The sequence below is a fragment of the Pseudomonas sp. Au-Pse12 genome (assembly GCF_021341665.1).
Classification (GTDB): Bacteria; Pseudomonadota; Gammaproteobacteria; order Pseudomonadales; family Pseudomonadaceae; genus Aquipseudomonas.
Genome location: NZ_JAJTTH010000019.1, coordinates 1 through 53,496, shown reverse-complemented (window position 1 = coordinate 53,496; position 53,496 = coordinate 1). Strand labels below are relative to the sequence as shown.

Annotated in this window: 45 protein-coding genes, 3 tRNA genes, 1 other RNA gene and 1 pseudogene; 15 read left to right on the top strand and 35 right to left on the bottom strand. The window is 59.9% G+C overall.

Features of this window, described 5'->3' with window-relative positions; genetic code table 11:
• Window positions 1-305 precede the first annotated feature (305 nt).
• The 18 genes from LXM55_RS31095 to rlmE form a co-directional block, all read right to left on the bottom strand.
• Window positions 306-1,067: a hypothetical protein gene (locus LXM55_RS31095; protein WP_233323920.1), complete on the bottom strand. Its 762-nt coding sequence runs from the start codon at window positions 1,065-1,067 to the stop codon at window positions 306-308.
• Between the two features lie 97 nt (window positions 1,068-1,164).
• A complete protein-coding gene (locus LXM55_RS31090) occupies window positions 1,165-2,487 on the bottom strand; it encodes a tyrosine-type recombinase/integrase (RefSeq protein ID WP_233323919.1) in 1,323 nt (440 codons plus the stop codon).
• A gap of 160 nt (window positions 2,488-2,647) precedes the next feature.
• Window positions 2,648-2,723 (bottom strand) — tRNA-Thr (locus LXM55_RS31085).
• Window positions 2,724-2,842: 119 nt separating this feature from the next.
• The gene (gene pnp / locus LXM55_RS31080) at window positions 2,843-4,948 is read right to left on the bottom strand and encodes a polyribonucleotide nucleotidyltransferase (protein ID WP_041115943.1); all 2,106 of its coding nucleotides are present in this window, start codon (window positions 4,946-4,948) and stop codon (window positions 2,843-2,845) included.
• Window positions 4,949-5,145: 197 nt separating this feature from the next.
• Window positions 5,146-5,415 (bottom strand): 30S ribosomal protein S15, encoded by a 270-nt coding sequence (gene rpsO / locus LXM55_RS31075; RefSeq protein WP_011059205.1) that lies wholly within the window; start codon window positions 5,413-5,415, stop codon window positions 5,146-5,148.
• A 115-nt stretch (window positions 5,416-5,530) separates the two neighbouring features.
• Window positions 5,531-6,448: a tRNA pseudouridine(55) synthase TruB gene (truB, locus tag LXM55_RS31070; protein WP_058438936.1), complete on the bottom strand. Its 918-nt coding sequence runs from the start codon at window positions 6,446-6,448 to the stop codon at window positions 5,531-5,533.
• Window positions 6,449-6,451: 3 nt separating this feature from the next.
• The gene (rbfA, locus tag LXM55_RS31065) at window positions 6,452-6,853 is read right to left on the bottom strand and encodes a 30S ribosome-binding factor RbfA (RefSeq protein WP_016967778.1); all 402 of its coding nucleotides are present in this window, start codon (window positions 6,851-6,853) and stop codon (window positions 6,452-6,454) included.
• A gap of 159 nt (window positions 6,854-7,012) precedes the next feature.
• A complete protein-coding gene (infB, locus tag LXM55_RS31060; protein ID WP_233323918.1) occupies window positions 7,013-9,535 on the bottom strand; it encodes a translation initiation factor IF-2 in 2,523 nt (840 codons plus the stop codon).
• Window positions 9,536-9,562: 27 nt separating this feature from the next.
• Window positions 9,563-11,044: a transcription termination factor NusA gene (nusA, locus tag LXM55_RS31055; protein WP_011059201.1), complete on the bottom strand. Its 1,482-nt coding sequence runs from the start codon at window positions 11,042-11,044 to the stop codon at window positions 9,563-9,565.
• A 47-nt stretch (window positions 11,045-11,091) separates the two neighbouring features.
• Window positions 11,092-11,550, bottom strand: coding sequence for a ribosome maturation factor RimP (gene rimP, locus LXM55_RS31050; protein WP_041120545.1), 459 nt, complete (start codon window positions 11,548-11,550; stop codon window positions 11,092-11,094).
• Window positions 11,551-11,680: 130 nt separating this feature from the next.
• Window positions 11,681-11,757: transfer RNA gene (locus tag LXM55_RS31045), tRNA-Met, on the bottom strand.
• 96 nt (window positions 11,758-11,853) lie between these two features.
• Window positions 11,854-11,939 (bottom strand) — tRNA-Leu (locus LXM55_RS31040).
• Between the two features lie 29 nt (window positions 11,940-11,968).
• The gene (secG, locus tag LXM55_RS31035; RefSeq protein ID WP_015634120.1) at window positions 11,969-12,352 is read right to left on the bottom strand and encodes a preprotein translocase subunit SecG; all 384 of its coding nucleotides are present in this window, start codon (window positions 12,350-12,352) and stop codon (window positions 11,969-11,971) included.
• Window positions 12,353-12,356: 4 nt separating this feature from the next.
• Window positions 12,357-13,112, bottom strand: a complete 756-nt coding sequence (tpiA, locus tag LXM55_RS31030) for a triose-phosphate isomerase (RefSeq protein ID WP_015634119.1) — start codon at window positions 13,110-13,112, stop codon at window positions 12,357-12,359.
• A gap of 66 nt (window positions 13,113-13,178) precedes the next feature.
• Complete coding sequence (gene glmM / locus LXM55_RS31025; protein WP_233323917.1) at window positions 13,179-14,516, bottom strand: phosphoglucosamine mutase; 1,338 nt, start codon at window positions 14,514-14,516, stop codon at window positions 13,179-13,181.
• Window positions 14,517-14,532: 16 nt separating this feature from the next.
• Window positions 14,533-15,384: a dihydropteroate synthase gene (folP, locus tag LXM55_RS31020; protein WP_233323916.1), complete on the bottom strand. Its 852-nt coding sequence runs from the start codon at window positions 15,382-15,384 to the stop codon at window positions 14,533-14,535.
• An 8-nt stretch (window positions 15,385-15,392) separates the two neighbouring features.
• A complete protein-coding gene (gene ftsH, locus LXM55_RS31015; protein WP_233323915.1) occupies window positions 15,393-17,297 on the bottom strand; it encodes an ATP-dependent zinc metalloprotease FtsH in 1,905 nt (634 codons plus the stop codon).
• Window positions 17,298-17,498: 201 nt separating this feature from the next.
• Window positions 17,499-18,128 (bottom strand): 23S rRNA (uridine(2552)-2'-O)-methyltransferase RlmE, encoded by a 630-nt coding sequence (gene rlmE / locus LXM55_RS31010; RefSeq protein ID WP_047283886.1) that lies wholly within the window; start codon window positions 18,126-18,128, stop codon window positions 17,499-17,501.
• 104 nt (window positions 18,129-18,232) lie between these two features.
• Here rlmE and LXM55_RS31005 point away from each other — a divergent pair, with 104 nt between their 5' ends.
• Window positions 18,233-18,541 carry a YhbY family RNA-binding protein gene (locus LXM55_RS31005; RefSeq protein WP_233323914.1) on the top strand — a complete coding sequence of 103 codons (309 nt, stop codon included), beginning with the start codon at window positions 18,233-18,235 and terminating at the stop codon, window positions 18,539-18,541.
• A gap of 12 nt (window positions 18,542-18,553) precedes the next feature.
• On the opposite strand, the gene LXM55_RS31000 is transcribed toward LXM55_RS31005, so the two are convergent.
• From LXM55_RS31000 to grpE, 8 genes are all read right to left on the bottom strand, one after another.
• Window positions 18,554-18,958: an MFS transporter gene (locus LXM55_RS31000; RefSeq protein WP_233323913.1), complete on the bottom strand. Its 405-nt coding sequence runs from the start codon at window positions 18,956-18,958 to the stop codon at window positions 18,554-18,556.
• Between the two features lie 28 nt (window positions 18,959-18,986).
• Entirely contained in the window at window positions 18,987-19,463 is a 477-nt protein-coding gene (gene greA, locus LXM55_RS30995) for a transcription elongation factor GreA (RefSeq protein WP_233323912.1), read from the bottom strand.
• Complete coding sequence (carB, locus tag LXM55_RS30990; protein ID WP_233323911.1) at window positions 19,460-22,681, bottom strand: carbamoyl-phosphate synthase large subunit; 3,222 nt, start codon at window positions 22,679-22,681, stop codon at window positions 19,460-19,462. The genes greA and carB overlap by 4 nt, the downstream gene beginning before the upstream one ends.
• 130 nt (window positions 22,682-22,811) lie before the next feature.
• Window positions 22,812-23,948, bottom strand: coding sequence for a glutamine-hydrolyzing carbamoyl-phosphate synthase small subunit (gene carA, locus LXM55_RS30985; protein ID WP_233323910.1), 1,137 nt, complete (start codon window positions 23,946-23,948; stop codon window positions 22,812-22,814).
• A 257-nt stretch (window positions 23,949-24,205) separates the two neighbouring features.
• A complete protein-coding gene (dapB, locus tag LXM55_RS30980) occupies window positions 24,206-25,012 on the bottom strand; it encodes a 4-hydroxy-tetrahydrodipicolinate reductase (protein WP_233323909.1) in 807 nt (268 codons plus the stop codon).
• Between the two features lie 10 nt (window positions 25,013-25,022).
• Window positions 25,023-26,147 carry a molecular chaperone DnaJ gene (dnaJ, locus tag LXM55_RS30975; protein ID WP_015634112.1) on the bottom strand — a complete coding sequence of 375 codons (1,125 nt, stop codon included), beginning with the start codon at window positions 26,145-26,147 and terminating at the stop codon, window positions 25,023-25,025.
• Between the two features lie 322 nt (window positions 26,148-26,469).
• Window positions 26,470-28,386, bottom strand: a complete 1,917-nt coding sequence (dnaK, locus tag LXM55_RS30970; RefSeq protein ID WP_233323908.1) for a molecular chaperone DnaK — start codon at window positions 28,384-28,386, stop codon at window positions 26,470-26,472.
• Window positions 28,387-28,488: 102 nt separating this feature from the next.
• Window positions 28,489-29,055 carry a nucleotide exchange factor GrpE gene (grpE, locus tag LXM55_RS30965; RefSeq protein ID WP_233323907.1) on the bottom strand — a complete coding sequence of 189 codons (567 nt, stop codon included), beginning with the start codon at window positions 29,053-29,055 and terminating at the stop codon, window positions 28,489-28,491.
• 250 nt (window positions 29,056-29,305) lie between these two features.
• Between grpE and recN the strand changes: the two genes are divergently transcribed.
• Window positions 29,306-30,979 (top strand): DNA repair protein RecN, encoded by a 1,674-nt coding sequence (gene recN / locus LXM55_RS30960; protein WP_233323906.1) that lies wholly within the window; start codon window positions 29,306-29,308, stop codon window positions 30,977-30,979.
• Between the two features lie 94 nt (window positions 30,980-31,073).
• Here the strand turns inward: recN and fur are convergent, their stop codons facing one another.
• Entirely contained in the window at window positions 31,074-31,478 is a 405-nt protein-coding gene (fur, locus tag LXM55_RS30955; protein WP_011059185.1) for a ferric iron uptake transcriptional regulator, read from the bottom strand.
• A gap of 98 nt (window positions 31,479-31,576) precedes the next feature.
• Between fur and LXM55_RS30950 the strand changes: the two genes are divergently transcribed.
• On the top strand, window positions 31,577-32,104 hold the full coding sequence (locus tag LXM55_RS30950; protein WP_233323905.1) for an outer membrane protein assembly factor BamE: 528 nt from the start codon (window positions 31,577-31,579) through the stop codon (window positions 32,102-32,104).
• 60 nt (window positions 32,105-32,164) lie between these two features.
• Here LXM55_RS30950 and LXM55_RS30945 read toward each other — a convergent pair whose 3' ends face one another.
• Genes LXM55_RS30945 through LXM55_RS30935 form a run of 3 tightly spaced genes read right to left on the bottom strand, consistent with a single transcriptional unit; the run spans window position 32,165 to window position 34,317 of the window.
• A complete protein-coding gene (locus LXM55_RS30945) occupies window positions 32,165-32,479 on the bottom strand; it encodes an RnfH family protein (RefSeq protein ID WP_233323904.1) in 315 nt (104 codons plus the stop codon).
• On the bottom strand, window positions 32,472-32,906 hold the full coding sequence (locus LXM55_RS30940) for a type II toxin-antitoxin system RatA family toxin (protein ID WP_233323903.1): 435 nt from the start codon (window positions 32,904-32,906) through the stop codon (window positions 32,472-32,474). The genes LXM55_RS30945 and LXM55_RS30940 overlap by 8 nt, the downstream gene beginning before the upstream one ends.
• A 7-nt stretch (window positions 32,907-32,913) precedes the next feature.
• Entirely contained in the window at window positions 32,914-34,317 is a 1,404-nt protein-coding gene (locus LXM55_RS30935; RefSeq protein WP_233323921.1) for a sodium-dependent transporter, read from the bottom strand.
• 117 nt (window positions 34,318-34,434) lie between these two features.
• On the opposite strand from LXM55_RS30935, the gene smpB reads away from it, so the two are divergent.
• Window positions 34,435-34,917 carry an SsrA-binding protein SmpB gene (smpB, locus tag LXM55_RS30930; RefSeq protein WP_047283878.1) on the top strand — a complete coding sequence of 161 codons (483 nt, stop codon included), beginning with the start codon at window positions 34,435-34,437 and terminating at the stop codon, window positions 34,915-34,917.
• An 81-nt stretch (window positions 34,918-34,998) separates the two neighbouring features.
• Here the strand turns inward: smpB and LXM55_RS30925 are convergent, their stop codons facing one another.
• Window positions 34,999-35,766, bottom strand: coding sequence for a GntR family transcriptional regulator (locus LXM55_RS30925; RefSeq protein ID WP_233323902.1), 768 nt, complete (start codon window positions 35,764-35,766; stop codon window positions 34,999-35,001).
• Window positions 35,767-36,027: 261 nt separating this feature from the next.
• Here LXM55_RS30925 and LXM55_RS30920 point away from each other — a divergent pair, with 261 nt between their 5' ends.
• From LXM55_RS30920 to ssrA, 7 genes are all read left to right on the top strand, one after another.
• Window positions 36,028-37,722 carry a lactate permease LctP family transporter gene (locus LXM55_RS30920; RefSeq protein ID WP_233323901.1) on the top strand — a complete coding sequence of 565 codons (1,695 nt, stop codon included), beginning with the start codon at window positions 36,028-36,030 and terminating at the stop codon, window positions 37,720-37,722.
• Between the two features lie 141 nt (window positions 37,723-37,863).
• On the top strand, window positions 37,864-38,688 hold the full coding sequence (locus tag LXM55_RS30915) for a (Fe-S)-binding protein (protein ID WP_060837473.1): 825 nt from the start codon (window positions 37,864-37,866) through the stop codon (window positions 38,686-38,688).
• A complete protein-coding gene (locus LXM55_RS30910; RefSeq protein WP_060837472.1) occupies window positions 38,685-40,139 on the top strand; it encodes a LutB/LldF family L-lactate oxidation iron-sulfur protein in 1,455 nt (484 codons plus the stop codon). Before LXM55_RS30915 ends, LXM55_RS30910 begins: the two co-directional genes overlap by 4 nt.
• Window positions 40,139-40,810: a LutC/YkgG family protein gene (locus LXM55_RS30905; protein WP_233323900.1), complete on the top strand. Its 672-nt coding sequence runs from the start codon at window positions 40,139-40,141 to the stop codon at window positions 40,808-40,810. The genes LXM55_RS30910 and LXM55_RS30905 overlap by 1 nt, the downstream gene beginning before the upstream one ends.
• Window positions 40,807-43,617 (top strand): FAD-binding and (Fe-S)-binding domain-containing protein, encoded by a 2,811-nt coding sequence (locus LXM55_RS30900; RefSeq protein WP_233323899.1) that lies wholly within the window; start codon window positions 40,807-40,809, stop codon window positions 43,615-43,617. The genes LXM55_RS30905 and LXM55_RS30900 overlap by 4 nt, the downstream gene beginning before the upstream one ends.
• A gap of 211 nt (window positions 43,618-43,828) precedes the next feature.
• Window positions 43,829-44,116 carry a hypothetical protein gene (locus tag LXM55_RS30895; RefSeq protein WP_047335671.1) on the top strand — a complete coding sequence of 96 codons (288 nt, stop codon included), beginning with the start codon at window positions 43,829-43,831 and terminating at the stop codon, window positions 44,114-44,116.
• Between the two features lie 88 nt (window positions 44,117-44,204).
• Window positions 44,205-44,598: a transfer-messenger RNA gene (ssrA, locus tag LXM55_RS30890) on the top strand.
• A gap of 263 nt (window positions 44,599-44,861) precedes the next feature.
• On the opposite strand, the pseudogene LXM55_RS30885 reads toward ssrA, so the two are convergent.
• Window positions 44,862-45,731, bottom strand: a pseudogene (locus LXM55_RS30885) (DDE-type integrase/transposase/recombinase).
• A 194-nt stretch (window positions 45,732-45,925) separates the two neighbouring features.
• Between LXM55_RS30885 and LXM55_RS30880 the strand changes: the two are divergent.
• Window positions 45,926-47,098, top strand: coding sequence for an acyltransferase family protein (locus tag LXM55_RS30880; RefSeq protein ID WP_233323898.1), 1,173 nt, complete (start codon window positions 45,926-45,928; stop codon window positions 47,096-47,098).
• Window positions 47,099-47,299: 201 nt separating this feature from the next.
• Here the strand turns inward: LXM55_RS30880 and LXM55_RS30875 are convergent, their stop codons facing one another.
• Window positions 47,300-47,929: a helix-turn-helix domain-containing protein gene (locus LXM55_RS30875; protein WP_233323897.1), complete on the bottom strand. Its 630-nt coding sequence runs from the start codon at window positions 47,927-47,929 to the stop codon at window positions 47,300-47,302.
• Between the two features lie 165 nt (window positions 47,930-48,094).
• Here LXM55_RS30875 and LXM55_RS30870 point away from each other — a divergent pair, with 165 nt between their 5' ends.
• From LXM55_RS30870 to LXM55_RS30860, 3 genes are all read left to right on the top strand, one after another.
• Complete coding sequence (locus LXM55_RS30870) at window positions 48,095-49,231, top strand: NAD(P)/FAD-dependent oxidoreductase (protein WP_233323896.1); 1,137 nt, start codon at window positions 48,095-48,097, stop codon at window positions 49,229-49,231.
• Between the two features lie 26 nt (window positions 49,232-49,257).
• Window positions 49,258-49,635 carry a RidA family protein gene (locus LXM55_RS30865; protein WP_025131445.1) on the top strand — a complete coding sequence of 126 codons (378 nt, stop codon included), beginning with the start codon at window positions 49,258-49,260 and terminating at the stop codon, window positions 49,633-49,635.
• Between the two features lie 102 nt (window positions 49,636-49,737).
• A complete protein-coding gene (locus LXM55_RS30860) occupies window positions 49,738-50,793 on the top strand; it encodes a YkvI family membrane protein (RefSeq protein ID WP_233323895.1) in 1,056 nt (351 codons plus the stop codon).
• Window positions 50,794-50,970: 177 nt separating this feature from the next.
• Here the strand turns inward: LXM55_RS30860 and LXM55_RS30855 are convergent, their stop codons facing one another.
• Window positions 50,971-51,432, bottom strand: a complete 462-nt coding sequence (locus tag LXM55_RS30855; RefSeq protein ID WP_233323894.1) for a GNAT family N-acetyltransferase — start codon at window positions 51,430-51,432, stop codon at window positions 50,971-50,973.
• A 70-nt stretch (window positions 51,433-51,502) separates the two neighbouring features.
• On the bottom strand, window positions 51,503-53,143 hold the full coding sequence (locus LXM55_RS30850; RefSeq protein ID WP_233323893.1) for an ArnT family glycosyltransferase: 1,641 nt from the start codon (window positions 53,141-53,143) through the stop codon (window positions 51,503-51,505).
• Window positions 53,144-53,496: the final 353 nt, after the last annotated feature.

Genomic DNA, 53,496 nt, shown 5'->3' with positions numbered 1-53,496 from the left:
GATCATCTTTAAGCCGCTTGTAAATAGTCGGCCGCTTATAACCAGTGATCGCTTCCATTTCAGGAATACGGATGAGAGTGGTGGCCGGATCGCAAAACGATCGGGAGTCTGTAACCAATGGCGGCTTCAAGAAAATATTGCTCATACCTGTTTCTCGTTGTTGATGAGGACGGGAATCAGGTTGGCAGGATGGAACGTGTGCTAATCAACCCCTTTCGGGTGGGCAGTACCTGACGGCCGAGACGATATTGAGTGCCCACCTATGAAGCCTTCTCGGGTGCGCACCATTGCTAGGGCCATTGATTTTATTGGTCCTCTCGGGTGAGAACCTTACGATTTCTAAGGTGAGCAGTACGCATATTTTTGGGGCGCAGGATAAGGTCAACAGCTTCAGATTCTCGCCCCGAGGCCCCCTTACTCTTCAGGTACTCAATAATCTGGTCACGCCTGGGCGCGGTGCTTGGATCATCTTCATCATAGGTAGACCAGAAATGTTTGATCGCCTCCTCGACGAACTCCAACCCTTCCGACTTATGGGAAAAGTTGGGGAGAGCTAATACCGTCTGAGACTGAACGACCGTAATAGGTTTAGGTGGTTGTGGGTCACTCAACTGACTAGTTACGGGGCGAGGCGGACGAGTCACTTGGACATTCGCATTTGAAACCCATGACATGAGAGAGGCGCGGGTAATAATTGTCTCAGCCATGCTAATTTCAGCTTCGCGCTGAGAAGGGCGAACTACTTGAAGCTCTCGGCTAACCGAGATATTTCCATTCCAATCTGTGCCCTCTACCTCCACGTACCCCATACATATCACGGGCGAAATCAGTCCTTGGCGAATAGCAGACACAATGCCAAGAGCGTGACCATGAGATTTCTTCCAACGTGAAAGGTTTAGCCTCTTGGCTTGCGCCAGCGTTTCACAATCAAACGGATCGATCATTGCTAGAAGAAGGGCTGCCTGCTCAACAGTGAACTCCATTACGGCTTTCCAGTGATCTAGGTTCGGGAGCGTTTCCTTAGACAAGTAGCCGTCTATGTCATCAAAGCTATCAAAATCCTGCATTTCATCCGCCCCCTTAGCACGTGAACCCTAGCCAGCCCCTGGCTATCCAAACAGTGTTACTTCTCAGTCTATACCTGTCTCCTTGCCATACCAAAGATCAGCCGCGCTTAACAAACCTTCCATTTACTGCATTCGCCACGTGGTTGGTCCGATGAGCGAAGTCGTAGGGCGTTATGTGACACTCGCGGTTCGCATCCAGATAGTCAGCCCACCATTGGACCATTAGTCGGCGTTCCTCAATGTACTCGGCTTTGTGGATGTACGCCGCCCGCACACTGTTGCGCTCCTGGTGGCTCATCTGGCGCTCTACCGCGTCCTTGCTCCATAGCCCCGACTCGACGAGGGCGGAACAGGCTATGGCCCTGAACCCGTGCCCGCACACCTCAGTCTTGGTGTCGTAGCCCATGCGTCGAAGCGCCTTGTTCACTGTGTTCTCGCTCATCGGCTTCCAGTGGTTGCTATCACCCGCGAACACCAGGTCAAAGCGGCCGGTGAGCTGACGCACCTGCTCGAGCGTGGCCAGAGCCTGGCGACTGAGAGGTACCAGGTGGGGCGTGCTCATCTTGGAACCTCGGTGGGAGTTCTTCACACCCTCGATCTGCTGGCGCTCGCCAGGGATCTCCCACATGGAGCGGCCGGTGTCGATTTCTGGCCAGCGAGCGAACCGCAGCTCACTGGACCGGATGAAGACCAGCAGGGTGAGCTGTGTTGCCAGCCGGGTCAGCGGGCGACCGGTGTCGCTATCGATTCTTTGCAGCAGCTCAGGCAGACGATCCAGCGCCAGCGCAGGTCGGTGGATTGTTTTGCGCGTTGCGGTGGCGCCCTGCAGGTCCACGGCCGGGTTCGTGTCTATATGGCCATGCTGGACGGCCATGCGCATGATCCCTGTCATGTACTGCCGCAGCCGGCTGGCAGTATCCAGAACTTCACGCTTCTCCACGGCCTTGAGCGGCGCCAGAAGGTCGCGGGTCTTCAATCCAGCCACCGGGCGCTGGCCCAGGGCCGGGAGCAGGTAAGTTTCGATCCGCCGCCAAACCGTCGCGGCATGGCCTGGAGACCATTTCTTCGAACATGCCTCGTGCCAATCCTTGGCCAGCACGCCAAAGGTGTTGGCCCTGGCATTCGCCGCCTCAATCTTTCCTTGCCTGGCGTTCTCGATCGGGTCTCTACCATGCGCCAGCAACTCCAGAGCTTCGGCACGGCGCTCCCGTGCTGCCTTTAAGGTCAACGCTGGATAGTTGCCGAAGGTGGCCAGCCCTTCCCTGCCATCAGGCCGCTTGAACTTCATGCGCCAGATTTTGCTGCCGTTCTTCTTGACCAGCAGGAACAGGCCCTGCCCGTCGAACAGGGTGTAGTCCTTGTCTCGCGGCTTGGCGGCCTCGCATTTGGGGTCTGACAGGGGGGTAACGGTGCGTGCCATAGGTATACGTTTTCTCGTCGAACCGGCGTATACCCTAACGTATACCTAAAACAGGTATATACCTAGAGACAAAACGAGACAGGCAGAAACAAGAAAGCCCGCACTAGGCTGGCTTTTCAGGGGTTCCGTATACAGGGGGAGACGTATCGGAACAGCTTGATGGTGCCGGTGACAGGAATCGAACCTGCGACCTTCGCGTTACGAGTGCGCTGCTCTACCGACTGAGCTACACCGGCGTGGGCTAAAACCTAGCACCAGTCTCCTGGGCCGACAACCGAGAGGCTTTTAGCGTAGATAGCAAAACGCCCCGAACCAGTCGGGGCGCTTGCTTGTTCAGCGTAAGGCTAAAGGACGATTAAACGCCCGAAGCCTTGGCTGCTGCCACGTCTTTGATGGACAGCTTGATGCGGCCGCGGTTGTCCACGTCCAGTACCAGCACTTCCACTTCCTGGCCTTCTTTCAGGATGTCGGTGACTTTCTCAACGCGAGCGTCGCTCAGCATGGAGATGTGCACCAGACCGTCCTTGCCCGGCAGGATGTTGACGAAGGCGCCGAAGTCGACGATACGCTCAACCTTGCCGACGTAGATCTTGCCGATCTCGGCTTCCGCGGTGATGCCCAGAACGCGCTGACGCGCGGCCTCTGCAGCTTCCTTGGTTTCGCCGAAGATCTTGATCGAACCGTCGTCTTCGATGTCGATCGAAGCCTTGGTTTCTTCGCAGATCGCGCGGATGGTGGCGCCGCCTTTACCGATGACGTCACGGATCTTGTCGGTGTCGATCTTCATCGCGATCATGGTCGGAGCGTTGGCCGACAGTTCGGTACGGGATTGACCGATGATCTGGTTCATCTGACCGAGGATGTTCAGGCGAGCTTCCAGGGCCTGGCCCAGGGCGATCTCCATGATTTCTTCGGTGATGCCCTTGATCTTGATGTCCATCTGCAGCGCGGTGACACCTTTGGCGGTACCGGCTACCTTGAAGTCCATGTCGCCCAGGTGGTCTTCGTCACCCAGGATGTCGGTCAGGACGGCGAACTTCTCGCCTTCTTTAACCAGGCCCATGGCGATACCGGCAACCGGCGCCTTCATCGGTACACCAGCGTCCATCAGTGCCAGGGAAGCACCGCACACGGAAGCCATGGAGCTGGAACCGTTGGATTCGGTGATTTCCGACACCACGCGAATGGTGTAAGGGAACACGTCAGCGGCTGGCAGCATGGCCTGGACCGAACGACGGGCCAGACGGCCGTGACCGATTTCACGACGGCCCGCGCCGCCCATACGACCACACTCGCCCACCGAGAACGGAGGGAAGTTGTAGTGCAGCATGAAGGGGTCTTTCTTCTCGCCTTCCAGGGTGTCCAGCAGCTGTGCGTCACGGGCAGTACCCAGGGTCGCAACCACCAGAGCCTGAGTTTCGCCACGGGTGAACAGGGCCGAACCGTGGGTCTTCGGCAGTACGCCGACTTCGATGTTCAGCGGACGTACGGTGCGGGTGTCGCGGCCGTCGATACGTGGCTTGCCGTTGACGATGTTTTCGCGAACGGTGCGGTATTCGATCTCGCCGAAAGCGGCTTTGACGTCGGCAGCCGAAGGCTGGCCTTCTTCACCGGAGAGCTTGGCGACCACTTGGTCTTTCAGCTCGCCCAGGCGCGCGTAACGGTCGGCCTTGACGGTGATGGTGTAAGCCTGGGAGATGGCTTCGCCGAACTCGGCACGGATAGCGCCCAGCAGTTCGGTGGCTTCTGGGGCAGCAGCCCAGTCCCAGGTCGGCTTGGCAGCTTCGGCAGCCAGCTCTTTGACAGCCTTGATCACCGATTGGAATTCGTCGTGGGCGAACAGTACCGCGCCCAGCATCTGGTCTTCGGTCAGCTCTTTGGCTTCCGACTCAACCATCAGTACGGCTTCTTCGGTACCGGCCACGACCATGTCCAGGCTCGAAGCAGCCAGTTGTTCGTAGGTCGGGTTCAGCAGGTAGCCGGTGCTTTCGTGGAAAGCCACGCGAGCGGCGCCGATCGGGCCGTCGAAAGGAATGCCGGAGATCGCCAGGGCAGCCGAGGTACCGATCATCGCAGCGATGTCCGGATCGGTCTTCTTGCTGGTAGAAACCACGGTGCAGACAACCTGCACTTCGTTCATGAAGCCTTCTGGGAACAGAGGGCGGATCGGACGGTCGATCAGACGCGAGGTCAGGGTTTCTTTCTCGGAAGGACGGCCTTCACGCTTGAAGAAACCGCCAGGGATCTTACCGGCAGCGTAAGTCTTTTCCTGGTAGTGCACGGACAGAGGGAAGAAGCCCTTGCCTGGATCCGCTTGCTTGGCGCCAACCACGGTCACCAATACGCTGACGTCGTCGTCAACGGTGACCAATACTGCGCCGGAGGCTTGACGGGCGATACGGCCAGTCTCGAGGGTTACGGTCGACTGACCGAACTGGAATTTTTTGATTACCGGGTTCACGGTGTCCTACCTTCTTTGTGGCTCTTGGGGAAACTTGCTTCTTGCGAAATTCTTGGGCAATGCGGGGAATCGGCCCAGCCTTTATTGTCCAGGTAAAACGGTGCAGCAGATAAAACTTGAGGCTGGAAGCCTGCCATACGCCGGCGGAAAAACCGCTGACGCATGGCAAACAACCAACCTCATAGCGCAATCGCTGATTAGCGACGCAGACCCAGACGACCGATCAGGGTGCTGTAACGGCTCAGGTCTTTGCCTTTCAGGTAGTCCAGCAGCTTACGACGCTGGTTTACCATGCGGATCAGGCCACGACGGGAGTGGTGGTCTTTACCATTGGCTTTGAAGTGACCTTGCAGTTTGTTGATGTTGGCGGTCAGCAGTGCAACTTGCACTTCTGGCGAACCAGTGTCACCAACAGCTTGCTGGTAGTCGGTTACGATCTGAGCTTTTTCTTCAACGCTGAGTGCCATGTGGGCAATCCTTATATCAGGAAACTGTTCAAGAACAGTTTCAACAGGCCAGGGACAAATCCCTGTATCTATAAATGAGTAGTGACCGTGCCTGTTAACAGCCACCCTCGTCCGGTCATTCTGACCGAATCAGTCGACGCGGCGCGATGCGCCCGTCTTCGCTCACTTCACCGATACCGATGAAGCGACCGTTGTGATCCTGTACCCGCACCATGCCGAACTTCGGTGCATCTGGCGCACGCACCGGCTGGCCATTGAGCCAGTAGAACGCGCTGTGCTCCGAAAACTGCAGCAGCGGCCAATCCAGCAGGCCGCTGTCCGATGGCATCAGGAAGCGGTCTACCGCTTCGTTGCCGCCTTCGGCGTGCACTGCCTCAAGCTCTTCCAGGGTGACCGTCTGGGCCAGGCTGAAAGGTCCGGCCTGGGTCCGTCGCAGTTCTGCAACGTAAGCACCACAGCCGAGTTTTTCACCAATATCTTCTACCAGGGTACGGATATAGGTGCCTTTGCTGCAGTCCACCGCCAGGCGCGCAGTGTCGCCTTCACAGGCGAGTAATTCCAAGCGCGCAATAGTAACAGAACGCGGTTCACGCTCCACCACTTCCCCTGCACGAGCCAGTTTGTAGAGTGGCTGGCCATCACGCTTGAGGGCGGAGTACATCGGTGGTATCTGTTTGATTTCGCCACGAAATTCCGGCAATACCGCCTCGATATCGGCACGACCAACGGTCACTTCACGGGTCTGTAAAACTTCGCCTTCAGCGTCCGCGGTGGTGGTGGTCTTGCCCAACTGCGCCAGGGTTTCGTAACCCTTGTCGGAATCGAGCAGGTATTGCGAGAACTTGGTGGCCTCGCCGAAGCACAGCGGCAACACACCAGTAGCCAAGGGGTCGAGGCTGCCGGTATGACCGGCTTTCTCGGCATTGAGCAACCAGCGGACCTTCTGCAGCGCCGCGTTGGAGGTGAAGCCCAGCGGCTTGTCCAGGAGGATGATGCCGCTGACGTTACGACGGATACGCTTGACCTGAGCCACCGCTTACTCCTTGGCGTCTTCAGGGGCAGGCGCGTCGCCATGCTGGCTGTCTTCAGCCACGGCACGCTCGATCAGGGCCGACAGGTGTGCCCCGCGGGCCACGCTCTCGTCGTAATGGAAGTGCAGTTGCGGCACGCTGCGCAGCTTCATTTCCTTGGCCAGTTGCATGCGCAGGAACCCTGCCGCCGAGTTCAGCACCTTGATGCTCTGGGCGATCTCTTCGGCGTTTTCCTGGCCCATCACGGTGATGAAAATCTTCGCGTGACCGACATCGCGGCTGACTTCCACGGCGGTGATGGTCACCAGGCCGACGCGTGGATCCTTGACTTCACGACGGATCAGTTGCGCCAGTTCGCGCTGCATCTGATCACCAATGCGTTGGGTACGGCTGTATTCTTTTGCCATGTCTTGTTACCTGTTACTGCCTCACGGTGAAACCCGTGTGGTCTGAAAGCGGCAAACGCCCGGCCTGGCAGGAGCCAGACCGGGCGTTGCGTTTAGAGGCCGCTGGAGGCGCCGAGCACTTGCATGCGGCGGGCCACCAGGGCTCTTGAAGTGCGCGAGTTAGAGGCTGCGAGCAACCTGGACCTTCTCGAAGACTTCGATCTTGTCGCCGACTTTGACGTCGTTGTAGCTCTTCACGCCGATACCGCATTCCATGCCGGCACGCACTTCGGACGCGTCATCCTTGAAGCGGCGCAGGGATTCCAGCTCGCCTTCGAAGATAACGATGTCTTCACGCAGTACGCGGATTGGACGGTTACGGTGCACGACACCTTCGATGACCATGCAACCGGCGATCGCACCAAACTTCGGCGAGCGGAACACGTCGCGAACTTCGGCAACACCCAGGATGTTCTCCCGAACGTCGCTGCCCAACATACCGGTCAGGGCTTTCTTGACGTCTTCGATGATGTCGTAGATCACGTTGTAGTAACGCATATCCAGACCTTCCTGCTCGACGATCTTCCGTGCGCCGGCATCGGCACGCACGTTGAAGCCGAACAGTACAGCGTTGGAGGCCAGTGCCAGGTTGGCGTCGCTTTCGGTGATACCACCGACACCGCCGCCGACTACGCGCACTTGCACTTCGTCGTTGCCCAGGCCATTCAGAGCGCCTTGCAGAGCTTCCAGCGAACCACGGACGTCGGACTTGAGGACGATGTTGAGCGTCTTCTTCTCTTCCTGGCCCATGCTTTCGAAGATGTTTTCCAGCTTGCCGGCGTGAGCACGGGCCAGCTTGACTTCGCGGAACTTGCCTTGACGGAACAACGCCACTTCACGGGCTTTCTTCTCGTCGGCCACTACGCTCATCTCGTCGCCAGCGTCCGGGGTACCGTCCAGGCCGAGGATCTCGACCGGAATGGAAGGACCGGCTTCCTTGATTGGCTTGCCGTTCTCGTCGAGCATGGCGCGCACGCGGCCGTAGTTCGAGCCGACCAGCACCATGTCGCCTTGACGCAGCGTACCGTCCTGAACCAGCACGGTGGCTACCGGGCCGCGGCCCTTGTCGAGACGGGATTCAACCACGACGCCGCGGCCTGGAGCCGAAGGAGTCGCCTTGAGTTCCAGTACTTCGGCTTGCAGCAGAACAGCTTCCAGCAGGTCGTCGACACCGGTCCCCATTTTCGCGGAAACCGGTACGAACGGCGTATCGCCACCCCAATCCTCGGACGTTACGCCGTGAACCGAGAGCTCACTGCGGATACGGTCCAGATCGGCGCCTGGCTTGTCGATCTTGTTCACCGCAACCACCAGCGGTACGCCGGCAGCTTGTGCGTGCTGAACGGCTTCAACGGTCTGCGGCATCACGCCGTCGTCCGCTGCAACCACCAGGATCACGATGTCGGTGGCCTTGGCACCACGGGCACGCATGGCGGTAAACGCGGCGTGACCAGGGGTGTCGAGGAAGGTGACCATGCCGCGCTCGGTTTCTACGTGGTAGGCACCGATGTGCTGGGTAATGCCACCGGCTTCGCCCGCGGCCACTTTGGCGCGACGGATGTAGTCCAGCAACGAGGTCTTACCGTGGTCAACGTGGCCCATTACGGTCACGACCGGCGCACGGGCAACCGCTTCACCTTCGAACTTCAGGGACTCGGCCAGGGAATCTTCCAGGGCGGTGTCGCTGACCAGGGTCACTTTGTGGCCCAGTTCTTCAGCGACCAGCTGGGCAGTTTCCTGATCCAGAACCTGGTTGATGGTGGCTGGAGTGCCCAGTTTGAACATGAACTTGATAACTTCGGCAGCCTTGACCGACATCTGCTGGGCCAATTCGCCCACAGTGATGGTCTCGCCGATCTGCACGTCACGTACCACTGGCCCGGTTGGGCTCTGGAAACCGTGCGCGTTGCGCTTCTTCAGCTTGGCCTTGCCGCGACCACCACGACGGAAGCCATCGCTTTCTTCGTCGGTAGTACGTGGGGCAACGCGAGGCGCAGGCGCCTTTTCCTTGACCGAAGCACGATGTGGAGCGTTTTTGCGCTCGCCATCGCCGCCACGACGGTTATCGTCGTTACGGGTCTTGTCCGGACGGCGCTGTTCGTCTTTCTTGCGCACGTCAGCTGCCGGAGCCGCAGCGGCCACCGGAGCGTCTTGCACAGGCTCGACTACAGGCGCTGGAGCAGGAGCAGAAGCTGCTGCTTGCGCGGCAACTGGCTCGGCAACCGGAGCAGGCTGGCGACGCGCTTCTTCTTCGGCGCGACGCTTGGCTTCTTCTTCAGCCTTCTGACGAGCAGCATTTTCTACTGCACGACGTTCTTCCAGTTCACGTTGACGCTCGGCTTCGATCTCTTCCGGGCTGCGCTGTACGAAGACTTTCTTCTTGCGCACTTCAACGCTGATGCTCTTGCTGCCAGCAACCCGCAGGGTGCTGGTGGTCTTGCGCTGCAAAGTAATCTTGCGTGGTTCTTCCACTTTCGCCTTGTGGCTGCTTTTCAGGTGAGTCAGCAACGACTGCTTCTCACTGTCGCTCACATGTTCCTCGGCGGCGGTGTGCGGCAGACCTGCCTCACGCATCTGCTGCAGCAGGCGCTCTACCGGTGTTTTGACCTCATCGGCCAGTTGTTTCACCGTGACTTGCGTCATGCACTTCTCTCCTCAGGCCGCGCCTAATTACTCGAACCAGTGGGCTCGGGCGGCCATGATCAACTTGCCGGCACGATCATCGTCAATGCCGTCGATGTCGAGCAGGTCGTCAATAGACTGCTCGGCCAGGTCTTCGCGGGTAATTACGCCGCGCACCGCCAGTTCCATCGCCAAATCCTTGTCCATACCCTCAAGCGAGAGCAGGTCTTCGGCCGGATGGGCGTCTGCCAGCTTTTCCTCAGTAGCGATGGCTTTAGTCAACAAGCGATCCTTGGCCCGAGCGCGAAGCTCGTTGACGATATCCTCGTCAAAGCCGTCGATGTTGAGCATTTCTTCCAGCGGTACGTAGGCAATCTCTTCCAGGCTGGTGAAGCCTTCATCAACCAGAACCTGTGCCAGTTCTTCATCCACTTCCAGCTCGTCGATGAAGTTGCGCAGGATGTCGCCGGTTTCTGCTTGCTGCTTGGCCTGGATGTCCGATTCGGTCATCACGTTCAGGGTCCAGCCAGTCAATTGGCTGGCCAGACGCACGTTCTGACCACCGCGACCGATGGCTTGAGCCAGATTGTCTGCGCCAACGGCGATGTCCATGGCATGGGCATCTTCGTCGACGATAATTGCCGCGACTTCAGCCGGCGACATGGCGTTGATCACGAACTGCGCAGGGTTCTCGTCCCACAGGACGATATCCACACGCTCGCCACCCAACTCACCGGATACGGCCTGGACACGCGAACCGCGCATACCAATGCACGCGCCTTGCGGGTCGATGCGCTTGTCCTTGGAGCGAACTGCGATCTTGGCGCGCGAACCCGGATCACGGGAGGCGGCCATTACTTCGATCAGGCCTTCGGCAATTTCCGGCACTTCGATACGGAACAGCTCGATCAGCATTTCCGGTGCGGTACGCGACAGGATCAGCTGCGGGCCGCGGTTCTCGGTGCGGATTTCCTTGAGCAGCGCGCGCAGACGCACGCCAACCCGGAAAGTCTCACGGGAGATGATGTCTTCACGGGCCAGCAACGCTTCGGCGTTGTTACCCAGGTCGACGATCACGTTGTCACGTGTCACTTTTTTCACGGTGCCGGAGATGATTTCACCCAGGCGCTCGCGATAGGCATCAACTACCTGTGCGCGCTCGGCTTCGCGAACTTTCTGCACGATGACCTGCTTGGCGGTCTGGGCAGCGATGCGGCCGAACTCGATGGATTCGATTTTTTCTTCAATCACATCACCGACTTTGGCGTCGGGATGGGTTTCGCGAGCTTTGCTCAACCAGGTCTCGACCGCTGGATCATCCAGGTCGGCTTCTTCGACCACCGTCCAGCGACGGAAAGTCTCGTAGGAACCGGTGTGGCGATTGATTTCCACACGCAGGTCCACTTCGTCTTCAAAACGCTTTTTGGTAGCAGTGGCCAGGGCCAGCTCCAGCGCTTCAAAAATTACGCTTGCCGGTACACCCTTTTCATTGGATACCGACTCAACAACCAGCAGTACTTCTTTGCTCATCGTACGCCTCGCCTTTCGCAAGCCATTGGATCCGCGGGATCCGCGTCTCAGTCAAAACTGGGAATTATGTTGGCCTTGTCGATCATATCGATCGGCAACAGGAACTCATGGTCATCCACTTGCACCACGACATCCTGTTCCTCCACCCCGCGGAGAAGGCCCTGAAAATTACGCCGACCTTCGAAGGGCGAGCGCAGTTTGATCTTCACTTGCTCACCGACATACTTGGCAAACTGCTCAAGAGTGAACAGTGGGCGTTCCATGCCAGGAGAGGAAACTTCAAGGGTGTATTCAACGGAGATCGGATCTTCCACGTCGAGAACACCACTGATCTGACGGCTGACGATGGCACAATCGTCCACCAGCACGCCGCCTTCTTTATCGATATAAACGCGCAACAATGAGTGGCGACCCTGAGCCGAAAACTCAATACCCCAGCATTCATAGCCAAGGGCCACGACCACCGGGGCCAACAAGGCCTGCAACTGTTCTAGCTTGCTCGACACCTGAACCCCCTCGTGCATGCTTGTGCAAATAAAAAATGGGCGAAGCGCCCATCCCGGAAACGCCGTTGAATAGCGGCGTTGTAAAGTGTCCAGCTAACAAAAAGCCCCTGAAAAGGGGCTCCGCTAAAACTGGTTGCGGGGGCCGGATTTGAACCGACGACCTTCGGGTTATGAGCCCGACGAGCTACCAGACTGCTCCACCCCGCGACAAAGCTGGGGCGGAAGTATACGACTGATCCCCTTTAGGGTCAATGTAACCTTCCACCTACAAGAAAGCCCGCAACAGCGGGCTCTCCTGATAATTGGTACCGAGAAGGGGACTCGAACCCCTACACCCTATGGGCACAACCACCTCAAGGTTGCGTGTCTACCAATTCCACCACCTCGGCATAGACTACGTTACTGCGTGAAACCCTTCTTACTTCTGCTCTGGAGCTGGAGGTACGTCAGTCGCGCTGTTGGCCGACTTTTGCTCTTGGAGCACCGGGACATCATCAGAAGCCGGTTTTTGCTTTGGTACTTCAAGTACTGCTGGATCTGGCAAACCTACTTGAGTCAGCTGATGAGCTTTCTCTTTAGCAAAGTAACCTAACCCTAAGCTGGTTATGAAGAAACCGGCGGCAAGTATAGCAGTAAACTTACTAAGAAAGGTAGAGGAACCTTGGCTTCCGAACACAGTATTTGAAGCACCTGCTCCGAAAGACGCGCCAGCATCCGCACCTTTACCCTGCTGCAGCAAAACCAGAGCAACTACGCCCAAGGCACCCAGCAGATGAAAAACGACTACGACTGTTTCCAGCATTTTTTCAGTTTCCCGCGGCGCGACAGATCGCACCGAACTCATCTGCATTCAGGGAGGCTCCACCAATGAGCCCCCCATCGATATCCGGCATGCCGAACAGTTCGACCGCATTGGCCGCCTTCACGCTGCCGCCGTATAGAAGCCGCACTCCTCGTGCCACTTCAGAATTCTCTGCCGCCAACTGCGCGCGAATGGCTGCATGCACATCCTGCGCTTGTTGCGGTGTTGCAGTCAGCCCGGTACCAATGGCCCAGACCGGCTCGTAAGCGATAACAGCATTGGCGAACGCACCAACACCCAACTCTTCGATGATGCTGCCCAGCTGACGCCCGACAACCTCTAGAGTCTTCCCGGCTTCGCGCTGCTCGAGAGTTTCCCCTACACACAGAACCGGCTTCAAACCACAGGCTTGTGCCGCTGCGAACTTGCGGTTGAGAGTCGCGTCACGCTCGCCCATGATCAGGCGACGCTCGGAGTGCCCAACCAGCACCAGGGAACAACCTGCATCCACCAACTGACTCGGGGCGATCTCGCCCGTCAACGCACCTTGCATGGACTCCACCGCAGAGTTCTGCGCGCCGACCTGAATCGACTTGCCCTTCAGGCCATCAATCACTTGATTGATATGCAAGCAAGGCGGGAATACCGCGACATCAACACCGCTTGGCAAGGCCAGATGACGAAGGCCATTGATCAGCTCAGCGACGCTGGCGCGGGTACCGTGCATCTTCCAGTTACCAGCTACCATAGGGCGACGCATGCTGTACCTCGTCGGTCAAAGTGGGCGCAGATGTTACCCAACCAAAACAACACTGGCAAGCCGAAATCAGGCAGAAACTTCAGCAACCAGTTTCGCCAGCTCATCGGCATAAGCACGAACCAGAGCTTCGTCATCACCTTCGACCATCACACGCACCAACGGCTCGGTACCCGATTTGCGCAACAGGACCCGGCCACGCCCCGCCATGGCGGCGGTGACGCGCTCGCAAGCTTCTTTCACGGCCGGGTGCTCGACAGGGCTCTCGCCACCGCCAAAACGCACATTGACCAGCACCTGGGGACACTTGCGCAGCCCCTGACGGGACTGGGCCAGGCTCTCACCACGAGCCTTGAGCGCCATCAGCACCTGCAGCGCGGCAATGATCGCATCGCCGGTAGTTGCATGGCGGAAGCACACGATATGCCCAGAGTTCTCGCCACCCACCAGCCAGTTGCGCTCAAGCAACTCGGCGATGACATAACGGTCACCGACATTAGCCCGAACAAAAGGAATGCCCAGGTCCGCCAGGGCCAACTCAAGCCCCAGGTTGCTCATGAGCGTACCGACCACGCCACCTTGCAGCTTGTCGCGCTCGTGCAAGTCACGAGCAATGATGAACAGCAGTTCGTCACCATCAACAATCGCGCCGGTCTGATCGACCATCAGCACCCGGTCGCCATCGCCATCAAAGGCGATCCCCAGATCCGCATGCTCAGCCAGGACCGCTGCCTGCAGCTGCGACATATGGGTCGAACCGCAGTTTTCGTTGATGTTCAAACCATTGGGCTGCGCAGACAGCACAGTGACTTGCGCACCCAACTCACGGAATACGCTCGGCGCCACCTTGTAGGTCGCCCCGTGGGCGCAGTCGAGGACAATCTTCAAGCCAGAGAAGCTGGTGCTGGAAGGCACGCTGCTTTTACAGAACTCAATATAGCGCCCGGAAGCGTCATTGATCCGCGACACCTTGCCGAGCCTGCTCGACTCGACCACGGTCATCGGCGCATCCAGCAACTCTTCGATCATCAGCTCGACTTCGTCAGGCAACTTGGTGCCCTCACCCGAAAAGAACTTGATGCCGTTATCGTCATGAGGATTGTGCGAGGCGCTGATAACGATGCCCGCTTCGGCATGAAAAGTACGCGTCAGATAGGCGATTGCCGGGGTCGGCATCGGCCCCAGCAGCATCACGTCCGCACCGGCAGCCGACAAGCCCGCCTCCAGGGCTGACTCGAACATGTACCCGGAAATACGCGTGTCCTTGCCCACCAGCACACGACAAGCGCCCATGCTGCGGAACGCCATACCGGCAGCCCAGCCCAGCTTGAGCATGAAATCAGGAGTGATCGGGAACTCGCCCACGCGACCACGGATGCCGTCGGTGCCAAAGTATTTCTTAGTCATAAGTGCTCCATCATTCTTATTCGGCGGATTCCACTGCCGCAATCATTCGCACCACATCCACGGTCTCGGCGACATCATGCACGCGGATAATTTTCGCCCCCTTGGCCACTGCCAGGGCCGCGAGCGCCAGACTGCCGTGCAATCGCTCACCCACGGGGCGGCTCAAGGCCTGACCAATCATGCTCTTGCGCGATACCCCAACCAGCAGAGGCCGCCCAAGAGCATGCAAGGCATCCATATGCTTGAACAGGCTCAGGTTGTGCTGCAGAGTCTTGGCGAAACCGAAACCCGGATCGAGAACGATCCGTTCCGGCCCAATGTCCACAGCCGCGCATTGAGCCATGCGCTCAGCCAGGAACTCGCTCACCTCACGGGTGACGTCCTGATAATGCGGGTTGTCCTGCATATCACCCGGTTCACCTAACATGTGCATCAGGCACACCGGCAACCCCGTGGCCGCCGCCGCATCCAGAGCACCGTCTCGGCGCAACGAACGCACGTCATTGATCAACCCAGCCCCCAGACGAGCGGTTTCACGCATGACCGACGGCGTCGAGGTATCAACCGAGATGATGACATCGAGCTCACGGTGAATCCGCTCAACCACAGGCGCGACCCGCTCCAACTCCTCCAGGGGCGATACCGCACGCGCGCCCGGACGAGTGGACTCGCCGCCCACGTCAATCAGCGTAGCACCGGCGACAACCATGGCCTCGGCGTGCTTCAAAGCCAGATCAAGCTGACTGAAGCGACCGCCGTCGGAAAAGGAATCTGGGGTTACATTCAAAATGCCCATGACATGCGCATGGGCCAAATCAAGAACCCGGTTGCCGCAAGGCAACCGGGTGGAGGAAGGAACAGAAGTCATTTAAAACCTTAGTGGTCGGCAGCAGGGCCGCCAATAGGTGTTTCTGGACGTTCATTCTGCACTGCTGGTGGAGTAGTGCCCGAACCGCCCTCCCAATCACGAGGTTCACGCGGAGTACGCCCAGCCATAATGTCGTCAATCTGATCGGCATCGATGGTTTCGTACTTCATCAAGGCGTCCGCCATGGCGTCCAGCTTGTCGCGGTTGTCAGTCAGGATCTGCTTGGCAGTGCCATAGCACTGATCGATGATGCTGCGCACCTCGGAATCGATCAGCTTCGCCGTTTCAGCGGACAAGCTTGCATGCTGGCTACCAGCACTGCGCCCCAGGAACACTTCACCCTCTTCTTCCGCATACATCAGCGGACCGAGCTTCTCGGAGAGCCCCCACTTGGTCACCATGTTTCGAGCGATCTGACTGGCTCGCATGATGTCGTTGGATGCACCCGTGGTAACACCGTCGAAGCCCAGAGTCATTTCTTCAGCAATACGACCACCGTAGAGCGAGCAGATCTGACTGATCAATGCACGCTTGGACAGGCTGTAGCGATCTTCTTCCGGCAGGAACATGGTCACACCCAAAGCCCGACCACGAGGAATGATCGAGACTTTGTAGACCGGATCATGCTCAGGCACTACACGGCCAACAATGGCGTGGCCAGCTTCGTGATAAGCAGTGTTCTGCTTCTCTTTCTCGGACATGACCATGGATTTGCGCTCGGCGCCCATCATGATCTTGTCCTTGGCCAGTTCGAACTCTTTCATTTCGACGATGCGCTTGCCAGTACGCGCGGCAAACAGCGAGGCTTCGTTCACTAGGTTGGCCAGGTCAGCACCGGAGAAACCCGGAGTACCCCGAGCGATTACTGCAGGTGCAACGTCGTCACCCATTGGCACTTTGCGCATGTGCACTTTGAGAATCTGCTCGCGACCACGAATGTCCGGCAGCCCTACCACCACCTGACGGTCGAAACGCCCCGGACGCAGCAGTGCCGGGTCCAGTACGTCAGGACGGTTGGTAGCAGCGATCACGATGATGCCGTCGTTCATTTCAAAGCCGTCCATCTCAACCAGCAATTGGTTGAGGGTCTGCTCACGCTCATCATGACCGCCGCCCATACCGGCACCACGATGACGACCGACCGCATCAATCTCGTCGATAAAGATGATGCAAGGAGCATGTTTCTTGGCCTGTTCAAACATATCGCGAACACGGCTGGCGCCCACACCAACGAACATCTCGACAAAGTCGGAACCGGAAATCGTGAAGAACGGAACCTTGGCCTCGCCGGCAATGGCCTTGGCCAGCAAAGTCTTACCGGTACCTGGTGGCCCGACCATCAGTACACCGCGAGGAATACGACCGCCCAGACGCTGGAACTTGCCTGGATCACGAAGGAACTCAACCAGCTCACCGACTTCTTCCTTGGCCTCGTCGCACCCGGCAACGTCAGCCAACGTGGTTTTTACCTGGTCTTCGGACAGCAGGCGCGCCTTGCTCTTGCCGAAGCTCATCGGCCCGCCCTTGCCTCCTGCACCACCTTGCATCTGGCGCATGAAGAACATGAACACCGCAATGATCACCAGGATAGGGAAGCTGGCGACCAGCAGTTGAGTCCAGATGCTTTGTTGCTCAGGCTGTTTACCCTCGACCACCACGTGGTTATCCACCAGGTCGCCGATCAGGCCATTGTCCTGGATTGCAGGACGGATGGTCTTGAAGCTGTCACCATCATTGCGCTTGCCGGTAATCACGTAGCCATCAACCGCTACGCGCTCGACCTTGCCATCCTTAACTTGCTGGATGAAGTCGGAATAGTTGAGGGTCTGCGGCTCGTTAGGGCTGGAGAAGTTGTTCATCACCGTCACCAGGACGGCGGCGATGATCAACCACAGGATCAGATTCTTTGCCATGTCGTTCAATTAACTACCCTCTGAAGCAAGCTCCGCTACTGGCGCGCGCTTCGCATGATATTCACCGGCCTAACTTACTACATTACCTACAGCTCTGGCAGGCGCTGTCTGTAACCCTATGTGAAACTTAGACTACACAATATGCGCTTAATCTGACGGGGCGAAATACGAAAATCCTATCACCCCAGTCAAAATTCCTACTTACTCACTGCGACCACGGAAGCCGCGTCCCAACAGATATTGCTCCCGAGAACGGTCACGGGAAGATGTCGGTTTACGCATCTGCACTTTCTCGAACATCTGCCGCACGCTCTTGTGGTACTCATCGAAACCTTCCCCCTGGAAGATCTTGATCAGAAAATCACCACCTGGACGTAAGACTCGACCAGCAAGATCCAGCGCCAATTCGCACAGGAACATGGCCCGCGGCATATCCACAGCTGCTAACCCACTCATATTGGGGGCCATATCGGAAATCACAAGGTCAACTTCAGAATTTCCGACAGCTTCGAGAATCTGTGCCAACACCGCATCCTCGGTGAAGTCCCCTTGAATAAAGGTCACATCAGGAATGCTGTCCATTTCCAAGATATCGGACGCAATCAAGCGCCCCTGACCACCAATCAGACGACTGGTCACCTGCGACCAGCCACCCGGGGCAGCGCCCAGATCGATAACACTCATGCCAGGACGGATAAGGCGGTCCTTCTCCTGAATCTCCAGCAGTTTGTAGCTGGCACGGGAACGGTACCCATCTTTTTGCGCCATTTTGACGAATGGGTCGTTGAAGTGCTCTTTCAGCCAGTTATGGCTAGTTTTGGAACGGGCCACGGGCCACCTCAAAATAAAACGGGTCGTGATTAACTGGGCGGTCCCGGACTCGCTCGGGTAAACTGGCCGCCGCTTTTTACAAGATCAGACGCAGGGGTCAGATTATGCCGCTCACTCAAGAGCAGAAGAAACAGTACAAATCCATTGGCCACCATCTGAAACCAGTATTGACTGTGGCTGACAACGGTTTGACCGAAGGTGTATTAGCCGAACTTGAACGCGCCTTGAGCGATCACGAGCTGATCAAGATCAAGCTCAACATCCTCGAGCGCGAGTCGCGCCTGGAAGCCATTGGCGAATTGTGCAAGGCCGGCAAAGCGGATCTGGTGCAGGTCATCGGCAAGATGGCGCTGATCTACCGCAAGAACGCCAAGGTAAACAAGCAATTGTCGAACGTCCATCGTTTCCACTGACGTCGACTCGGGTCAAGGGTGTGCCTGGCGCACCCTGCCCCCCCACCCCGGCACTGGCTGCAACACCAGAACCAGACCGGAAAAGCCCAGGATCAGATAGCTGAACAACTGCCAGCGCTGAGCTTCCGGCAACAGCATGCGTACGACGAAATACATCGCACACGCATACATTGCCATCAACAGCAGTTGCCCCCGAATATCCCGCCACAACCCCCTCAGCCCTTCGGACTGGATCAATACCAGTATCTGCAGGACCAGGCACACCGCCGAAAAACCAACCAGCAACGAACTGAGTAGCGACGAGATCTCTTCGATCAGCAAGGGAGCAAGGCCAATCTGCCTCAGGGCAGGCAGCAAGCCGAGATGTAACAGCCATAAGCCACCGACCCACAACATCTGGGTCAGCTGCCAAAGCATGGCGCCCGCATGCAGCGGGCGCCTTCTTTCAGATGTGACGGACTTCGACAATCTCGTACTCGATAACGCCACCAGGCGTTTTGACCGCCACCACATCACCCTCTTCCTTGGCAATCAAGGCGCGAGCGATCGGCGAACCGACAGAGATTTTACCGAGCTTGATATCAGCCTCGTCCTCGCCAACGATCTGGTAGGTCACGCTTTCGTCGGATTCGACGTTGGCGATTTCCACCGTAGTACCAAAGATCACTTTGCCGGTATGAGGAATGGTCGTGACGTCGATGACCACCGAGTTCTGCAGACGGCCTTCGATATCACGGATCCGCGCCTCAACCATGCCCTGCTGTTCGCGGGCGGCATGGTATTCGGCGTTTTCCTTCAGGTCACCCAACTCGCGGGCCGTACCGATGTCCTGGCTAAGCTTCGGACGCACGACCTTGGTCAGGTGAGCATGCTCTTCTTCCAGGGCGCGAGCGCCCTGGACGGTCATTGGGTATTTATTCATGCCTTCAATCCTGCGTGTAGATCCTGCAAGCGACGCACGGTCTTTTCCGGACCGAACTTCAACGCTTCGCAGATAGCTTCGCCAGCAGCAATGGTGGTGGTGCAGTAGATCTTGTGCTGCAAGGCGTTACGACGAATGGAGTAAGAGTCAGCAATCGACTGACGACCTTCGGTAGTGTTGATGATCAGAGTGACTTCGTCGTTCTTGATCATATCGACCACATGCGGACGACCTTCAGTCACCTTGTTCACACGACGCACTTTCAGACCAGCCGCCTCGATCAGCTTGGCGGTGCCCGCAGTAGCAACCACTTCGAAGCCCAAGTTGATCAGATCACGGGCCACACCGGCAACCAGAGGCTTGTCGTCATCACGAACACTGATGAACGCGGTACCACCGGTCGGCAGCACTTCGCTGGCACCCATTTGAGCCTTGGCGAACGCTTCGCCGAAGGTATCGCCCACGCCCATCACTTCGCCAGTGGACTTCATCTCTGGGCCAAGGATCGGGTCAACACCCGGGAATTTGGCAAACGGGAATACCGCTTCCTTGACACTGTAGAAGTTCGGAATGATTTCCTTGGTGAAGCCCAGCTCTTTCAGGGTCTTACCAGCCATCACGCGAGCAGCGATCATAGCCAGGGAGACACCGATGCACTTGGACACGAAAGGCACGGTGCGGGAAGCGCGCGGATTCACTTCAATGACGTAGATTTCGTCGCCCTGCAAGGCCAACTGCACGTTCATCAGGCCGACAACACCCAATTCCAGAGCCATTTTCTTGACCTGGTCGCGCATCTCGTCCTGGATATGCGCCGGCAGCGAGTACGGCGGCAAGGAGCACGCGGAGTCACCGGAGTGAACGCCGGCCTGCTCAATGTGCTGCATGATCGCGCCGATCACCACGTCGGTGCCATCGCAGACCGCATCCACGTCCATTTCGATGGCGCAGTTGAGGAAGTGGTCCAGCAGCACTGGGCTGTCGTTGGACACTTGCACGGCTTCACGCAGATAACGCTTGAGCTCTTCTTCTTCGTAGACGATTTCCATCGCCCGGCCGCCGAGCACGTAGGACGGACGCACCACCAGCGGGTAACCGATTTTGGAAGCCGCACGAATCGCTTCGTCTTCGCTGCGCACGGTGGCGTTTGGCGGCTGACGCAGGTTCAGGCGCTCGACCATCTGCTGGAAGCGCTCACGGTCTTCGGCACGGTCGATGGCATCAGGGCTGGTGCCGATGATCGGCACACCGGCCGCTTCCAGGGCACGCGCCAGCTTCAGCGGAGTCTGACCGCCGTACTGGACGATCACGCCTTTTGGCTTCTCGACACGGACAATTTCCAGTACGTCTTCCAGGGTCACTGGCTCGAAGTACAGGCGATCCGATGTGTCGTAGTCGGTGGAAACGGTTTCCGGGTTGCAGTTGACCATGATGGTTTCGTAACCATCGTCGCGCAGCGCCAGGGCAGCGTGTACGCAGCAGTAGTCGAACTCGATACCCTGGCCGATACGGTTTGGACCGCCACCCAGAATCATGATCTTGTCACGGTTCGAAGGTGCGGCTTCGCACTCTTCTTCATAAGTCGAGTACAGGTAAGCGGTGTCGGTAGCGAACTCGGCAGCGCAAGTGTCGACGCGCTTGTAGACCGGGAACACTTCCAGCTTCTGACGGTGAGTGCGCAGGTTTTTCTCGGTCACGCCCAGCAGCTTGGCCAGACGCTGATCGGAGAAGCCTTTGCGCTTGAGACGGAACATCAGGTCGCGGTCGATAGCCGACAGCCCCAGGGTCTTGACCTTCTCTTCTTCCTTGATCAGGTCTTCGATCTGCACCAGGAACCAAGGATCGATCATGTTCATGCCGAAGATCTGCTCGACGGTCATGCCGGCACGGAAGGCATCCGCCACGTACCAGATACGCTCGGCGCCCGGCACGGTCAGCTCGCGCTTGAGCACGTTCATGCTTTCTGGGTTGCTCAGGTCGAGCTTCGGATCCAGGCCGCAGACACCCACTTCCAGGCCGCGCAGGGCTTTCTGCAGGGACTCCTGGAAGGTCCGGCCGATGGCCATGACTTCACCTACAGATTTCATCTGGGTGGTCAGGCGTGCGTCAGCCTTGGAGAACTTCTCGAAGGCGAAGCGTGGCAGCTTGGTCACGACGTAGTCGATGGACGGCTCGAAGGAGGCTGGAGTCTTGCCACCGGTGATGTCGTTGGACAGCTCATCCAGGGTGTAACCCACTGCCAGCTTGGCCGCGACCTTGGCGATCGGGAAACCGGTAGCTTTGGAGGCCAGTGCAGAGGAACGCGACACCCGCGGGTTCATCTCGATCACGACCATGCGGCCGGTGTTCGGGCAGATGCCGAACTGCACGTTGGAACCGCCCGTTTCCACGCCGATCTCACGCAGTACCGCCAGGGAGGCGTTACGCAGGATCTGGTATTCCTTGTCGGTCAGGGTCTGCGCCGGAGCTACGGTGATCGAGTCACCGGTGTGCACACCCATCGGGTCGAAGTTTTCGATGGAGCAGACGATGATGCAGTTGTCCTTCTTATCGCGGACCACCTCCATCTCATACTCTTTCCAGCCGATCAGCGATTCGTCGATCAGCAGTTCCTTGGTCGGCGACAGGTCCAGACCACGGGCGCAGATTTCTTCGAACTCTTCACGGTTGTAAGCAATACCACCACCGGTGCCGCCCATGGTGAAGGACGGACGGATGATGCAAGGGAAGCCCAGCTTGTCGAGGACTGCATTGGCCTCTTCCATGCTGTGGGCAATACCGGAACGTGGGCACGCCAGGCCGATGGACTTCATGGCGGCGTCGAAGCGCGAACGGTCTTCAGCCTTGTCGATGGTGTCGGCGTTGGCACCAATCATCTCTACGCCGAACTTTTCCAGAACGCCTTCGCGCTCCAGGTCCAAGGCGCAGTTCAGAGCCGTCTGGCCACCCATGGTTGGCAGCAGCGCGTCCGGACGTTCTTTCTCGATGATCTTGGCAACGGTCTGCCACTTGATCGGCTCGATGTAGGTGGCGTCGGCCATGGCCGGGTCGGTCATGATGGTGGCCGGGTTGGAGTTCACCAGGATGACCCGGTAACCCTCTTCGCGCAGGGCCTTGCAGGCCTGGGCGCCGGAGTAGTCGAATTCGCAGGCCTGGCCGATCACGATCGGGCCAGCGCCAAGAATCAGGATGCTTTTAATGTCTGTACGTTTTGGCATGGGTTGTCACTCAAATCCGCAGGTCAGTCGGCAAGCCGTCTTGAACATTCTCTGAGGCGCCTGAGGGGATTCCGCCGGACTCGCCGGGGCCGCCCTCAAGCGCTGCTCGCTACACTTTCAAGGCGAACGCTTAGCGTCGCTTGGCCATCTCGTTGATGAAGCGGTCGAACAGCGGCGCCACATCGTTCGGGCCCGGGCTGGCTTCAGGGTGACCCTGGAAGCTGAACGCACTCTTGTCGGTACGCTCGATACCCTGCAGGGTGCCGTCGAACAGCGACTTGTGGATCGCCCGGACGTTGCCCGGCAGCGTGGCTTCGTCCACCGCAAAACCGTGGTTCTGGCTGGTGATCATGACCACGCCGGTATCCAGGTCCTGGACCGGGTGGTTCGCGCCGTGGTGGCCGTGACCCATTTTCAGGGTCTTGGCGCCGGAAGCCAGGGCCAGCAGTTGATGCCCCAGGCAGATGCCGAACACCGGAATCTCGGTTTCGAGGATGTCCTTGATCGCCTTGATCGCGTAGTCGCAAGGCTCGGGATCGCCAGGACCGTTGGACAGGAACACACCATCAGGCTTGAGGGCCAGGACGTCGCTCGCCGGCGTCTGGGCAGGCACCACGGTGACGCGGCAACCGCGTTCCACCAGCATGCGCAGAATGTTCAGCTTGACGCCGTAGTCGTAGGCAACCACGTGGTACGGCAGATCAGCAGCGTCGATGGTGGCATGGCTGTCAGTCTTCAGATCCCAGACAGTCGAACGCCATTCGTAGCTTTGCTTGGTGCTGACGACTTTCGCCAGGTCCATTCCTTTCAGGCCCGGGAAGCTGCGAGCAGCCGCAATCGCCGCTTCTTCGGAAATGTTGTCGCCGGCCATGATGCAGCCGTTCTGCGCACCTTTCTCACGCAGGATGCGGGTCAGGCGGCGAGTGTCGATACCAGCGATCGCCACGACATTGTTGGCTTTCAGGTAATCGGACAGGGACAGGGTGTTACGCCAGTTGCTGGCCACCAGCGGCAAGTCACGGATGACCAGGCCTGCCGACCAGACACGGTCAGACTCGGCATCTTCCGGCGTGGTGCCGGTGTTGCCGATGTGGGGATAAGTCAGGGTAACGATTTGCTGGGCGTAGGAAGGATCGGTAAGGATTTCCTGATAGCCGGTCATTGCGGTGTTGAACACCACCTCACCAACGGTTTGACCGTCGGCTCCAATGGCTTCGCCACGAAAAATGCTGCCATCAGCAAGGGCGAGTATGGCTGGCTTAGTCAAGAAGACCTCCCGTAAATAGAGCCTGAAAGGGCGATCGCAGGTTGCAAAAAAGCGGAATGACGTATAGACACGTCACCCCGCTTCTTCGTCGAATTATCTGCGCGCTTTTAGTGGACACACTAAAGCTGTAGCTTACAGAAAAAGGCTTTTTTGGTCCACCGCTAATGAGCCTTAAAGGCAGAGGAATGCGACAGAACATCGCTTAGCGGCTTGAAGCAGGGGCCAAGGCACAAACTCAGCCCCGCTTCAGATGCATCTCAACGCAGATCCAGCACATCCTGCATATCGTAAAGACCGGCTTCGCGACCATCCAGCCACAGGGCGGCACGCACCGCCCCCTTGGCAAAGGTCATGCGACTGGAGGCCTTGTGGGTGATTTCCAGACGCTCACCTTCGGTGGCAAACAGCACCGTGTGATCCCCCACCACGTCGCCGCCACGCACAGTGGCAAAACCAATGGTTTCGCGCTCGCGCGCGCCGGTATGGCCCTCGCGACCATAGACCGCGACCTGTTGCAGATCGCGCCCCAGGGCACTGGCGATCACCTCCCCCATACGCAGAGCGGTGCCCGAAGGCGCATCGATCTTGTGCCGGTGATGCGCCTCGATGATCTCGATGTCCGCATCATCGCCCAACACCCTGGCCGCCATGTCCAGCAGCTTCAGCGACAGGTTGACCCCGACACTGAAGTTGGCGGCGAAGACGATCGGAATCTCCTTGCCCGCCTCGGCCAGCAACTGCTTTTCCTTGACGCCCAGGCCAGTAGTACCAATCACCATGGCCTTGCCCGCCTTGCGGCAGAACGCCAGGTTCTTGAGCATCACTTCCGGCAGGGTAAAGTCGATCAGCACATCGAACTCATCAACGACCTTTTCCAGGCTGTCGGACATCGGCACACCAAGGCGCCCCAGAGATGCCAGCTCACCAGCATCCGCGCCCACCAGCGAACTGCCAGGCCGAACGATGGCCGCCGTCAGCCCGGAGAGCGGCGAGCGCAGCTGCACAGCCTCGACCAAAGTCTTGCCCATGCGCCCCGCGGCGCCCATCACTGCTATACGTCGCATGCGTTACTCCTTACAGGTCGCCGAAGAAGCGCTTGACGCCCTCGAACCAACCGGTGGTTTTCGGCGAGTGCGAATTGTCGTCATCCAGCGAACCACGCAGCTCTTCCAGCAGCTCGCGCTGACGACGGCTCAGGTTCACCGGCGTCTCTACCGCGACCCGGCACATCAGGTCACCAGCACCGCCACCACGCACAGGAGCAACACCCTTGCCACGAATCCGGAACTGCTTGCCGGTCTGAGTCCCCTCAGGAATCTTCAGCTTGACCCGGCCGTCCAGAGTCGGAATCTCCAGCTCGCCACCCAAGGCCGCATCAACGAAGCTGATAGGCACTTCGCAGAACAGATGCTTGCCATCGCGCTGGAAGATCGCGTGCTCGCGCACGTTGATCACCACATACAGATCGCCGGTCGGACCACCCTGGGTCCCCGCCTCGCCTTCGCCCGAGAGACGAATGCGGTCGCCGGTATCGACACCCGCCGGCACTTTCACCGACAGCGTCTTGTACTCCTCCACACGACCTTCGCCATGGCAGGAGTCGCACGGATCGGAAATGATCTTGCCCTGGCCATGGCAACGTGGGCAGGTCTGCTGCACCGAGAAGAAGCCCTGCTGCATGCGCACCTGACCAATGCCGCCACAGGTCGGACAGGTGACAGGCGACGAGCCTTTCTTGGCACCCGAGCCGTCGCAAGGCTTGCAGTTGACCAGTGTCGGAACACGGATATTCACCGTAGTACCGCGCACCGCCTCTTCCAGATTCAGCTCCAGGGTGTAACGCAGGTCGCTGCCGCGCTGCGCGCCACCACGGGAACCACCACGACCACCACCAAAGAAGTCACTGAACACGTCGCCGAAAATATCGGAGAAGTTCTGCCCACCAAAACCGGCACCACCGCCCCCCATGCTTGGGTCGACGCCGGCATGACCGTATTGATCATAAGCAGCACGCTTGCTGGAATCGGACAGTACTTCGTAGGCCTCGTTGGCCTCCTTGAACATGTCTTCCGACGCTTTGTCGCCGGGATTACGGTCCGGGTGATGCTTCATCGCCAAGCGACGGTAAGCCTTTTTCAGCTCGGCATCGCTGGAGCCGCGCTCCACACCCAACACTTCGTAATAGTCACGCTTTGCCATAAGTCTTTGCACTCTTAAGGACGTCCGGCAAACCCTCCTGAGCTCCGCCAAACTCGCTGAGCCCCAATACAGGCCCGGACCCAACTCACGTCAATTCAACGATCCTGGTCTTGGAAAGCCGACCTGATTGCAGGCCGACAATTGCGGTCGTCACAGCCGGAAAGCAGGAGCTTCTCCGACCCGACCGCCAGCGCACAAACGGAGCTTGTACGCCGTCAAAAATTCGCTGACTCCAGACACGCCAACGCGGGAGCAAGCTCCCGCGCGGCGACATCCTACCAGTCACCGCCCAAAGGCAGTCAACCGGCCGACCAACAAGCCATTACTTGTGGTCTTTTACTTCTTCGAACTCGGCGTCGACAACGTCGTCGGCCTTTTCAGCGGACTCAGCGTGCGGTGCCGCGCCCTCAGCAGGCTGAGCCTGTTCGGCGTACATCTTCTGGGCAACCGGAGCCGAGACTTTCGACAGCTCTTCAACCTTGGCGTCGATGGCAGCCTTGTCGTCGCCTTTGACAGCAGCTTCCAGGGCAACCACGGCGGCCTCGATCGCGGTCTTCTCTTCCGCAGTCACTTTATCGCCAGCGTCAGCCACCATCTTGCGAGTCGAGTGCACCAGCGCGTCACCCTGGTTACGGGCAGTGGCCAGCTCTTCGAACTTGCGGTCTTCTTCCGAGTTGGCTTCAGCGTCACGGATCATCTGCTGGATTTCTTCATCCGACAGACCGGAGTTGGCCTTGATCACGATCGACTGAGTCTTGCCAGTAGCCTTGTCCTTCGCACCTACGTGCAGGATGCCGTTGGCGTCGATGTCGAAGGTCACTTCGATCTGCGGCACGCCACGTGGAGCAGGTGGAATGTCGGCCAGGTCGAACTTGCCCAGAGACTTGTTCTGCGCGGCTTGCTTGCGCTCGCCTTGCAGCACGTGAATGGTCACTGCGCCCTGGTTGTCGTCGGCAGTCGAGAACACTTGCGATTTCTTGGTAGGAATCGTGGTGTTCTTCTCGATCAGCGCGGTCATCACGCCACCCATGGTTTCGATACCCAGGGTCAGCGGGCTGACGTCCAGCAGCAGCACGTCTTTCACGTCACCGGACAGTACCGCACCCTGGATCGCAGCACCCATGGCAACCGCTTCGTCCGGGTTGACGTCCTTGCGCGCTTCCTTGCCGAAGAAGTCGGTTACGGTTTTCTGTACCAGCGGCATACGGGTCTGGCCACCGACCAGGATCACGTCGTTGATCGAAGCCACGTCGATACCGGCATCTTTCAGCGCGATACGGCAAGGCTCGATGGTGCGCTGAACCAGGTCTTCAACCAGCGACTCCAGCTTGGCGCGGGAAATCTTCACGTTCAGGTGCTTAGGACCGGTGGCATCTGCAGTGATGTACGGCAGGTTGACATCGGTCTGCTGGCTCGAGGACAGCTCGATCTTGGCTTTTTCGGCAGCTTCTTTCAGACGCTGCATGGCCAGCGGGTCACCCTTGAGGTTCATGCCGCTTTCTTTCTTGAACTCATCAACCAGGTAGTCGATCAGACGGATGTCGAAGTCTTCACCACCGAGGAAGGTGTCACCGTTGGTGGCCAGTACTTCGAACTGGTGCTCGCCATCGACTTCAGCGATCTCGATCACGGAGACGTCGAAAGTACCACCGCCCAGGTCGTAAACGATCACGGTGTGATCGCCCTTGGCCTTGTCCATACCGTAGGCCAGAGCCGCTGCGGTAGGTTCGTTGATGATACGTTTGACGTCCAGGCCAGCAATGCGACCGGCGTCCTTGGTGGCTTGACGCTGGCTGTCGTTGAAGTAGGCCGGAACAGTGATGACCGCTTCGGTCACGGCTTCGCCGAGGTAGTCTTCGGCGGTCTTCTTCATTTTCTTGAGGATTTCAGCCGAGATCTGAGGCGGAGCCATTTTCTGGCCATTCACTTCAACCCAGGCGTCGCTGTTGTCAGCCTTGACGATCTTGTAAGGGACCATCTGGATGTCTTTCTGCACAACTTCTTCGTCGAAACGACGACCGATCAGACGCTTTACCGCGTACAGGGTGTTGTGCGGGTTGGTGACAGCCTGACGCTTGGCCGACTGACCTACCAGAATCTCGCCATCGTTGGCGTACGCGATGATCGACGGCGTGGTACGCGCGCCTTCAGCGTTTTCGATAACTTTTACGTTGCCGTTTTCAAGAATGGAGACGCACGAGTTGGTGGTCCCCAAGTCAATACCGATAATTTTGCCCATGTTAACTCTCCCGAAACTTTGGATTTGGATGCCGCAGCCGTGGTGGCAAACTGCGGTAGCACTTAAACGCTTGACTGATAAATGGGGGCTCTACAGCCGTTTTCAAGCCTTTTCGTCAATCGAAGGCGAAACCGGTGCAGGAACCTTGCTGACCACAACCATGGCCGGGCGCAGCAGGCGACCGTTGAGCTGGTAGCCCTTCTGAAACACTTTCAGAACACTGTTGGGCTCGACATCCGCGCTTTCCTGCATGGCCATGGCCTGGTGCTGTTCAGCGTTGAACGGCTCGCCATGCGGATCGATGGGTTCCAACTGATAACGCTTGAGCGTGTCGTGAAACATCTTCAAGGTCAGCTCGATGCCTTCACGCATCGGGCGAATGCTTTCGTCGTCCGGGTTCGACAACTCCAGGCCACGCTCCAGGCTGTCGATCACCGGCAGCAGGTCGCCGGCAAACTTCTCCAGGGCGAACTTGTGAGCTTTCTCCACGTCCTGCTCGGCGCGGCGGCGGACGTTCTGCAGATCAGCGGCAACACGCAAAGCCTGATCCTGCGCGCCAGCCAGTTGCTCTTCGAGCACTTGTACACGAGCCGCCAGGTCATCACCCGATGCCTCGGGAGCCTGATTGGCGTCTAGATTTTGCGTATCCAGCGTCTGTTCGTCAGCCATGAAATTCTCCTTTCAATATCGTCTGTGAGCCGGGCTCACTCTTCTGCCCAGCTATATGGGGTCGCATTTTCAAGGTTCAAGGCCGCCGCCACAGCAAAAGTCATTCCTCACGCAGAAACTCGTCAGCGAAGCAGCTCTCAACGCACTAAAAAATCCTTGCAACCAAGCCAATCGAGCTAAGGGAAGGCATTGTCAGCCCGAAACAAAACACTGTATAAATAACCAGACATCTAGTTTGGGAGCGGCCTTAATGCTGGTGCACCTGTCCGTACACAATTACGCCATCGTCGAACATCTGGATCTGGAACTGGATCGCGGGATGAGCGTCATTACCGGTGAAACCGGCGCCGGCAAGTCGATCATGCTCGACGCGCTCGGCCTGACCCTGGGCGATCGTGCCGACAGTGGCGTGGTACGGCCAGGCGCCGACAAGGCCGACATCCTTGCCACCTTCGATCTCGCGGACATTCCCGAGGCCCGCACCTGGCTGGCAGAACGCGACCTGGACAACGACGGCCCGTGCATCCTGCGCCGGGTCATCACTGCCGAAGGGCGCTCACGCGGCTATATCAACGGTACGCCCTGCCCGCTTGGCGACCTCAAGGCCCTGGGCGAACTGCTGATCGACATCCACAGCCAGCACGAGCACCAGTCACTGCTCAAGACCGATACCCACCGACGCTTATTGGATGAATATGCCGGCGCCACCGATCTTGCGCGCCAGGTGCAACTGGCCGCCCAACGCTGGCGCCAGACCCGTCAGGAACTGGAGCGCCTGTCCAACTCCGGCGACGAACAGCGAGCCCGACATCAACTGCTCAGCTATCAGCTCGAAGAGCTGGAGAACCTCGGGCTCGGGGAAAACGAGCTTGAGGAACTGGAGCAGGAACACAAGAACCTGACCAATGCCGAGACCCTGCTGGGTATCTGCCGCCAGGTGGTGGAGCAATGCAGCGAAAGTGACTCTGGCAATGTCCTCAATGCCCTGACCGTCAGCCTCAACCGCCTGGCGAGCATCGGCAATTCATCGGGCTCCCTGGGCGAAGCCACCAACCTGCTGGCCAGCGCGCAGATCCAGGTTGAAGAAGCCGTGGGCGAGCTGAACCGCTTCCTCGACCACTTCGACGCCGATCCGGCACGCCTGCAGCAACTCGAAGAACGCCTCGATGCCATCTACACCCTGGCGCGCAAACATCGCATCCAGCCCTTCGAACTCGCCGCCATGCAGCAAACCCTGCTGGACGAAATCGAGACCCTGGACGCCAATGACGAATCCATCGAGCGACTCGGCGAAGAGCTGCAATCCTTCGCTCGTCATTATCAGGAAAAAGCCCAGGAACTGAGCCGGTTGCGCCAACAAGCCGCCACCAGCCTGGCCGGTGCGGTGGAGCAGGAAATCCAGCGCCTGGGCATGCCCGGCGGGCGCTTTACCATCGAACTGCGCACCAACAGCAGCGATGAACTGCTGCCCAACGGCCTGGAACAGGTGGAGCTGCTGGTCAGCGCCAACCCGGGGCAACCGCTCAAGGCATTGGCGAAAGTCGCTTCCGGCGGCGAGCTGTCACGCATCAGCCTGGCGATTCAGGTCATTACCGCACAAACCTCACGGGTTCCCACTCTGGTGTTTGACGAAGTCGACGTGGGAATTGGCGGCCCGACTGCCGAGATCGTCGGTCAACTGCTGCGCCGCCTTGGCGAGCGCGGCCAGGTATTGACTGTGACCCACCTGCCGCAAGTGGCCGCCCAGGGACACCAGCACCTGTTCGTGCACAAGGTCCGGGGCAGCGACGCAACCCATACCGCGGTATCCAAACTGGGCAAGAACGAAAGAGTCGAGGAAGTTGCACGGATGCTCGGCGGCATCGACCTGACCAAAGAGTCCCTGGCCCACGCCAAGAAAATGGTAGTGACCGCCAAGGCCTGAACGCTCTGCGCTTCTTTTATATAGGCAGAAAACACGAAGGCGACCCTGAGGTCGCCTTCGATCGTTTCACGACGATAAACGTCGCGTGAGGGGCTTACTTCTTCTTGCGCACATACAGCACAAGATTGTGATCCACCAACTCGAAACCGTGCTTTTCGACAATCGCCTTCTGAAGCTTTTCGATTTCTTCGTCGAAGAATTCGATCACCTCACCAGACTCCACGTTGACCATATGGTCGTGGTGACCGCCATCCGCCAGCTCGAATACAGCGTGACCGCCATCAAAATTATGGCGCACCACCAGTCCGGCTGCTTCGAATTGAGTCAGTACACGGTAAACCGTGGCCAGACCTACATCCTCACCAGCTTCCATGAGCGCCTTGTAGACATCCTCAGCGCTCATGTGACGCTGCTCGGTGGAATCGAGCATTTGTAGAATTTTGACTCGTGGCAGAGTCACTTTGAGGCCGGCTTTACGTAGTTCGCTATTTTCAACCATGGTCAGCTTTCTCGCCGATGCTGCTTCGCAGCTTCTCTTAATGCGGGTATGATCGGGGTTTACGTTGTCCCAGCCAAGATAGTGGAAGTCGCCCACCGATGCAAAACACCAAGCTCTTGCTAACCAGTTTCACCTTCGTGGGACTGCTCGCACTCGCCGGTTGTTCATTCCCCGGGGTTTACAAAATCGACATCCAGCAGGGCAATGTCGTCACGCAGGACATGATAGACCAGTTGCGCCCCGGAATGACCCGACGGCAAGTACGGTTTATCATGGGCAACCCCCTGTTGACCGACACGTTCCATGCCGATCGCTGGGATTATCTCTACAGCCTGCAGCCGGGTGGCGGTGAACGCCAACAGGAGCGCGTTAGCCTGATTTTCAACGGCAGCGACCAGCTGGTCAGCCTCGCCGGTGACTTCATGCCCGGCGTGAGCCGCGACGAAGCCCTGCTGGGCAAGGACAGCGCGAACACCGTGACTGCGCCGGCCGAGAACGTCGAAAAACCGAAAGCCGAGAAACCAGCCAAGCCTGGCTCGCTGCTCGACCAGATCCAGAAGGACGTGGATGGCGTGAAAACCGTTCCAGTACCGACTCCTGAACCACTGGATACTTCGCCGGAATAATTTGTGGCGAAATAAGAAAGCCCGGGCATGCCCGGGCTTTTTGTTGCCTGCTGCAATCGATCACGACTCGCGCTTACGGGCCTCGGCAGCCTTGGCGGCACGCAGGCGCCGAACCTCTTTCGGATCCGCCAGCAGCGGACGATAGATTTCGATGCGATCCCCTGCCTGAATCAAATGCTGCTCAGGATTCATGACCTGCTTGCCGAAAATGCCCACCGGACAGGTCGCCAGATCCAACTCGGCAAAATGCTCACCTATAGAAGAAGCCAGCAGCGCACCACGCAGGGTCGAGCTCTGGGGCACCTGCACACTGATCAGCAGCTGGCGATCGACAGCGGCGTAAACCACCTCGATCGAGATCAGGGACTCAGCCATGCAGTTGCTTGGCCCGCTGACAGAAAGCATCCACCAAGGTATTGGCCGCCTGGTTGAACAGCGGCCCTAACGTGGCCCGCACCAAAGGCCCCGCATAATCAAAAGACAGATCCAGACTGATCTTGCAGGCCTTCTCGCCCAGCGGCTTGAACACCCACACGCCATGCAACTGGTTGAATGGCCCTTCCTCCAGGTTCATCTCGATCGACTGCCCGGGCACCAGATTGTTGCACGTCACAAAACGCTGACTCATGCCCCCCTTGGCCACCGCCAGACTGGCGCGCATGCGCTCCTCGGTGTTTTCCAGCACTTCAGCCGCCGAGCACCAGGGCAAAAACTCCGGGTACCGGGCCACATCATTGACCAGGTCATAAAGGAACTGCGCTGGATAGGGCAGAAGGGCCGAACGTTGAATATGGGTCGTCATGTGAGCTTCATTTCCACAACTGGGCGGCAAACACCACAAGAATGCCGACGGGCGCCACATAGCGCATCAAAAACAAGGCCAGGGCGAACAGCACAGGGCTACGCAACGACAGCTCGTCACGAACCGCCTCACGCCCCATCACCCAACCTGCAAATACCACGAAGCACAGACCGCCAAGAGGCAACATGATCCGCGAGGTGAAAAAGTCGATCACACCAAAGAAGTCCAGCCCGCCGGCAGCCCCCCATCGATAGAGATGGAAGACGCCGCCTTCGTTCACGAAAAACTTGGCCTGCTGCCAGATGTTGAAAGAGAACACCGTTCCCAATCCCACGAACCAGCAACTGAACGCCAGCCAGAAAGTCACCCAGCCGCGGCGGATTTTAGTCCTCTCGACGAGATAAGCCACCATCGGTTCCAACAAGGAAATGGCCGAACTCCAGGCAGCGATCGCCACCAGGATAAAGAACACTACGCCCATAAGCTGGCCGAACGCCACATTCCCGAAAGCGAACGGCAGGCTAATGAACATCAGCCCCGGCCCTTCGCTGGGGTTCAGCCCGGCGGCAAATACGATGGGAAACAGCGCCATCCCCGCCACCAGCGAAACGAAGGTATCCAACAACGCCACACCGACCACGGTGCCGGCCAGGGATGAATGCTTGGGCATGTAGGCGCCATAGATCATGATCGAACCGACCCCCACGCTAAGGGAAAAGAACGCATGCCCCATGGCTGGCAACAACCCATCCAGCAAGCGCTCCAGGCTGAAGTCGAACATGAAATGCAGGCCCTGCATGAAGTGCCCGGTGGTCATGCTGTAGCCCAGCAGCACCAGCAGCATCACGAACAGCAGCGGCATCATGATCCGCAGGCTGCGCTCAAGCCCGGCGACCACACCCTTGGCAATCACCAGCGCTGACAACAGCATGAACAGTGTGTGCCACAACGTCAGGCGCCAAGGATCGGCCGTAACAGCGGAGAAATACGCGCCGACCTGATCCGCCGCGACGCCCTGAAAATCGCCGCGCCCCATGTCGATGATGTAGTCCAGGGACCAGCCACCCACCACGCTATAAAAGGAGAGAATCAGCAGCGCCGTGATCATTCCGGCAAAGGCGCCCCAGGACCACTTCGCCGAATGCCCGGCCTCCAGGGCCAGCGCCTTCAGGGCATTCGCCGGGCTTTGCCGCGCACGACGGCCGATCAGGGTTTCCGCCAGCATCACCGGCAACCCGATCAGCGCAATACACGCCAGAAACACCAGGACAAAGGCACCACCACCATAGACGCCGACCATGTAGGGGAATTTCCAGATGCTCCCCAGGCCCACGGCCGAACCAGTTGCAGCGAGTATAAAGACCCAGCGGCTTGCCCAGCCGCCGTGGACAGAGACCCTGTCTGTCGACATCGTTAACGCGCCCAACCGAAAAAAAAGAGGGCGCATTGTCCGGGATTCAATCAACCTGCTCAAGCACGCTGCGTCACCGTAGCCGACGCGCGCGCAACTCCCTATAATGCCGCCCCTATGGCTAAACAGAAGAAACACCCAACAGGGACCATCGCGCAAAATAAAAAGGCGCGTCACGATTACTTCATCGAACATCGGTTCGAGGCTGGACTGGTCCTGGCCGGCTGGGAAGTAAAGAGTCTGCGGGCGGGCAAGGCGCAACTGGTGGACAGTTACGTGCTGCTCAAGGATGGCGAGGCCTGGCTGTTCGGCAGCCATTTCACCCCGCTGACCACCGCCAGCACCCACGTCATCGCCGACCCGACGCGCTCGCGCAAACTGCTGCTCAACCAGCGTGAGCTGGAGAAGCTGTTTGCCGCCGTGCAGCAGAAGGGTTACGCCTGCGTGTGCCTTTCGCTCTACTGGAGCAAGCACCTGGTCAAGTGTGAAATCGCACTGGGCAAGGGCAAGAAGGAATACGACAAGCGTCATACCGAACGCGAGCGCGATTCCGATCGCGAGCTGCAGCGTGCGGTGCGAACCAAGGGCAAGGAAGACTGATCTTCCTGCCTTGAGGTCGCTTTCGCCGGCAAGCCGGCTCCTACAACACCCAGGTAGGAGCCGGCTTGCCGGCGATTTGCATTACATGCCCTTGCGCCGTTCGGCCCGGGCCACCCGCTGCACTTCCTGGCGTACTTCCTCGAGCACTTCCTGCACATAGAGAATGTGCCGGCTGGAGATTTCCCGCGCCTCTTCGGCTCGCCCTTCGATAATCGCCAGGTACAGGTCACGGTGCTGACTGATCAGCATGTCGCGGGTTTCCGTGCGCTGTTTGTACATGCCGCCGATGTTGGTCACCACGTTGCGCTTGAGCAGGTCGAACAGCCCGCGGATGGTGTGCAGCAACACCGCGTTATGGCTGGCCTCGGCAATCGCCAGGTGGAACTTGGCATCCGCCGCGCCCTCTTCAGTGCGGCTGGCATCGTCCGAGCGGGAGTAGCAGTCCTGCAGCTCCTCGAAGGCCTGGGTCAGCCGCTCACGGTCCACCGCCGTCGCCCGCAACGCCGCGTAATAAGCGCAAGACGCTTCCAGGGTATGGCGGAACTCCAGCAGATCGCGCTGGGCATCGGTGTTGTTTTCCAACAGGTGCAGCAGTGGATCGCTGAAGGTCGAACCCAGGGATTCCACCACATAGTTGCCGCCGCCCTGACGGCTGATCAGCAAGCCCTTGGCCGTGAGTTTCTGAATCGCCTCGCGCAGTGAGGGCCGGGACACACCGAACTGCTCGGCCAAGGCGCGCTCGGCGGGCAGCCGCTCGCCGGCCTTCAAGGTGCCTTCGAGAATCATCCCTTCCAGGCGCTCGACAATATCGTCGGACAAACGGCGCTGGCGTATCTGATCAAACCCCATAACTCACTCTCCACCCTCCCGACCCTTCGTCGGGGGGCTCTATTCTGGCCTATTCACGGCGCGCCAACACCTGGCAGAACGCAGCCATTTGTACCCATCAGATGGCCGCCACATAGCGCATGAGACAAAAGTTTTAGGGCGGCAAATTGACACACCGAGCACAAGGCTTTTACCCTAGCCAACAGCGATTGTAAATTGGTCTTACCAATTAACCAAGACGCTAGCAGTGCCTGACCAACAACAATTAGGGGCCACCCCATTATGCAAACCTGGCAACAGCTCTATAGCCCGCTTGGCAGCCTCGGCCTGTCCGCCCTCGCCGCCGTTATTCCGATCGTGTTCTTCTTCCTGGCTCTGGCCGTGTTCCGTCTCAAAGGACACGTCGCCGGGAGTATCACCCTGGCCTTGTCGATCCTGGTGGCGATCTTCGCTTTCAAGATGCCCGCCGACATGGCCTTCGCTGCCGCTGGCTATGGATTTGCCTACGGTCTGTGGCCCATCGCCTGGATCATTGTCGCCGCCGTGTTCCTCTACAAGCTGACCGTGAAGAGCGGCCAGTTTGAAATCATCCGCAGCTCGGTATTGTCGATCACCGACGACCAGCGCCTGCAGGTGCTGCTGATCGGCTTCTGCTTCGGCGCCTTCCTCGAAGGTGCGGCAGGCTTCGGCGCACCGGTGGCGATCACCGCCGCCCTGCTGGTGGGCCTGGGCTTCAACCCGCTGTACGCCGCCGGCCTGTGCCTGATCGCCAACACCGCGCCCGTGGCCTTCGGCGCCCTGGGGATTCCGATCATCGTCGCCGGCCAAGTGACCGGCATCGACGCCTTCAAGATCGGCGCCATGACCGGTCGCCAACTGCCGTTGCTGTCGCTGTTCGTGCCGTTCTGGCTGGTGTTCATGATGGACGGCCTGCGCGGCGTCAAGGAAACCTGGCCTGCCGCCCTGGTCGCCGGCCTGAGCTTTGCCGTGACCCAGTACTTCACCTCGAACTTCATCGGCCCGGAACTGCCGGACATCACCTCGGCCCTGGCCAGCCTGATCTCCCTGACCCTGTTCCTGAAGATCTGGCAGCCCAAGCGCACCGCCGGCGCGCAGATCGCCGGTGCCACCTCCAGCGCGGCCGTGACCGCCAGCGCCGGCGGCTTCGGCCAGCCACGCAGCACCGTCGCTTCGCCCTACAGCCTGGGGCAGATCTTCAAGGCCTGGTCGCCGTTCCTGATCCTCACCGTGCTGGTGACCATCTGGACCCTCAAGCCCTTCAAGGCGATGTTCGCCGCCGGCGGCTCGATGTACAGCTGGGTGTTCAACTTCGCCATCCCGCATCTGGATCAGATGGTGATCAAGATGGCGCCAATCGTGACCACGCCGACCGCCATCCCAGCGGTGTTCAAACTCGACCCGATCTCCGCCACCGGCACAGCGATTTTCTTCTCGGCGCTGATCTCCATGCTGGTGCTGAAGATCAACATCAAAACTGGTCTGACCACTTTAAAAGAGACCTTCTACGAGCTGCGCTGGCCGATCCTGTCCATCGGCATGGTGCTGGCGTTCGCCTTCGTCACCAACTACTCGGGCATGTCCTCGACCATGGCCCTGGTACTGGCGGCCACCGGCGCGGCGTTCCCGTTCTTCTCGCCGTTCCTCGGCTGGCTCGGGGTGTTCCTCACCGGTTCCGATACCTCGTCCAACGCCCTGTTCAGTTCGCTGCAAGCCACCACCGCGCACCAGATCGGGGTCAATGACACCCTGCTGGTAGCGGCCAACACCAGCGGCGGCGTGACCGGCAAGATGATCTCGCCGCAATCGATCGCCGTGGCCTGCGCCGCCACCGGCCTGGTGGGCAAGGAATCGGACCTGTTCCGCTTCACCCTCAAGCACAGCCTGTTCTTTGCCACTATTGTCGGCCTGATCACCCTGGCCCAGGCCTACTGGTTCACCGGCATGCTGGTGCACTAAGCAACACCGAAAGAACCGACGCCGCCTTCACCCGCGGCGTCCGCATTCACCACCCGGTCTGCAAGGCTGCTGAAAGCTTGCTGGTTTATCTTTCAGCCGCCGCAACGGACGAATAACCGGGACCACCCGGAGACACGCCTGATGAGCGAGCTTTTCTACAACGCCGTGCCCAATGCGACCCGCGTCGCACCGCCGCTGGCCGAACCCCGGCAGTACCCCAGCGCGAAACCTGCGCGGGTCTACCTGTTCGGCACCTGCGTGGTCGACCTGTTCTATCCCGAAGCCGGGATGGATGCGATTCACCTGCTGGAACGCGAAGGCATTCGCGTGGACTACCCGCAAGGGCAAAGCTGCTGCGGACAACCGGCCTACACCTCGGGTTACACCGAACAGGCGCGCACCGTGGCCCGCTCGCAACTGGCGCTGTTTGCCGGTGACTATCCGGTGGTGGTGCCCTCGGGTTCCTGCGCAGGCATGCTGCGCGAGCATTACGCGGACTTGTTCAAGGACGAGCCCGAAACCCTGAAACAGGTGCAGGCCCTGGCTGCCCGCACCTATGAACTGGCCGAGTTCCTGCTGCACGTGTGCAAGGTGCAGCTCAAGGACAGCGGCGCGCCGGTCAAGGTGGCCCTGCACACCTCCTGCTCGGCCCGTCGGGAAATGAACACCCACCTGCACGGCCGTGAGTTGCTGTCACAGCTGAGCAACGTGGAACGGGTAGAACACAGCCACGAAAGCGAATGCTGTGGCTTTGGCGGGACTTTCAGCGTCCGAATGCCGGACATCTCCGGCGCCATGGTCGCGGACAAGACCCGCGCGCTGAAGGAATCCGGCGCGCACCAGGTACTGAGCGCCGACTGCGGCTGCCTGATGAACATCAACGGCGCGCTGGAAAAACAGCAAGAGGCATTGCGCGGCCAGCACTTGGCGAGCTTCCTCTGGCAACGTACCGGAGGTGCACAATGAGCACCCCCGAGCTGATTCCGACCACCACGGTGGCGGACGATTTTCGCACCCGGGCCCACCAGGCCCTGGGTGATAAACAACTGCGAAACAACTTTCGCAGCGCCATGGATTCACTCATGGCCAAGCGTGCGGCTTCGTTCAGCGATGCCCACGAAAGAGAACACCTGCGCGCCCTGGGCAACGCGATTCGCGCCCGGGCGTTGTCCAAGCTGCCCGACCTGCTCGAGCGCCTGGAACAGAACCTGACCCGCAACGGTGTGACAGTGCACTGGGCGGAAACGGTGGACGAGGCCAATGGCATCGTCCTCTCGATCATCCGCGCTCACGAGGCGCGGCAAGTGATCAAGGGCAAATCGATGGTCAGCGAAGAGATGGAAATGAACCATGTCCTCGCTGAACAAGGCATTGAATGCCTTGAGTCGGACATGGGCGAGTTCATCGTCCAGCTCGACCACGAGAAGCCTTCACACATCATTATGCCGGCGATCCACAAGAATGCCGGTCAGGTCGCGTCCTTGTTCCACGACAAACTCGGCGTGGAGTACACCAAGGACGTTGACCAACTCATTCAGATCGGTCGCAAGGTGTTGCGGCAGAAATTCTTCGAAGCCGACATCGGCGTCTCCGGCGTCAACTTCGCCGTGGCCGAGACCGGCACCCTGCTGCTGGTGGAAAACGAAGGCAACGGGCGCATGTCCACCACCGTGCCGCCGGTGCACATCGCCGTCACCGGGATCGAGAAAGTCGTCGAGAACCTGCGCGACGTAGTGCCGCTGCTGTCGCTGCTAACCCGCTCGGCCCTGGGCCAGCCCATCACCACCTACGTCAACATGATCTCCGGCCCGCGCAAAGAGCATGAGCTCGATGGCCCCCAGGAAGTGCACCTGGTGCTGCTGGACAACGGCCGCAGCCAGGCGTTTGCCGACAGCGAACTGCGCCAGACCCTGAACTGCATCCGCTGCGGCGCCTGCATGAACCACTGCCCGGTCTACACCCGGGTCGGCGGCCACACCTACGGCGAGGTCTACCCGGGGCCGATCGGCAAGATCATCACCCCGCACATGGTCGGCCTGGCCAAGGTGCCGGACCACCCCAGCGCCTCGTCGCTGTGCGGTGCCTGTGGCGAAGTGTGCCCGGTGAAGATCCCGATCCCGGCGTTGCTGCGACGCCTGCGGGAAGAGAACGTCAAGGCCCCGGACAGCCCTCATCAAGTGATGCGCGGCCAAGGCAGCAAGTACTCGCGCAAGGAGCGTTTCATCTGGAACGCCTGGGCCCGCCTCAACAGCTCGCCGACCCTGTATCGCCTGTTCACCCTGGCGGCCACCCGGCTGCGCGCCCTCACCCCGAGCAACGTCGGCCCCTGGACGCAGAACCACAGTGCGCCGAAACCCGCCGCCCGGTCGCTGCATGACCTGGCCCGTGAGCACCTGGACAAGCAGGGAGACCGCTGATGAGCGCGAAACACAACATTCTCGCCAAACTGCGCAACAGCCTGACCGGCACCACGCCGATTGTGGATAACTTCGACGAGACGCTGGTCACCGAGCCTTACCGCTACACGGCGGAACAACGCATCCCACAGCTACGCAAGCAGATGGAAGCGGTACACACCGAGATCCACCTGAGCACCGGCGCCGACTGGCCGGAACTGCTGGGCCGGCTGTTGCAGGAACGCCAACTGCCCAGCCTGCTGATTGCCCCGAGCACGCCCCACGGCCAGCGGGTCACCCAGCACTGGGCCGAGCACCCGCACCTGCCGGCGCTCAAGGCCTACGACCGGCCGGTGGAAGAATGGAAAGCCGAGCTGTTCAACGACACCCCGGCCAGCCTCACTGGCACCCTGGGCGCCATCGCCGCCACCGGCAGCCTGATCCTCTGGCCGACCCGGGAAGAACCGCGGCTGATGAGCCTGGTGCCGCCGGTGCATTTCGCCCTGCTCAAGGCCAGTGAGATCCGCGACAACTTCTATCAGGTGCAGCAACAGATGAACTGGGCCGCCGGCATGCCGACCAACGCGCTGCTGGTGTCCGGCCCGTCGAAGACCGCTGATATCGAACAAGTCCTGGCTTACGGCGCCCACGGCCCGAAAGACCTGGTGGTGCTGATCCTGGAGGACCAATGAGCCTACCGGTCGCTTTTCTGCGTGATGCCCAGCAACTGATTCCCCAGGAGCGGCGTTTCGACGACCCGCTCTCGACCCTGGCCTTCGGCACCGATGCCAGCTTCTACCGGCTGATCCCCAAGCTGGTGATCCGCGTCGAATCCGAAGACGAAGTGGTCGCCCTGCTCCAGCTGGCCCAGCGCGACCGGGTGCCAGTGACCTTCCGCGCCGCCGGCACCAGCCTTTCCGGGCAGGCCATCAGCGACTCGGTGCTGATCGTGCTGGGGGATAACTGGAACGGCAAGGAGATTCGCCACCAGGGTACGCAGATCCGCCTGCAACCCGGGGTGATCGGCGCCCAGGCCAACGCCTGGCTGGCGCCGTTCGGGCGCAAGATCGGCCCCGACCCGGCCTCGATCAACGCCTGCAAGATCGGCGGCATCGTCGCCAACAACGCCAGCGGCATGTGCTGCGGCACCGCGCAGAACACCTACCACACCCTGGCCGGCATTCGCCTGGTGCTGGCCGATGGCACGCGCCTGGACACCGAGGACGCCGCCAGCGTCAGCGCCTTCCGCGCCAGCCATGGCCCGTTGCTGGAGCGCCTGGCCGAACTGGGCCGCAGCACCCGCGCCAACAGCGAGCTGGCGGCGAAGATCCGCCACAAGTATCGGCTGAAAAACACCACCGGCCTGTCCCTCAATGCCCTGGTGGATTTCGACGAGCCGCTGGAGATCCTCAGCCACCTGCTGGTGGGTTCCGAGGGCACCCTGGGCTTTATCAGCGCGGTGACCTATGACACGGTGATCGACCACCCGAACAAGGCCTCGGCGCTGATCGTGTTTCCCGATGTGGACACCTGCTGCAACGCGGTGACCGTGCTCAAGAGCCAGCCGGTGTCGGCGGTGGAACTGCTGGACCGCCGCAGCCTGCGCTCGGTGCAGGACAAGCCCGGCATGCCGGCCTTCGTCCAGCAACTCTCGGCCAACGCCTGCGCGCTGCTGATCGAATCCCGCGCCGCGTCCTCGTCGCTGCTGCACGAGCAACTGGCGCAGATCATGAGTTCCCTGGCCGCCTTCCCGGTGGAAAAACAAGTGGACTTCACCGAAGACCCGCAGGAAAACGCCAAGCTCTGGGCGATCCGCAAGGACACCTTCCCGGCGGTGGGCGCGGTGCGCAAGACCGGCACCACGGTGATCATCGAAGACGTGACCTTCCCCGTGGAACAGCTGGCCATCGGCGTCAACCGCCTGATCGAGCTGTTCGACAAACACCACTACGACGAAGCGATCCTGTTCGGCCACGCCCTGGAGGGCAACCTGCACTTCGTCTTCACCCAAGGCTTCAACAGCAGCGAGGAAGTGAACCGCTACCAGGCGTTCATGGACGACGTGGCGCAACTGGTGGCGGTGGAATTCGGCGGTTCACTGAAGGCCGAACACGGCACCGGACGCAATATGGCGCCCTTCGTCGAGCTGGAATGGGGCAGCGACGCCTACCAGTTGATGTGGCAGCTCAAGCGCCTGCTGGACCCCAACGGCATCCTCAACCCGGATGTGGTGCTCAGCGAAGATCCGCAGATCCACCTCAAGCACCTCAAGCCGCTGCCGGCGGCCGACGAGATTGTGGATAAGTGCATCGAGTGTGGCTTCTGCGAGCCGGTGTGCCCGTCCAAGGGGCTGACCCTGAGCCCGCGCCAGCGCATCGTCATCTGGCGTGATATCCAGGCGCGTAAACGCGCCGGCATCGACACGTCCGAGCTGGAAGCGGCCTATCAGTACCAGGGCATCGACACCTGCGCCGCCACCGGCCTGTGCGCCCAGCGCTGCCCGGTGGGCATCAACACCGGCGAGCTGGTGAAGAAACTGCGCAGCGAGCACGCCACCCATACCGGCACCGCCGACTGGCTCGGCGCGCATTTCGCCAGCACCTTGCAGGGCGCCCGCTTCACCCTGCACGTGGCCAACGGTGCGCGCATGCTCCTGGGGGCGCCGCGCCTGAGCAAGCTGTCGGCGAGCCTGACGCGCCTGTCCAAAGGCCGGGTGCCGCAGTGGAACAACGCCATGCCCCAGCCGAAAAAGGCCATCCGCTTCAGCCCGAGCGTCAGCGATGCGCGGCCGCGGGTGGTGTACCTGGCGGCCTGTGTGTCCCGGGTCATGGGGCCAGCGGCGGGGGACAAGGAACAATCGTCGCTCTACGAAAAAACCCGCGGCCTGCTGGAAAAGGCCGGCTATCAAGTGGTGCTGCCGGACAACCTGGACAACCTCTGCTGCGGCCAGCCGTTCGCCTCCAAGGGCTACGCCACCCAAGCCGAGGACAAGCGCCAGGAACTGATCGGCGCCCTGCTCCACGCCAGCCGTGGCGGCCTCGACCCGATCTACTGCGACACCAGCCCCTGCACCCTGCGCCTGGTGCAGGACCTTGGGGACGTGCGCCTGGACCTCTACGACCCGGTGCGCTTCATCCGCACCCACCTGCTGGAGCGCCTGGAGTTCACCCCGCAAGAAGCGCCGATCGCCGTGCACGTCACCTGCAGCACCCAGCACCTGGGCGAGAGCCAGGCACTGATCGAACTGGCCCGGCGTTGCAGCAACAACGTGGTGATTCCCGAAGGCATCCACTGCTGTGGTTTCGCCGGCGACAAGGGCTTCACCACCCCGGAACTGAATGCCCACTCCCTGCGCAGCCTCAAGGACGCGGTGCAGTACTGCAGCGAAGGCATCTCCACCAGCCGCACTTGTGAAATCGGCCTCAGCCAGCATGGCGGGATCGACTATCACGGGCTGGTCTACCTGGTGGACCGGGTCACCCGGGCCAAGGTGGCCTGACCTCAGGGGCGGGATAACAAGGGGCGGTTTCGCCCCTTTTCTGTGCCTGCTTAAACGCAATAACGGCGGCAGCGTTTCATCGCAAAAAAAACCGAACCCCAGCACCCGGCCAGGGTCCATCTTCTAGGCCCGCACCCAAAGGGCTTCGCCCCACTCGGCCGCCTGTCCTGTTGACCGGCAGCACCGAGCCCCTGCAATCAAGGAGATCACCATGAAGCGTTCCGCACTGGCTGGACTGTTCATTACCGCCGCGATGCTGGCCTCCCCGGTGTTTGCCGCCGGGCAAGAGGACCTGTGCCAGATCAACCTGCAAAAGATCAAGGATGCCAAGGTCAGCACCGAAGCCATGAGCTCGGACCTGAGCAGCGACATCGACGCCAAGGTCCAACAAGCCACCGCCGAACAGGCCAAGGGCACCGAGCAAGGCACCAAGAACTGCATCTCCCTGACCACCCAGGCCATCCAGCAATTGCAGAACAACACCAAGGGCGATCAGTAGGCCGATGCACAGGGCCAACCTTCGGGTTGGCCTTCTGGCCTCGGTTAGCGTAGAATCCGTCCACCTGTTGGTAATGCACAACAGGTTCGGGGCCGTTTAGGATTCGACGCCGGTTGCGAAACTTTAGGTGCATGCCGAGTTGGTAACAGAACTCGTAAATCCACTGTTGCAACTTCCTATAGTTGCCAATGACGAAACCTACGGGGATTACGCTCTCGCTGCGTAAGCAGCCTTAGCCCTTCCCCCCTGGTACCTTCGGGTCCAGCAATCATCAGGGGATGTCTGTAAACCCAAAATGATTGTCATATAGAACAGAATCGCCGTGCAGTACGTTGTGGACGAAGCGGCTAAAACTTACACAACTCGCCCAAAGCACCCTGCCCGTCGGGTCGCTGAGGGTTAACTCAATAGACACGGCTAAGCATGTAGTACCGACAGCGGAGTACTGGCGGACGGGGGTTCAAATCCCCCCGGCTCCACCAAATGAAGCAGTACAAAAAAGGCACTTAGCGTTTATCGCAAGTGCCTTTTTTGTGTCTGAATGGTCTATTTTGGCTCAGTAATTTCAGCTTAATGACGGCTTCAGCGGACAAGCTGAGCGGCATTAAATCTAAAGCTGTTCGTGGCAAAAACTTCACCGCGCTGACGGTGGCGGCCCCGTTACATCCTAGAGAATCCCTGAACTGAGGGGACGGCTGTCGAGCGCAATGGCCCCTTTTCCTGCCTGTGCATCACTCCGGATTCACTAAAGACCTTGGAAGCACATTGCGTTACGTCTTTCAAATTCCACCGATGACAGCTGATTGTTGAATCCATGACGGTGTTTTGCGCTGCTGAACATCTCGATGCAATCGATCAGTCGCTAAAAGCGCCTTGCCGCGCAGTGTAGATTTTCCGCTTGATTCGCTCCCGCTCTAGAAGTTGGAAAAGGCTCTCGGCTACGGCGTTGTCATTACAGTTGCCACGGCGACTCAAGATGGCAACCCAATTGTTCGCCTTCAAAAAACTTCGCCAGTCGGTGCAGCAGTACTGGCTAGCTTGGTCGGAGAGCCCCATCACCTCCTGATTCAGTTTACGCCTCCAAATGGCGTCAATACCGCATCAATGGCCATCTGCAACTTCATTTGACCAGCCAACGACCTGACGAGCAAACAGATCAAGCAGCACAGCCAAATACAGCAAGTCTTCATAGGGCGATAGCCATACACTACACCGCTTTCCAGCCACGAATGCTTGATTAAACCCAGCAATCGCTGATCGTCTTGAGCACGTGCAGAATGCAACTCAGGCAATCAGGCGTAATACCCCACAGGGAAGGGTTTTTAACGCCTGGCAAAGCCGTCGAATGGAACAACCGCCCACTCACTGATTGATAAGAACGTACTTCAGCCGAACTGCTTGGCAAAGTACGCGGCGGCCTTTTTAGGATGCCCTGCTTTTCGATGACCTGCTTGAGTTTCGCTCAACGACGGTGTAGTTCTGCGTTCTGATCATCGTCTTGCTGTCGTTCTTGTTCAGATTTGCTGCAGTGCTTTATCCAGGCATAGAGGCTATGCGTCAACACGCAAGGTGGGGCGGGTGCTACATCTGTAACAGGCAACTTCTTTTCATTCACTCAATTGACCGCTTGGATTTTGATTTCTTCGGGATAACGCGACTTGCTCATAAAGGCATCCTGACAGGCCTCATTTTAAGGCACATAGGTATCTACAGAACCCGGAGCGATTCAAGCCCGGCGACTTGTGATATATAGCTGCGCTGCCCGATCTGGCCAAGTGCGGCCGACATTGCTGAAACCGAGGACGAAGTGTGAATCATCAAAAGGAAATTCTCCCCCTCACAGGGTTGAGATTCGTTGCAGCGTTATACGTTTTTGTATTTCACATCCAAATTCGCTGGCCCGTGACCGAGATGACATTCCTGAAGAACATCTTCAACGAAGGGGCTATTGGGATGAGCGTGTTCTTCATGCTCTCCGGGTACCTGTTGATGATGACATACACCAACTTCGAAGGCGGTATCAGAGAGTACTTCGTCAATCGTTTCGCTAGGATCTACCCGGTCTACTTCGTAGCAGGACTTGTTACGCTGCCATGGTTAGGAATCAGCCTAACCGGCGATACAGCAGCAATGCTGCTCTCAGGGTTCCAAATGGTGTTCATCTTCATCGCCAACATTTTCCTGATACAGGCTTGGTTCCCGCAACTTTTCAGCCATTGGAACAATGGCGGCAGTTGGTCGATTTCGGTAGAAGCGTTCTGCTACGCCATGCTTCCCTTACTCGTCAAATTCATCAATCGATCATCCAGTCGAGCGGTGCTGATGATCATCGTCGCATGCTATTGCTTGTCTCTGATGCCAGCGATATCGGTGAAATTATACGGTCAGTACGGAATCCCCGTGTTTTACGCGATGCCTGTCTTCCGCTTCCCCGAATTCGTCATCGGCGCCTGCGTGTACGTATTGGTAAAAAGGCATCCGCTGCCGCCGTCAATATGGATCTTTCACCTAGCCTGCGTCGCCGCCCTGTTTGCCTACCTGGGACACTTCGGAGCGGTCATGCCGATCTATACCGGGCACAACTGGATAGTTATACCTGTAGTCGCAATCACTCTGTGTACACTGGCCGCCGGACGCGGCCCTATCGCCTGGATCCTGTCACGTCCACTATTCGTCTGGTTCGGCAAGATCAGTTACTGCTTCTACTCCTTCCAGGCACTAATAGGCCTTTCACTGATCAGCTATCACTCTGAGTTAACGGCGATGTTCCCGGTGTTTGTTAATGGAAAGATTCTGATTGTCTGTGCGTTTGCATGCCTCACCGCACTCTCTGCCTGCGGGTACTACCTGATTGAGGAACCAGTCAGGCGGATAATCAGAAACAGGTGGTCGTCCGCCAATCAGAAACTTGACCCTCCGCAAACTACTCCACAGACAGCACCTGAGCAAGAACGCAGCTCTGGCTGGAACGGCGCAGTCTAGGCAGGAACAAACCGCCAGACGGCAGCTCACTAGTGGTGCTTCATTCCGTTGTTCTGAAATCCAAGCCGACGCTACTGGGCGCTGCGCGCTGTTTGGGAGACCACTTCGGACTGAGGCCATTCGCACAATTGCTTCATGTAAACCAGAAACTCGGCGGTCAGCACGATCTGCCGAGCTTTTCCTGAATGCGGTTGGGCTTCTTCAGCGCTCCGACATCACCACCATCACCTCCGCATCCTCATCCCCTTCCGCCAGATAGATATGGCCGACGCTGCTGTTGAAGTACGCCGTCTCCTGCGATCCGATGCTCACCGCCTCTCCGGTCTCAAACTGAATCCGCACCCGCCCCGACAGCACCAGGGCAAATTCCTGCCCGGGGTGGCGGATGTAGTCCTCGAACTGCTGCAGCTCGCGGGCAAAGATCCGCGCATACATGGGGGTCATGCTGCGCCCGGGGAAGTCGCCGGCCATGGGGTGGTAGTCGTAGTTGCCGGTGCTGTAGCCGGGGGCGTCGGCGATAGTGGTGCTGACCACGGTCGGTTGCACCTGGGTGCTGCGGGTCTGGGTCAGGTTCGGCGCCGGGGTGAAGAGCTGGGCGATGTCGACGCCCAGGGCGCGGGCCGCGGCGGCGAGCTTTTCGTAGCTGACCGAGACTTGGGCCAGCTCCATTTTCGACAGGGTCGACAGCGCCACGCCGGAGCGTTCCGAGAGCTGCTTGAGGGTCAGCTTCTGGCTTTTGCGGATGGTCCGCAGGCGGGCGCCAACCTGGGTTCGGTCGATCAGTGGATGGGCGTGGGAGCTCAAGGCGGGCTGGGCTCGGTCGGAACTCATTGGGGCTCTCTGTCAGGCAAATAAGGGCAACCGCGACGCTGGCCGGGGCACGTGGCGAAATATTAACCCAGGACCCCGGGTTGACTGGAAAATTCTCATATCTTACATTTCTCGTATGTGAGAATTTTAACCCCTGTCATTTTCCAGCGCTTCAGGAACCCCGGCATGCACGCGAACCAATGCTTCGACTTCGTCATCATCGGCGCCGGTATTGCCGGTGCTTCCCTGGCCTACCGCTTGGCCGGGCAGGCCAGCGTGCTGGTGTTGGAGCGTGAATCGCAGCCGGGCTACCACTCCACCGGGCGCTCGGCGGCGATGTTCATGGAGGCCTACGGCACTCCGCAGATCCAGGCCCTGACTCGCGCCAGCCGGGCTTTCTACCAGCGGCCGCCGCAGGGTTTCTGCGAACATCCGCTGATGGAACCCCGTGGCTGCCTGTACGTGGCCAGCGAGGAACAGCTGGAACAGTTGCAGCAGACCTACGACGAAACCCGCGCCCGCTCCGCCAACGTGCGCCTGATCACGGCCGAGCAGGCCCGGGCCCTGGTGCCCTGCCTGCGCCCCGACGCCGTTGCCGGGGCGATGCTGGAAACCGCCGCCCAGGACCTGGACGTGCACGCCCTGCACCAGGGTTTCCTGCGGGCCATGCGCCGGGCCGGGGGGCAGCTGGAGTGCGACATACAGATCGTCGAAGCCAGCCGCGAAGACCGCCACTGGAACCTCACACTCAGCGATGGCCGTTCCCTGCAGGCGCGCAATCTGGTGAACGCTGCCGGTGCCTGGGTCGATGAGGTGGCCCAGCTGTGCGGCGTGGCCCCCATCGGCCTGCAACCCTGCCGGCGCAGCGCCTTCACTTTCGACGGTCCGCCGGATGAAGACTTCAGCCGCTGGCCGGCGGTGATCGGCATCGACGAAAGCTTCTATTTCAAGCCCGACGCCGGCCAGTTGCTCGGCTCCCCGGCCAATGCCGACCCGGTGCCGCCCCAGGATGTGATGCCCGAAGAGCTGGACATCGCCACCGGCATCTACCACATCGAGAACGTCACTTCGCTGAGCATCCGCCGCCCGCGCCACAGCTGGGCCGGCCTGCGTTCCTTCGTCGCCGACGGCGATCTGGTGGTGGGCTGGGATGACAACTGCGAAGGCTTTTTCTGGCTCGCCGCCCAGGGTGGCTACGGCATCCAGTCGGCGGCCGGCGTGTCGCAACTGGCCTGCGCCCTGCTGCTGGGCCACCCGGTCCCCGAAGAACTGCTGAGCCAGGGCGTCGATGCCCTGGCCCTGGCCCCCGCTCGCTTGCGTTAACCCACCCAGCCCACGAGGCCCTTGCCATGTCCACTGATATCCAGCGTTACCCCAGCCACCTGCCCTACCCCTTCTCCCGGGCGATCCGCGTTGGCGGCTTTCTGTTCCTCTCCGGCCAGGTGCCCATGAGCGCCGAAGGCGAAGTGGTGCACGGCGACATCCGCGTGCAGACCGAGGCCGCCATGGCGCGCATCGGCGAAACCCTGGCCGCGTGCGGCGCCAGCTTCGACCAGGTGGTGAAGAGCACCGTCTGGCTCACCGACATGCAGCACTTCGCCGGCTTCAACGAGGTCTACCAGCGCCACTTCAAGAACGGTTTCCCGGTGCGCTCCACCGTCAGCGCCCAACTGGCGCTGGGGGTCGATGTCGAGATCGAAGTCCAGGCCTGGGTCGGCGAAAACTGAGTCACCCGCCCCAGCCCTCAAGTGCGATGCCCAGGACCGCCACGCCAATAGATGACGCGGCCGTCCACCCTACATAACAACAACAAATCGAGGCTAATCGTCATGAAAGAAAGTCTGAAGATCGCCGGCGCCTTCGTCGGTGTGATTGTCGGCGCGGGGTTCGCCTCCGGTCGTGAACTGCTGTTGATGTTCGTCGACTTCGGCGCCTGGGGCCTGGCGGGCGCGGTGGTCAGCGCGGCGCTGTTCACCTTCCTCGGCATGGCCCTGGCGAGCATGGGCAGCCGCCTGCGGGCGGCGTCGCACAAGGACGTGGTGCAGGCCCTGTGCGGCAAGCACCTGGGCGCGCTGGTGGACCTGATGATCACCTTCTTCATGTTCGCCGTGACCGTGGTGATGCTGGCCGGCGGCGGTGCCTTGCTGGAACAGCAGTTCGGCATTCCAGCCATCGCCGGCAGCGTGCTGGTGACCCTGATCGTGGTCGCCATCGTGTGCCTGGACGTGCACAAGGTCATCGGCATGATCGGCGCGGTGACGCCCTTCCTGATCATCACCGCGGTGGGCGTGGCCCTGTATGGCGCCGCCACCCGCGACCTGAGCTTCGGTGAACTCAATCAACTGGCGGCCAAGCAAGAAGCCGGCGCCAGCCACTGGCTGCTGGGCGCCTTGCTTTATGTGTCCTACAACATCGTGGCCGGGGTGCCGATCCTGGCGATCATGGGCGGCGCAGCCAAGGGCGAGAAACAGGCAATGTGGGGCGGCATTTTCGGCGGCGCACTGCTGGGCCTGCTGATGCTGGTGATGAGCCTGGGCCTGCTGTCGCGCCTGGACAGCGTGGCGGACCTGCCGATGCCCATGCTGTCGATCGCCGGCGAAGTCTCCCCGGCCCTGGGGTTGCTGATGGCGCTGATCATCTTCTGCATGATCCTCAACACCGCCGTGGGCACCTTGTACTCCTTCTCCGCGCGGCTGTTTCCGGCCGGCACCCGGCAGTTCCGCCTCGGCTCCATTGCCGCCGGCGCCCTGGCGTTTGTCGGCAGCCTGGTGGGCTTTATCAGCTTGGTGGGGCAGGTCTATCCGTTCTTCGGCTACCTGGGGTTCCTGCTGATTGCCGCGGTGGTGATCGGCTGGCTGCGGCCCCGGCGGGTGGTGGTGGCATAAGCACTTGATGGCTCTGGCACCCGGGAGGTATCCAGGTGCCTTGAGCTCAACCCAGCCCTGTAGGAGCGAGCTTGCTCGCGAAACTCCCGAGAGCGCCGCGTTCCCTCAGCGAACCCGCGTTATCGTTGACGTCCATCGCGAGCAAGCTCGCTCCTACAAGGCTCATGGCGGGAAAGGTCAAGCCGGCCCGGACAGGCCCCTCTCCATGATCAGCGTCAGCTCATCGCCCTCGTAATGCTCGCGTACCCGGACAAACCCCAGGCGTGCATAAAAGCCTTCGGCGGTGACCGATGAGGGCACCACCAGCGAGGTCAAACCCGAGTCCAGCGCCGCCTGCTCGACCGCGGCCATCAGTTGCCGGCCCAGGCCACAACCGTGGTACGCCGGATCGACAAACACCGAACGCACCGCGCGCCCGTCGAGGCTGGCGGTGCCCAGCAGTTTCCCGTCCACCAGGGCGACGAACATTTGCCGACGCCGCATCAGTTGCAGGACGGCGTCCGGGGTAAAGCTGTCTTGCACCCGCTCGATCACATGGGCGGGATAGTCCTGGGCATTGCTGGTGAGCAGGGCCGCCAGGATCACTTGGCTGACCCGCGCGGCATCGGCCTCTAGGGCCGGACGAACTTGGCATTCCATGACCACTCCCTGGTTTCAACGCGGATCGCAGGGGCCAAAAATACGACCCGCACCACTCGCTGCCAAGGACTTACTGCAACTGAAACACCAAACAGGGATTGTCATTCAACCGCCCTTCATACACCGGCTGCTGGTTTTCCAGCGAGGTGCCCTGGAGCTTCTCTCGATCCTTGCGCGCCACGATCACCCAGGAGCCATGGGGCAGCGCGTCCAGTTGCCCGGGGGCGTCGCCGCTGACAAACAGCGGCTGTTCGTCGTGGTCCAGGTTCATCATGTAGCGCACCGCCCAGGTGTCCTGGCCCAGGTTGAAGAACACCAGGGGGCCGTGTTCGGCCGCGCGCAGCTGCTCCACGTCGGTGACGAAGCCCCGGGTGTCGAATTGCCGGTCCTTGGCCGGGTCCACCACCGCCACCAGCAGGGTCCATTGCGCCGCCAGGGCCAGGGCGCTGAGCAGCACCAGGCGCCGCCCGAAGCTGCCCCGAGTGTGGCGCCAGCAGTACAGCGCCAGCAGTTGCAGCAGGGCAAAGATCGCAATCAGCAACGGCATCGACACCGGCGGCCAGTAACCGTGCTTGTGCCAGCTGTGTTTGAGCACGAACAGCACCAGGATGCACAGCCCCGGCAGCAGCCCCACCAGCCACAGGTAGGCACTGCGCACCTTGCCCATTTGGCCCCGAACCATGAGCAGGCCGTAGGCGGCCACCGCGGCGAACATCGGCACCATGGGCAGGATGTAGTAGGCGCGCTTGAAGTGCGGCACCGACAGCCCCAGCAGGATCATCAGGCCGCAGGCGCCGAGCCGCAGCACCAGGCGCAGTTGCGGGTCGGCATGGCGCCGGAACACTTGGCTGCGCAGCATCCACAGGGTCACCAGGGCCAGGGGCACCACCGGGAAATAGCGGTACAGCGCCAGCTGGAAGTAGAAGTAGAACGGCTCGCCACTTTCATCCAGGCGCCCGCTCACCTGCATGTTGTAGACCTGATGGACAAAGGCCTCGCCGCCGCTGACATAGGCCAGTTGCATCAGCAACCACCAACAGCCGGCCAGCACCAGCAGGCCGCCGCAGCCGTAGCCGAGCACGCGCTTGAACAAGGTCCGGCGCGCCTCCTGGGTGCGGCTGTCTCCCAGCAGCCAGTAGGTACAGACCACGCCGCAGACTTCCACCAGCCCCAGCGGCCCGCGAATGGCGAAGGCCAGGACGAACAGCGGCAGCACCAGCCATGGCCGCAGCCGCGAGCCGCGCTGCTCGCTGCTGTGCAGCAGGTAGAACGCCCCCAGGCACAGCAGCGAGATCATCTGGTCCAGGCACACCGAACGGGACTTGTCCAACAGCTGGCTGGTCAGCGCCGTCAGCAGCACCGCGAGCAGCGCCCAGGTGCGGCCCATGGGTGCCAGCAAGCGGTACAGCAGCGCCAGTACCCCCGCCGAGGCCAGGGCCGTGGGCAGGACATTGGCCAGGTGGTTGGGCGCGCCGAACAGCTGGGCGCACAGGTAGCTGAAATAGGTCGCCGTGCCCGGGTAATCCGGATACGGCTGGCCATAAGTGGTGGGGAACAGGCTCGGCCCGTGGCGGAACATTTCCTGAAGAAACAGCGCCCAGCGCCCGTCGAACCCCTGGGGTGGCTGGTCCCAGATGCCAAAGGTGAACAGCAGCAGGGCTACCAGGTAGATCCCCCAGGACTCAATCCCGAAACGCGTTTCTCGAACCATCTTCGCCCCGTCAGAAAGTGCCGCGCCATGGGCCCGGCGTAAGGCTGGACATGGTGCGCGCGCAACCCCTGAACGGTGACTGAACGAGGATAAAAAACCCGCCTGCCCCACCGACTGTCACCGACTTGATGATTGCCGGCCGAACCTCCGGCGTCTTCAAGATCGCTACGTCTCCTCCGGAGCCGTTCGCAGCCTGCGGCAGCGGCAACACAAAGCCGCCTGTAGCCGCTGCTGAGCCCGCGAAGCTGCGAAAAGGACCGCAGGGCCTTGCTTGGCGATTGACCGGCGAACCTCTGGCGTCTTCAAGATCGCTGCGTCTCCTCCGGAGCCGTTCGCAGCCTGCGGCAGCGGCT

What these genes read in the sequence shown, in the direction of transcription:
- LXM55_RS31095 (WP_233323920.1), bottom strand. Translation starts at nt 1,067, where the DNA reads ATGCAGGATTTTGATAGCTTTGATGACATAGACGGCTACTTGTCTAAG.
- LXM55_RS31090 (WP_233323919.1), bottom strand. Translation starts at nt 2,487, where the DNA reads ATGGCACGCACCGTTACCCCCCTGTCAGACCCCAAATGCGAGGCCGCC.
- rpsO (WP_011059205.1), bottom strand. Translation starts at nt 5,415, where the DNA reads ATGGCACTCAGCGTTGAAGAAAAAGCTCAGATCGTAACCGACTACCAG.
- rbfA (WP_016967778.1), bottom strand. Translation starts at nt 6,853, where the DNA reads ATGGCAAAAGAATACAGCCGTACCCAACGCATTGGTGATCAGATGCAG.
- infB (WP_233323918.1), bottom strand. Translation starts at nt 9,535, where the DNA reads ATGACGCAAGTCACGGTGAAACAACTGGCCGATGAGGTCAAAACACCG.
- nusA (WP_011059201.1), bottom strand. Translation starts at nt 11,044, where the DNA reads ATGAGCAAAGAAGTACTGCTGGTTGTTGAGTCGGTATCCAATGAAAAG.
- secG (WP_015634120.1), bottom strand. Translation starts at nt 12,352, where the DNA reads ATGCTGGAAACAGTCGTAGTCGTTTTTCATCTGCTGGGTGCCTTGGGC.
- tpiA (WP_015634119.1), bottom strand. Translation starts at nt 13,112, where the DNA reads ATGCGTCGCCCTATGGTAGCTGGTAACTGGAAGATGCACGGTACCCGC.
- glmM (WP_233323917.1), bottom strand. Translation starts at nt 14,516, where the DNA reads ATGACTAAGAAATACTTTGGCACCGACGGCATCCGTGGTCGCGTGGGC.
- folP (WP_233323916.1), bottom strand. Translation starts at nt 15,384, where the DNA reads ATGACTTCTGTTCCTTCCTCCACCCGGTTGCCTTGCGGCAACCGGGTT.
- ftsH (WP_233323915.1), bottom strand. Translation starts at nt 17,297, where the DNA reads ATGGCAAAGAATCTGATCCTGTGGTTGATCATCGCCGCCGTCCTGGTG.
- LXM55_RS31005 (WP_233323914.1), top strand. Translation starts at nt 18,233, where the DNA reads ATGCCGCTCACTCAAGAGCAGAAGAAACAGTACAAATCCATTGGCCAC.
- LXM55_RS31000 (WP_233323913.1), bottom strand. Translation starts at nt 18,958, where the DNA reads ATGCTTTGGCAGCTGACCCAGATGTTGTGGGTCGGTGGCTTATGGCTG.
- greA (WP_233323912.1), bottom strand. Translation starts at nt 19,463, where the DNA reads ATGAATAAATACCCAATGACCGTCCAGGGCGCTCGCGCCCTGGAAGAA.
- carB (WP_233323911.1), bottom strand. Translation starts at nt 22,681, where the DNA reads ATGCCAAAACGTACAGACATTAAAAGCATCCTGATTCTTGGCGCTGGC.
- dapB (WP_233323909.1), bottom strand. Translation starts at nt 25,012, where the DNA reads ATGCGACGTATAGCAGTGATGGGCGCCGCGGGGCGCATGGGCAAGACT.
- dnaJ (WP_015634112.1), bottom strand. Translation starts at nt 26,147, where the DNA reads ATGGCAAAGCGTGACTATTACGAAGTGTTGGGTGTGGAGCGCGGCTCC.
- dnaK (WP_233323908.1), bottom strand. Translation starts at nt 28,386, where the DNA reads ATGGGCAAAATTATCGGTATTGACTTGGGGACCACCAACTCGTGCGTC.
- grpE (WP_233323907.1), bottom strand. Translation starts at nt 29,055, where the DNA reads ATGGCTGACGAACAGACGCTGGATACGCAAAATCTAGACGCCAATCAG.
- recN (WP_233323906.1), top strand. Translation starts at nt 29,306, where the DNA reads ATGCTGGTGCACCTGTCCGTACACAATTACGCCATCGTCGAACATCTG.
- fur (WP_011059185.1), bottom strand. Translation starts at nt 31,478, where the DNA reads ATGGTTGAAAATAGCGAACTACGTAAAGCCGGCCTCAAAGTGACTCTG.
- LXM55_RS30950 (WP_233323905.1), top strand. Translation starts at nt 31,577, where the DNA reads ATGCAAAACACCAAGCTCTTGCTAACCAGTTTCACCTTCGTGGGACTG.
- LXM55_RS30945 (WP_233323904.1), bottom strand. Translation starts at nt 32,479, where the DNA reads ATGGCTGAGTCCCTGATCTCGATCGAGGTGGTTTACGCCGCTGTCGAT.
- LXM55_RS30940 (WP_233323903.1), bottom strand. Translation starts at nt 32,906, where the DNA reads ATGACGACCCATATTCAACGTTCGGCCCTTCTGCCCTATCCAGCGCAG.
- LXM55_RS30935 (WP_233323921.1), bottom strand. Translation starts at nt 34,317, where the DNA reads ATGTCGACAGACAGGGTCTCTGTCCACGGCGGCTGGGCAAGCCGCTGG.
- smpB (WP_047283878.1), top strand. Translation starts at nt 34,435, where the DNA reads ATGGCTAAACAGAAGAAACACCCAACAGGGACCATCGCGCAAAATAAA.
- LXM55_RS30925 (WP_233323902.1), bottom strand. Translation starts at nt 35,766, where the DNA reads ATGGGGTTTGATCAGATACGCCAGCGCCGTTTGTCCGACGATATTGTC.
- LXM55_RS30920 (WP_233323901.1), top strand. Translation starts at nt 36,028, where the DNA reads ATGCAAACCTGGCAACAGCTCTATAGCCCGCTTGGCAGCCTCGGCCTG.
- LXM55_RS30915 (WP_060837473.1), top strand. Translation starts at nt 37,864, where the DNA reads ATGAGCGAGCTTTTCTACAACGCCGTGCCCAATGCGACCCGCGTCGCA.
- LXM55_RS30910 (WP_060837472.1), top strand. Translation starts at nt 38,685, where the DNA reads ATGAGCACCCCCGAGCTGATTCCGACCACCACGGTGGCGGACGATTTT.
- LXM55_RS30905 (WP_233323900.1), top strand. Translation starts at nt 40,139, where the DNA reads ATGAGCGCGAAACACAACATTCTCGCCAAACTGCGCAACAGCCTGACC.
- LXM55_RS30900 (WP_233323899.1), top strand. Translation starts at nt 40,807, where the DNA reads ATGAGCCTACCGGTCGCTTTTCTGCGTGATGCCCAGCAACTGATTCCC.
- LXM55_RS30895 (WP_047335671.1), top strand. Translation starts at nt 43,829, where the DNA reads ATGAAGCGTTCCGCACTGGCTGGACTGTTCATTACCGCCGCGATGCTG.
- LXM55_RS30875 (WP_233323897.1), bottom strand. Translation starts at nt 47,929, where the DNA reads ATGAGTTCCGACCGAGCCCAGCCCGCCTTGAGCTCCCACGCCCATCCA.
- LXM55_RS30870 (WP_233323896.1), top strand. Translation starts at nt 48,095, where the DNA reads ATGCACGCGAACCAATGCTTCGACTTCGTCATCATCGGCGCCGGTATT.
- LXM55_RS30865 (WP_025131445.1), top strand. Translation starts at nt 49,258, where the DNA reads ATGTCCACTGATATCCAGCGTTACCCCAGCCACCTGCCCTACCCCTTC.
- LXM55_RS30860 (WP_233323895.1), top strand. Translation starts at nt 49,738, where the DNA reads ATGAAAGAAAGTCTGAAGATCGCCGGCGCCTTCGTCGGTGTGATTGTC.
- LXM55_RS30855 (WP_233323894.1), bottom strand. Translation starts at nt 51,432, where the DNA reads ATGGAATGCCAAGTTCGTCCGGCCCTAGAGGCCGATGCCGCGCGGGTC.
- LXM55_RS30850 (WP_233323893.1), bottom strand. Translation starts at nt 53,143, where the DNA reads ATGGTTCGAGAAACGCGTTTCGGGATTGAGTCCTGGGGGATCTACCTG.